Here is a 57,671-nt window from a genome sequence, read left to right on the forward strand (position 1 = left end):
AAACCGAAGATGACCGAAACCACGTATAGCAACAAAAGCGTGAACATGGTGAGGCGCCCAAAGCCGAGGCGGCGGCGCATTGCAATCGCGGCGAAGCAACAGGGCGCCAGCAGCAGATCGGACGTGAACATGATGCGACTTCCAACGGCGTCGGGGTCGGCTTCATCCAGTTCAAAGCTCATCAGCTTAATGCCGAAGAAATTGCCGATGCCGTTCATAATGGTTGAAACCGGGATGCCCCGCATCAAGCAGTACACGGTGACCAGCACTTTAAGAACGGACATGGCCGCGACCACCCATAGCACCAGACGGATGAAGGAGAGCGAGCGCGTTCGGTCTTCCGAGATGTATACCAACGCAAACCAGCATCCGGCAAGCGTGATCAGCAGGTTGCGGTACTGCGCAAAGGCCAGCGAGAGATCGTACTGGCCAGTCTGACCGGGGAAGACCCAGTAGCAGAAGTACAAGGGTACACCGACCAGACAACTCAACATCCAGTATGGGTTCGTCCTCTTACCGATCGCGCGAAACAGCATGACGAAGAATAGTGGGACGAACGCCACCATTTTGACGTTCAGGCCAAAGAAGTTGCCCGTGGGAAGAACGATCAGCAGGATGGTGTAGAAGCTGAACAGCCAAGCATCAAGTCGGGCGCTGGACATGCTTCGGTGCTCCTCGAGCGGCGGAACGAAATGAACGGTGCCCGTGGCCATAACCCCTCGAGAACAAGCATAGCTGATCAAGGGACTGCATCGGAGTGGCGCGAGGCCCCTTGCGAGAAGAGAGTTTATTCTACGCGGTAGGTGTGTTCAGGCCCGGACCAGCCTTAGGCCGCAGAAGGCGACGGATGCTGGCGGCATCATATCCGCTCAGTGCCATCGCTTTGCCGAGGAAGACATACAGGCAGGCGGTGAAGAAACCGGCCCAGCACGAGGCCAACCAGAGTAGAAGCCGCTGCGGACCGGATCTATAGTCGGCCATGATCGCGCGATCGATCACGAGAACGGCGGGCGCTGTTCTCATCAGATTCATGCGCGCCTGTGCCAGTTGCAACATCACCTGACCAGACTGATTGCTGTGCAGCGTGACTTCTCGCAATGCCCGCTGGTGTTGGAGTGCAAGGTCGGCGATATTGCCTGCCGGGATTTGTATGTCGCCAACGGCACGGGGGCTCGCATCATTCTGTCGGTCACTGAGTTGCCGCTCGAGTTGGGCGATAGTGGCGCGCAACTGGATCACGCCGGGGTTCGTGTCGCTGGCATAACGCCGCATCGATTGCAGATCGACTGCGCGGGCGGCGATGACTGCATGAAGCTGTGAGATATTCAGAATGGCTTGCGCGGTCTGTCTGCTCGGATCGATCAGACCTGAGCGCCGCTGCAATTCTTGCAGTCGGTCTTCGGCCTGCCGCAGTTCGTCGTTCTCCTGCTTCGCCTGCCTGTCCAGAAAGCCGTAACGATCTGCCGCATCCGATTCGGCAAGCCTGGTATCAAGCGCGTTCAGTCCATTCAAATACTCGTTGGCGATATCGCTTGCCAGTCTGGCGTTGTGATCGCGAACGGTGATTTTGACCACGTCATAGGTGCTGACCTCGATCTGGACTTGGCTCTTGAGTGCCTCGCGGGCGTCGGCAAATGTCGTAAGCTTCCACGCAGTTTGTAGCTGTAGCTTTTGAATGATGCGGTCATTCAGAGAAGGACTGTTAAGCATCGCGGCGCTGAGACCGCTCCCAATGGGCTTCAAAGTCTGTGAGCCGTGTGGGGACAGGAAGACAACAATGGAGGTGTAGCTGGGTCGGACGAGCAGAAAAGAAGCAGCAACGCCGAAAAACAGAAAGGCCGCGGTGACGAATGCGATCACTTTCCAGTGCTGGGTAAGGACAGCGAGAACTTCTCTCGGCTCTGGAACCGCGGCGTTGTCGACGTAAGTAGGAGGTTTCAAGTGCAAGGATAAGTTAGGACGTTCTGTTTTCTAATGATAAATCTTCGCACACCTCGGGAAATTTAGAGAGGTCGACCTGTATTTCATTAGACTGATAGCAGCCTGATAATGAAGAAGCCTAGAAGCCTGCGCGAGAACAACTTCGACATCGTTCGCATCCTGTTGGCGTTGATTGTAGTGTTTGTACACAGCTATGAATTGAGCCAGCAGCGTTCGCTGCGCGTCATCGATGTCGTCCTCAATTCACGATTTGCTGTCGAAGGCTTTTTCACAATCTCAGGATTCCTGATCTTCGCCAGCTATGAGCGCAGCCGGTCTCTGCGCGAGTATGCAGCCAACCGGGCGTGGCGTATTCTGCCCGGCTATTGGCTCAGCACGGTCGTTTGCTTGGTGATCGCCTTCGTCTTCGGACAATTTCATGTGGGCAGGTTTCTGGCGGCCAACCTAACCTTTTTGAACACATTTTCCCCAGATATTCCAGGCGTCTTTACTGGGAATGCCAGCCGCGCGATGAACGGTGCGTTGTGGACCATCAAGGTCGAGGTGATGTTCTACGTAGCCGTGCCGCTGATCGTGTGGCTTTGCCGCAAGACCCATCGGGATGCCATGCTGCTGATCCTTTTTTTATCGTCCATCGCGTACCGTATGGTTCTGGCGAATCATACCAGCCTGGCGCAGCAGCTGCCCGGACAGCTCTCCTTTTTCGTTATGGGAAGTTTGGTCTACTACCATCTTCCGTTGTTCAAGCGTCACGGCTGGTGGCTTGTAGCGGCATCTGTGGCTGTCTATGGACTGCATCGTGCTACGGATTGGTTCTTTCTACGGCCGGCGCCGGTGGCGATCTTCATTCTGGCAGCCTGCCTGCTATTGCCGCAAGTAAAAGGTCCTACCCGCTGGGGTGACTTCTCCTACGGAACCTACATCCTTCATTTTCCGATCATTCAGCTGCTCATTCACTTCGGCCTGTTCCAGTTGCACCCTTGGACATCGGTTGGACTAGTGCTGCTGATCCTCATTCCTTGCGCAGCATTGTCCTGGTTTTTGATCGAAAGACCGTGCCTGGAACACGCACGATCGCGTCGTCTGCGCGAAGCGGCCCTGGGGCATACAACAGCCTTCCCGCCTGCGGTTCCATAAGGGAGCGCTTAATTGATTGCTCGATATGTCTTTTCATAATGCGCGCCAAGGACCATGCTGTGCGCCTTGCCCGGAAAAACCGGTCGCCGGCGGTGGTCACAATCGCCAGAAACCACGATGGTCGCCGAGTGTGGAGCAGATGCGGTCGATGGCGTCATACGAGTCTGGGAACTGGGCTATGGGATGGATCTGGCGGAACAGCTGTTTAATCCGGCCCAATGTCTGGATGCGACGGATGGCCTGCGGGAAGGTGGTGGGATGGATTCGAATCGCCGCGCTCTGCAGCAGGAACGTGAGATGGAAGTGTCCCTGAACCGTGAGGTGATATGCGAGCTAGCTCTCCTCCCACGCGGCATAGCGAAAACGCTCGTCGAAGGATTCCTTCGGAACAGCTCCGTCTTGAATGACAGGCTGCTGGTATGGGCGTGCTGCCAGCCGGGCGCAGCGACTGCCAAAATGCCTGTCATAGCTGAAGTGGATCTTCTCGTACCAGCGCATGAAGGGCTGATCTGCTGTTGAGTCTTATCCCACATGTCCCCCCCTGGCCTGCATTACCGGATGACTTCGATGGCTGCAGCCGCCAAGCCGAACCCGCTAAGAATCTGCGAGTAGTCGAGGAGTTGACGCGTCAGCGTGGGCTTGATCAACTTTTCCGGGACCACGATGGAGTCTCCAGGATAGATGGTCGCCTCATCGAAGCGATTCGACAGGATGCTCTTTGCGTGCTCGCGACTGAAGACGGAACCATCTGCCCGGATGATGAAGGCGTGATCCTTGTCTGCAACACGGTTGGGTCGGCCCGCCAGCGTCATGTAGTCATTCAGGTGACGCTTCGGGTTATAGAGGAAGACATTCTGTGCGTAGACGGCACCGATGACGTTGATGGTGTTGGGACGCGATGGGACACGGAAGACATCACCATTCTGCAGTGGAATCTGCGGCACACCGCTTAGTCCGGCGCTGTCGGGCTTGAACTCCAGGACCACACGGCCGGTCGCCCGAAGCGTGCGAAGCTGCGCTACAAGATTCCGTTCCAACGTCAGCGCATTCGGATCGGATAATCCATTGGTGGAAGATGCCCCGGTAATAGCAGTCTGGCGGTCCAGATCGGTGGAAAGTTGCGTAATGTATTCATCCAGCCGCTGCTGTTGCATGGCGCGAGCGCTCTCACGCAAAAAGCTGGAACCGTAGAGATATGCGTCAGATGTGAAGCCCCCCGCGCGCTGAATGAGATGTTCCAAGGTCTCGTTCGGCTCTACGCTGTAAACACCCGCTCCAACGAACTCGCCTTCCAGGCGGACGTACTTGGTCTGTTCGCTCTGCGGCACGAGCACATCCCGCTGATTAAGGATCGTAACGACGTCGCCGGGTTGCAGCTCAAGATTCTGGGCGGGATCATGGCCTGCAACGAGTTTGCCTAGATTGAATGGGATCAGAGAGGTCTTTAACGTATTGGGATTCAGGCGCTCGATGACAGCGTAAGACCAGTCGATCTCTGGCGCAGGAATGCGAATGGTGTTCACGTCCTTCGTCGCAAGCACGATGGAGGGCTTGAGACGCTGTTGCGCTGCCGGGGACAAGCCCATGGCCTCGCTGATACCTTGCCCGTACTGCGATTGCCCAGACTGGTTCTGTCCGGACTGGCTTCCCTGCGCCCCCTGTTGCTGTGGTTGCTGCTGTGCTTGCTGCTGGTCAAACAGCATCGCAGTGCGGCTGCCGTTCGCAACAGCGCCTGAAGAAAGATTATTGGCACTGCTGGCTGCATTAGTCGCTTCCTGGTCCAGGCTGAGCGTCGAACTGGAAGTAACGCCGCTCGAGGCCAGCGCAGCCTGGCTGGAATCCTGATTGTCAATCGCCGGGGGTTGGACCGACGTCAGAGCATCGCGCGCAGAGGGAGGCCCCGTCGGCCGCTGTGGGGAGCGGTACAAGGTTGAATCTATGTCTGCGCCACCGGCTACAGGCGGGCGATCCCTATACTCGTAAGGCTCGAAGAGTGGCGTAGGAACACCCATGCGATTGCGTTCCCGCCAAAAATCGCCGGTCAGCAGGGCTGCGCGATCCGGAAGGATATCGCTGAGGTGCATGCCGGGCTTCCAAGCGAAGCGCCCCGGATTGGCCAGGTTCCCACGAACCGTGATTGACGATTCAAAGCCGGAATCGATGTGATTGGCGTACAGCACATCACCGTCGTGAAGCGGCATGGCACGGGCGGCCACATCAAGCTGGACGGTCATCGCATGGCGCTGACCGTCCGTGTCAACACGCTCCAAGCGAATCTGCCGCGTGGAGGCCGTCGCGGAAAAGCCACCTGCAAGCGTCAACAGATCCTGTAAAGAGTTAGCGGCGGAGGTATCGTCCTTGAGCTCAAACACGGCTGGATGACGAACACTGCCCGCCACGGCTACCTGTGGCCCAACAACCGGAATGAAGATCGTGTCTCCACTTTCCAGGCGCACATCATGGCTCTTATCGCCCTTTAATACAAGGTCGTAGAGATCAAGCTCGCCAACGGTCTGGCTACCACGCCGGATCTGGATGTGGCGCATAGAGCCTGCGAGCGTCGGTCCGCCGGAGGCGAACAGCGCGTTTAATACCGTGGACAGGCTGCTGATCGTATACGTGCCTGGCCGGCGAGCCTCGCCAACAACATAGATTTGGATGGAACGCAGGTGGCCGAGACTGACAGCGATCCGGTAGTTTCGGTAAATGTGATTGATCTCTGCGCTTATCTGGCCCTGCAACTGGTCCATACGCAGGCCAGCAACGTGAATGGCCCCCACACGCGGAACATAGATGTTTCCGGAGGTGTCGACCGTCAACTGGCTGTTGCCGTTGACCTGCTCTGCGCCCCAAAGATGCAGCAGTACTTCGTCGCCGGGACCTACGATGTAGTCCGCGGTTACAGGAATCTGGTCGGCAGGAGCAAACGTGGAAGGAGCTCGCTGAAACAGGTCACGACCAAAGAGCGGCAGGATCTCACCGGTAGACGAGCGGGTGAGCTTCTGAAAATCGCTGACGGGATCGGGCGGGAAAAACGTTTGATTGCGATCCGTTCCATCGTTGCCTTGACGGATCTGCCGATAGCCCGCCGAGTCAACATAGACTGGGGCGTTATCCGGTGGCCGCTGCTGGCCGGACGTGGCATATGGGACACCGGTGGAGTTGATGAGGCTGCCATTTGTGATATCAACGCCGGTCGCTTGGCTGCTGCATGGACCAGTGCCGCTCAGAAGAGTGGTCGAGCAGTCGGCGGACGTACTGGTCTGGGAGAAGGCAGCGACCGGCAAAGAGGCTAGAGCAACGATGCGAAAGATGTTGAGGGAGAGCCTACGGCTGGTCAAACGGAACATATAGACATGATCTTATCTGCGCTAAACAGCGTTTGTCGCTTTGATGGTAGCTTGCGCTGATAATAACGCGTTTCCGCACGGGAATCTCACCGGATTGCTGCCCGCAGCATCGCAACATGCCCCCTCAGAAACAGCCACGCAAAACCCACAAGGAACGCAAGGACGGTGCAGCCGAGAATGATCAAGGTTCGTGGAGGCCCAGATTTCTGATCGGGTGGGACGGCACGATCAACGACTTGGATAATGGGTGCCGATTTTGCCTCGTCAATTCGCGCTGCCTCGTATTGACGGCTCAACAAATCGAATAGAGTATCATGGTACCTCACCTCGCGCAATTCCCGGGTGTATTCCAGCCCCCCCGCAGGAATCTGGCTGGTGGCGATTTCCGTATCGCCTGGTGCAAGATGGCTCTCGCTATCCTCCAGGCGCGAAAGTTGTCCTTGAAGAGTCCTGATCTCGCCCTGAACACGGGCGACATCCGGATTGTCCTCGGAAGCGTAGGTGCGAAGGCTTTGCAGTTCTACCTGGCGGGCCGAAATCTCAGCACGCGTCTGGGCAATGTTGCGGATTGCAAGTTCGGTCTGGCCGGTCACGGTAATGAGCCCGGTCTTCTGTTGGGTCGCCTTCAACGTATCCTCAGCCTTGGCAAGGGCCCCACGTTCCTCGTCTAGCTGCTTTTCAAAAAATAGGCGCCGCTGCGAAGCCTCCGAGATGGCCAGCGTCGAATTCATGCGGTATAAAGCATCCACAAAGAAGTTGGCAAGATCACTGGCAAGCTTAGGATCGTGTTCCTTCACAGAAATCTGGATCAGGCTATCCTTCGAAGATTCGAATTGCGCGTGTGACGCCACCGCCTTGCGAGCGGCGACCATGGTTTTCTCATGCCAGCGTTCTTTCAAGTGAAATTGTTCGATGGCGGTGTCGGAGATGGTGCGGCTCTGCAGGATGCCGACGTACATATCTGCTGGATTTTTCAGCAGGCTGCTGGCACCACCGCTGAGTGCTGACAGCGATCCCAATTGGCCCATGAGTGACGAAAGCGACGACTGCGCGGCCTGGGGCGGCATGATGGTCGCTGTCGCCGTATAGACCGGCTTCATCAAAAAAGCGATTGCGATGCCGCAAAGCACACCGGCCAGGCTCATCTTCCCAAAAAAGCGACGGTTGACGATGAGCATCTGTATAAGCTCAATCAGGATCGGCTGCGCCTCCGCCGCTTCGGCGAGTGACAGGGCTGTGCGAATATCCGGGACAGTCGCCACATCATCTTCCGCCTGCTGCGTTGCGTTCATCGTCTTGTTAGCTTATCGCACGGGTGGAACTCTCGCCATCCCGTGTCCGCGTCCTGGCCCGGCGGGAGTACAACAGGCGATACCGGAGTTCTTCGACGGTGATGCGCTGGAAGACAGCATTTTCTTTGTGCAGACGTCCTTTCACGGCGCGGCCCGCAAGGCGTACTATCCGCTCCAGACGGCCGAGCGGCCCCATGTGACGATCCCAAAAATCGCGTTCGTCTGCGAGCATAGACCTGTACCGATCCGGGGACATTCTTTGCTCGCGGCGCAGGATGGAAAACTCATGAGGAACGATCACTCCATCTGCAACGGCAACCCGGTAACCGGCCTTATCAAGCCGCTGGTAGAGGCGCGTATCGCTATTGTGCAAAGGGAAATGGGGATCGTACCCGCCGATCGCCTCTAGGCTTGCAACACGTAGCAGCGAGGCTGAGTTCAGTGCGGAGGTATGTAACGGCGCGAGTCCAGCGACCTTGCCAGTGAGTACCGTGGGGAGGAAGCCGCCCACGAATCGGAACGGAGAAATTGGGAGACCACCGTCAACGATCCTCGGCACGACAGCCGCTACGCGGGGGTCGTGCGCACAGCGTGCCGCGCAGGCGACCATACTGTCGAGGAAGTCTGGCGGCAGCTGCGTGTCCTGATCCAGGGTTAGAAGCCAATCGAAGCCTTCTCGGCGAGCCGTGGCGAGGGCATCATTGTATGGGACTGCCAACCCCGGATTCTTCGGATACGGACGGTACTCGATGCCGGGAGACAGCGAACCCGGCTGCTGGCCACCAGGCGTGTTATCAGCCACGAGGATACTTATGCGCGGGGAAGTCGTCCCGGCCCGCCGAATTGTTTCCTCCAATGTCAGAAGGCTCGTGCTCTCCCCGGGATGCTGACGATAGACCACCACGATCGCAAGAACGGAAAATGGACGGGATATAGAAGGGGAAACGTTCGAGGACATAGGGTCTGGCTACAAGTCTGGATCAGTATAGCGCGGACAAATTAGAGCATGAGATCGCGAGCGAGTGCTTTAAGTCCTGTTGGTGCGTAGAGGCGATAGCTGTTCCAGTGCGTCAGCGCAGAGACCCAGCGGGCAGCACGGCCGGACTCCAGCTGATGGACGACTCGACGCATGTGCCGTGCTTTGGCCGCTGCTTGCGGCAGCCAGACGGCCTCGGCGAGATGTGAATCGCTCTTCGACGCTTCGATGAGCGACTCGAACTGCACCGCGTCTCTGGTGTATTCGCGCAGGTTGCGTTCCCGTGAGCGCGCTCGATAGTGTCCGAGACCTTTCCCGCGCAGCAGACCCCGCTTCTCTGCCCCGTTGATGGGCACGCCGATCTGCTGGTTCGTATGGACGCGATAAGCCACGAGGTGCTCCGGACATGGGAGCAGACGACTTTCCGCGGCAATCATCAGGGCCAGCCAGAAATCATGTGGCCAATGCGGCGGCATGCGCCGAACCACCTGTCGATAGGAACTGCGGAAGGCAAAGGCCATGCCGGTGACCACGTTACGGCGGAGTAGCACCTTGACTGCATCGTCATTTGCAACATGCCGCTGGCTACCGGAATCGAAGGAGAAGCTGCCCCAGAGATCGCCTGGAAGCCGGGCCGATAAGCTATCGACCAGGTCTCCGTTGGAGAAGATGCCGCCAGCCTCCGAATGTTCGACGAAGAGCTCCTCAATGCGTTCCAGCTTGTGTGGGTACCAGAGATCATCCTGGTCGCTGAGCGCGATGACGTCTCCCGTGCAAAACTCTACGGCTTGCATGAAGTTTCGGCTATAGCCCATATTCTGAGAATTCTCATGGACGTGCACGGGGAATGCAGCAGTGCGTGCAAACTCCTGCAGCAAATCCGGCGTGCCGTCGGAGGAGGCATCATCGCAGATCACCAATTCATCGGGCAGCCTCTGCTGCTCACTGAAGCTCTTCAACTGCTCCGGCAGATAACGCATGCCGTTGTAGGTGCACATGGCTACGGAGATGGCAAGGCAGTTCTGAGGCTGGCTCACCTAAGGCCTCCGTTGCCCTGTTCGAGCATCCTTACATAGACGGCTTCCAACCTCTCGCAGTGAGCTTCCATCGTCGCAGGCTTTTGCCAATAGCGCTGGTACGCAGCCGTTCCCATGGCGGCGGCACTGTCTGGGTGATCGCGCAGGAAAAGCAACTTTTCAGCCAGGTCCTCTGCGTCGCCATGACGGAAGATCAGCCCAGTCAAGCCATCTTCAACCCACTCCCGTGCGGCGCTTTCCGAAGGAACAACCGTCGGTAGACCTTGGGCAGCCGCCTCGACGACGACCAGGCCTTGTGTCTCATACCAGAGGGAGGGGAAAACCAATGCACGCGAAGCACGAAGAGCCTTGCGTGTTTCCACGCCGTTTAACCAGCCGGTAAACTCAGCCTCCGGCAGCATCTCGAGCAGCTTCGCCCGCTCTGCTCCTTCCCCAATGAAGCGCACGGGTAGATTGTGCTTCGCGGCGCAGGCAGCCAAAAGCTGCGGCCCCTTCTCGGCAGAGAGCCTGCCGACGAAGCTGAACGTAGCATGCTCGTCCGGGTGCGCTGGCGGCTCGTGCGGCACGGCGATCGGATTGGGCACCCGATGGACGCGCGCGCCCGCCGGAAGATATGTCCGCAAGATACGCTCACTGACATCAGAAATCGAGATGAACTCATGAAGTCCGCTGGGCAGACGTCCGCGGTGTTCCTGCGTCCATTGACGGGCCACCCGCCACAGTTTGTGCGCGTACCTGCGGGTATCGCATTGCGTGCCCAGGCAGGCGGCTGACATGGGCGTGTGTGGGCAAAGAGTTTGCGTGGGATAGATGAAGAAGCTGCCATTTGGACAAACACTGAAGTAATCGTGCATGGTTAACACCATGCGAAAGCCGCAATCCAGCGCTGCGCGCACCACGCTGCTGGAAAGTGATTTCGTATAGGTGTGGAGATGCACCACTGTATCTGCCGGGTCGAAGCGGCGCATCGCTTCGCGAAACGCTGAGCCCGAAGAATCATTCCAGAGACCGCGAATTAAAGCTCGGCCACGGTTTAAGTCGGCTAAAATATCCTGCTGGCCCAGGCAAACAACCTCCAGATATTCGATGCCCTCCAGATCCGGAGAGACCGGACCGACGCCGGCAAACAACATGACCTGATGGCCCCGGCCTGCCAAGGCCCGCGCAGAGGAAAGAGCTACTTGGCTCGCGCCGCCCTCAACATGGGCAAAATCATTGAGGATGACAATGCGCATGGTGGATTACCGAATCAACTCCACGTTCTTTTGCGGCGTCCATGTGATCTGAATACGGGCGCTCGTGTTGTCGTGACGGCCGGGCATGAACGATGGAATCAGAAATCGCTCATATTGCGTGAAGACCTGCGCGGACCACTCTTTATTCCATGCGAAGTCGCCAGTAATAAAACCGTCCGAGACGGTTCCACCTGTGGGCAGGAAACGCTCAGAGATTTTGTTCTGCCGATACCCAGCCTCGATGCGCGTGCGCGGCGACACCCAGTAACCGATGCGGCCCTCGAATGCCCGTCCATCGCGTCCCACGCCATTGCCCAGCAGAAAGCCCTTATTGGTATTGGAATCGCGATACTGGTTGTTGAGGAAGAAGCGCGCTCCACCCTCGTCCTGGCTCAATTCTTCCGACGACGCCATTTCAAAACGAAAGTCCACATGCGGCGCCTTTGGCAGATGCGGCATATAGAGCCCCGTCTGCCAGGCCACGCGACGGGGCGCGTCTATTGGGTTGACCTCGTCGTCAGAGTACGCATCGCCGTAAATCGTCGCATACTCCTTGAGACCGGGAACGTGCAACCGGAAGTCCCAATCGCCCTTGCGGTCGCCGGGATCGGTACGGTCGCCGTAGGCAAAGGTGGCGCCCGTCGAATCACTGCTGAAGAGGTTGTTCTTGAGGGTGTGCAGCGACATGGGATGTCCCACGCCCCACAGCACCGACCAGCGCGTGAAGCTGGTCTCAAAATACGAACCAAATATCAACGAGATCTTCTGGCCGTTGTAATAGGGTCGCGCTGGGTACTTATGGCCAGAAAGCTTACCGAAGACGAGATCGACGCGATAGCTGCCCAATTGTGGAACAAGTGGAAACGGATGCGGTCGCGTCGACATCAGGCGAAGATTATACGTGGGCTCCGCATTGCTCGAAAATGCCCACGGCCCCATGGTGGTTGGCCCCCAGTAAATCTCCTGCTTGCCAAAGGATACGGCATAGCCAGCGAAGGCATAGCCAGCATACAAATCGAGCGGCCTCTGTCGCACATAGGCTGCGACCGCCGGCGCGGGCTGTGGAACGATTGCTGGGGGAATTGTTGGTGCCGAGGAAAACGGCACGTTGTCGAGTTGGTTGAAGAGGTTGGCTTGGGCAGGCGTGATCGCACGCACTCCGGGGTCCGATTGCATTTCTTGCCGAACGTGGAAGAACCACCTTCCGGAGGTCAAGCGCAAACTGTATCCAGTGATCGCGGAAGTTCCGCGACCAAGGGGCCGACCGTAGTCGTTCCACCAGGTTTGGCCGAAGTGAAAGCCATCGGTCAGCGGTGCACCGGCAATGGTGCCACCGCGGACGTACATAGATTCCAGCGTGGCCGTCGTCTTTCCGTTCGGTTCCTGCAGTTCGCGTTCCAGATCTGGCACAAGACGTTCAGCTTCATTTCGGATCGCGTCGTTGACCGGCGTATCCAGGTCTCCGAATCCGTACAGAATGTCCTCTGTCTCGCGAAGCTGACGGCGGCACTCCTGCCGTGTCCAGGGTCGAATGGAGATATCTTGGCTCGGGATCAGTCCCAGAGCAGCCAGCCGTTCGAGGGTCGGATAGACCCAGCTATCCATCGACACGAACGTGGACCCGTTGCGGTCATCATCGACGGAAGGATGCGTAGGTTGTGCGGAGGAAGCCTGCCCTAAGGTACCGCCTACAAAAGGCCGGATTGGAGCCAAAAAAGAGTTCGAAGGCTGCAAGGGTAGAATCGTCACGGTTTGGGCGGCAGCAACCTGAGCGCCCGCGAGGACAATGAGTGCCATCCTCAAACTGAAACGTGTTGATGGCAACACTATGATGGTCCCTCCAGCTTCTACCGTAATTGTTTCATGAAGCCGGGACGAAGCCAATCGGCTTGGCCAATCCTCGCAATAGCAAGAGCTTTCTTGCTCCCACGGGGTTTGAATCAGTGGTGCGCAACGGGCATTAGCAATAGAGGCGTCTTCCGCAAGGGCAGCGGCTCACAGCGTGGCTTGGTCTCTTGCCAAATAGTACTTGAATCGTGGAAAGCCGAAGCTACTGCGCGTCACAAGGACCGGTAAAGTCTACCTCCGCAAGATTCTGATCCATGATGCAAGCGTCCGCGCTGCGAAGAGTGCGTGGCCGAGACCGATAGGAGCGTGGCTCGGAGCGATTGACCCAAGGCACAGGGGACGCCGCTTTGGGGCCATAGCCCTTTCAGTCGCAGATGCACCACCCTTTATTTGAGGCGTGTTTTAAAGATGGAAGGCGATCTTTAGGTTGTCAAGGTTGCAGGATGTGCTGTTGCACGCGTACTGCAATGGCATTCATGCCCCAGTCATGCGGATGCATGATGACGAACGGGTTGGAGAAAGTGTTGGTTGAAGAGTCTGTATTAATCGGGCTACCGTAGATATCGCCAATGTAGATGTAGCTGCCATGGTGCAGTATGCACTCTGCCTGGATGATGGCGTCGATCGACGATTCTCCCCAGTAAGTGCTGGTGCAGGCCAGAGATTTGCCGGTCGCAACGGCATCCAATAGCTGATGGTACGCCGCTTGAAAATTTGCCCTGCCATTCGAACCGGGTTTCGCATTATCTCCAAGCTCTACAACCACGGCGCTGCCCGGCGTGATGAGTGCCGCTGTCTGTGCGGTGAGTGCGTCGACGGTCGTGGGATCGGACTCAAGCGCTGCCACGTTAACTCTCACCAGCGGGAGTGAGAGAGAGGTGGCTGTGAGATGGGCGTAGTCGGCGTTGATGTTTGAAGCGGCCATTCCCCAATCCCCGCTCCATGAAACGTCGTTTTCCGGCGAGTGCCAGGTGATGCTGTTGCCGATCGTAACCAGCCGTAAGACGCCCGTTGGCGCTGTTGTCGCCAAGAGCGCCGGGCCGCTGGCGTGAATTCCAGATCCGCAGCCGTTGAGAAACACGAGCGCGGAGCACGCGGCGAGTTTTGCGTATCGTCTTGGTGTGTGTGGTCTCGTTCTAGGCATGATGCTCCGCGAAGACTTAGGTCAGCACATCGATGATATCGAAGGTGTCGGGTCTGCGCTGATGTTGAAAATGGACTTGGCGGTAGCGCCCGGCAGGTCTGGTTCAGCAACAAGACCGGTCAAAGTGACCGGCGTGCGTGTACATTGCTTGTTCACCAACTTTGGACCGCCTGAAGGGGTCGTATCGGAGAAATGCAGAGCCCGAAAATGACAGCTGGCAGCGTCTCAGACACTAATCCAAGTTGGTGCAGTGATCCTAAAGTTCAGAGGTAAGCGGAGACTCTCAGATCAAACTAGTGCAACGTAAAACTGACGTAATGTTAAAATCTTTCTCGGCCTTTCATTCCCCGGACGCGAAGTGCGTTGCGTTGGCTGCGATCCAAACGTCGGAGCCACATGCACTCATGTATGTAGCCGATGGCTTGTACAGTCAGTTTGGGTGATGACCTTAAATACACCGCCCGACTGGTTTCACGGTTCAGGATCCCGGCAAGCTCCGGGAACGAACAGGTCTATAAGGCAAATTGCAAACTCCTTCACCAGATACTAAAGCCAGCTGCAAGGTGAGGATGAGATCAATATTCCCGCCGATCCACTTACATTGTCTCGAACAAAGACGTTCACATTCACTTAAGGAAACTCTGCGCAGGCGGCTGATTTGACGTTATGAGTAAACGTCTTGAGTCGGCGGCCGGTTTGTTACGATACTACCGTGCTGTATTTGGTTTTGGCTGAGTGTGCGCTGTGTTGAAGAGTCGTTGCCCGTTTTCGGGCGCTATGCGGCCAGCCCTGCCAGGTGCTTGCGGTGGAGGTAGAGGTTGATGAGGGCGAAGTTAGTGCATAGCCGGTGATGGTTCTTGGCGATACCTCGGTAGCGCACCTTGTCGAAGCCGAAGACGCGCTTCAGGATACGGAAGACGTGTTCTACTTTCGCTCTTACTTTTGATTTCGTCGTATTCTTCTTCTTTGCAGCTTCATCGACATAGTTCTTGAACCTGGTTCGCTTGCAGGTCATGTCCTGGGCCTTGGGCGCGGCCTGCCGGATGGCCTTCGTCTGGCCTTGATAGCCGCCGTCGCCCCACACCTTGCGCTCCTCCCCATGTAGCAGATCCGGCAGCATAGGTACGTCCGAGACGTTGGCCGCCGACGTTGCTACCGAGTGCCTGTGACCTTCTTTTGCATCGACGCCCACGTGCGCTTTCAGTCCGAAATACCACTGCTTGCCCTTACGAGTCTGGCGCATCGCCGGATCACGCTCTTTCTTCTCGTTCTTCGTCGAAGAAGGCGCGTGGATAATGGTCACATCCACGATCGTACCGGTCTCGATGCGGATGCCCTTGGCTGCCAGATGCAGGTTCACCGCGTCGAGCATGGCACCGCCGAGGTCATGCTTTTCGAGCAGGTGACGGAAGCACAGCACTGTCGTTTCATCCGGTGCCGGAGCCACGCCCAGGTCAACACCAGCGAACCGCCGCAGCGTGAAGGATTCGTGAAACGCCTCCTCGACGCCAGGGTCGGACAAGTTGAACCACTGCTGCATGAAGTAGGTCCGCAGCATGATCCCAAGCCCGACAGGACGACGACCGTTGCAGGCCTTCGGGTAGTGTGGCTCGACCAGAGCCTGTAACTCGACCCATGGAACAACCACTTCCATCTCATCCAGAAACAACTCCCGCCCATACTTCTCAAAGCTCGACTGCGACGCAAAAGTCTGTTGCCTCATCGCCATCCACCCCTAACCATCAGATTAATCCATCAGGCCGCCGACGCGGAACTTGTGCAGAGTTTCCTTAGGCTATGACCCGAACTGGTCTGTAACAATTGACGGTGGCTGCCAATGGCGTATCACAGTCAACGCTTTTCCCAATAAACGATGGACTGCCGGAGAGTTGCGGCCGTCAGACAAAATGAAGTCGATCAAGCGACCGTGCCTCGATACCTACCTTCGCATACGTGATCCGTAAGCTGCCCTGCAGCGCAACAACTTATCGAGTCAAGCGGCGGCGATGTGGTCCCTTTACACAGCCAAAATATGCCGGTCACGCGACGCGCTCTAGCCGATTTCTGCTCCGACGCCCACAGGAGATAAGTTCCGCACTCTCGCCAAGTTCACCCACCCTGGCGGTCTCTTCTTTCAGGCCTTCGGCGTCGTTCTCTATCTCCCCCCTCGGCATACGCAGTCCCGCCTACATGGACTATCTCAGGCAATCATCAATAACCAGGCCGAGTTCCTCGCCAATGCTATTGATGCACTGAGAAATCACCGCTCCGCCACATCGCCCTTCGGCCCGCATCCGATATCAACTTCTGTCCTGCACAAGGCCATGTTCTGGACCTCTCTATGTCTGGATAGAAGCGCACTGCACGCTCATGCAGCACTTCTCAAATAGCGATCAGCTGCAAGAGCTGCAGCCGCAGTCCTGAAGAGACATTGGAACGATGATGACCAGAATTAGTCCTACCGTTCCTATCAGCGAAGCGCCTCAAGGTTTGTCTTGACTTCTGCTCAGATTGTTCCAATACTGATACCGCTCTCTTGAAACCAGCTACCAATCCCTGAATCGTCCAGTGGAATGCCCGGCCTTTTCTGTACCAGTTAAGAACGATGAAACTGGCATTGAGAGGGACTTTTGATGGTACGAGGCACGAAGCATACGGTAGAGCAGATTGTGAACCTACTGCGACAGGTTGAGGTTGGCATGGCGAAGGGCAAGGCGTTGCCCCAAGCCTGCAGGGAAACCGGGATTGTCGAACAGACGTACTACCGTTGGCGCTGGTGGAGTGCCCATCGTTTTTTGAACCAGTTGATTCGTTAGAAACCGCGTTTCAAGGAGCGGAAGATGGCACGAAGAAAGAAGCAATACGGCTGAACGAGTGGTGAACTTGCTGCGTCAGATTGAAATTGCAGTAGCGAACGGGGAGACGACGTCTGTGGCGTGGAAGGAAGCGGAGATTACGGATCAGACCGCCCTCTTTCGTAAGCATGCCTTTAACAACAAAAGGGGGCGTCGCCAAGTAGCGATGCCCCCCAATTGCAATTTCAGTGACCCAACTACCAACCAATGGTCCACGTCATGTGTTCAGGGTTGCCGGTTGAGATAGTGGTGCTTTGGTTGTTGTTGTCATCGTAGGAGAAGCCATAAGCAAAGCCTCCAATGGAGTGTTTGTGCCAGAACTGCGCATACGCGTTGTCCGGTGCCGCTGGGAAGTAGGTGCTGGCATCGGCCCAGGTTGTGGGCGACTTCAACAGAATGCCGCGATTGGTTGCGGAGCATATCTGGTTCTGAAGCTGCCTTTGCACGCCGTCCTCATCCTGCTGCATTGCGGCTAATGGGCTGCCAGGCGCTCCGGTAATATCGACACCGGAGTTCATGGAACCGGCGCAGATCAGGACCTCCTGCGTGGTGGGTTGCTGGACGGTGAAGATCTCACCCACATTCTGTTGAGCTGCGTTGACCTCAGTAAAGGTGAGCGTTTTGCCTGCGGCAGTACCGCTGTACTGACGGCCGGCCAGATTGATGGTGATGGGCTTGGTCGCATAACTGGTCCATGCCGTCTGCACCACATTATCGAAGTAGTTGGCGAAGGGTCCGTTGTTTTGTGGGTTTAAGGTATCGGCGAACATTGGCATCCCAGTCTTGGCAGGCGAAAAGATGAATAAGTTCGTCAACGTGGAAGGCTGGAACTGTATCGGTACTTCCGCCGCAAACTCAGCATCAATCTGGGCGACTGTTTCGGTGATACCAACCTGCTGGTGAAAAGAAGCGTTCGACGCAAAGACATCTAGCACCAGCGGTATTCCAAATTCATCCACCTGGGTGGTGTTGATGAAGATGCCTGTAGAGCTGTCAGGGTTTGCGTGGTAATCGAACTCATACCAATCGAAGTGGGTGTTGTAGTTTGGATCGGTGGGGTTATCATGCACCGGTCCTACAAACCCCGTGATCTTACCGGTGTTATCAGGAGGAGGGAGCCCGATGTAGAGCGGCACGCCAAGCGAGACGAATGCTCGCGCCGATCCTAAAGGCGACAGCTTTAGATTGGACGCCTGCGCCAGGGTAAAGGAATAGTTGCCGTACGGTAGACCGTCCGGCCCAGTGAGATGATTAGCGGCGCTACTGTCAGCCGTAGTGAAGTCCACAATCTGACCGGCAGCGTTGACATAGGCACGGTTACCGTTACTCGGATCGAACCCAATCATTGTGATGTAGACCTGGTCATTCGACCATGCTCCATGAGTGTTGTTGACGAGATCGATGTCGATTGCGCCCTTCACAACGGTGTAGGGAGTTACGGACAAGGTTGCGGCTGACGACGTCGTCGGGGTGGCACCCGACGTGCTGCCGACCAGGACAGAGAACGTGCTTGCGTTGTCCGTCAGGGTCAGAGTTGGGGTGACGTAGGTGGCAAAGGTGGCGCCGGCGATCGGCGTACCGCCTTTGAGCCACTGGTAAGTGAATGGTCCCGAACCAGCTGCCGTCACTGAGAACGTAGCAGCTGAACCAACCGTAGCATTCTGGTTAGCAGGCTGCGCTGTGAAAGCGATTGCGCCGCCTGTTCCGGTTCCCGTACCTGTACCAGTGCCCGTACCGGTACCAGTGCCAGTCCCGGTGCCGGTGCCAGTTCCAGTGCCAGTTCCAGTGCCAGTTCCAGTTCCGGTGCCGGTTCCGGTTCCAGTGCCTGTTCCCGTACCGGTGCCAGTTCCGGTTCCGGTTCCAGTCCCAGCAGTGCCTGAGCCGTAGACCTCCATCTCATACAGCGAGTAGCCATACTGCGACGAGCGCTGGATGCCATAGAACTGCACATAGCGTGCGTTTACTACTGGGAAGATGAGGTTTTCCGTGCCACCCTGGCCCTGTGTCTGAGTGAAGACCGGGGTCCAGTTCTGCCCATCCGTCGAGGTGCGGATCTGATACTGGAAACCGTAAGCACGCTCCCAGCGCAACACGACCTGGTTGACCGGCATCACCGCTCCGAGATCGACCTGCATGTCAGAGGCGTTGGTGAAGGCAGACGACCAACGGCTGGTCGCGATGCCGTCAACCGCATTGGCCGGTCCAACACCACCGTTTTCATCTCCGGTGGAGAGGGTTGGCTTGCCGAGAGCAAGGTTAGGACCGGTGGGCATCGGCGTAGTACCGAAGCCCGTGATCATGGTGTCGGTTCCGTTGGTGTTGCCGTTACCGGAGTTTGCCGGATCGGTTGGAATGACCGGCTGCATGGGGTTGGTTGCCGAGCCTGTCGGCGCGGTGATGAGCGGGTCCGGCGTTGCGAGTGGCGCTGTGGGGGCGGGAGCGTAAACCTCCATCTCCCACAGCGAGTAGCCGTACTGCGACGAGCGCTGGATGCCGTAGAACTGCACATAGCGAGCGTTCACAGCCGGGAAGACCAGGTTCTCCGTGCCACCCTGACCTTGCATCTGGGTGAAGACCGGGGTCCAGTTCTGTCCGTCAGTCGAAACGCGGATCTGGTACTGGAAGCCGAACGAACGCTCCCAGCGCAGCACCACCTGGCCAACCGACTGCACCGAGCCAAGATCGACCTGCATGTCAGACGCGTTGGTAAAGGCGGAGGACCAGCGAGTGGTCGCCACGCCGTCAACAGCGTTGATCGGTCCGAGACCCGGGTTCTCATCGCCGGTGGAAAGAGCGGCACCACCGAGCGCGAGGTTAGGACCAAGGGGCGCCAGCGTCGTACCGAAGCCGGTGATCATGGTGTCGGTTGAGTTGGTGTTGCCGTTACCGGAGTTTGCCGGGTCGGTCGGAATGACCGGGTTAGCAGGATTGGTCGGCGAGCCCGTAGGCGCAGTGATTGCCCCGGGATTGTTTGGTGCGGTGGGGCCCGTGGGACCTGTGGGTCCGGTGGGCGGCGGGAGAGGAGTGGAAGAGACCGTCAGAGCGACCGGAGTGGACACTACCGTTCCGCTGCCGTTCGTCACTGCGACACTGAAGGTGGCACCATTGTCGTTTGTGGTGGTTGGCGGGGTGATGTAAGTCGGCTCGGTTGCGCCGGAAATGACGGTTCCGTTCTCAGACCACTGGTACGTGGGGGATGGCACGCCGGTCGCAGCGACCTTGAAGGTGGCTGAGAGTCCTAACGTCACGGTGGACGGTTGCGGTGCGGCTGTGATCAACGGTGCCTGTCCAGCGAAGGTGCCGGTGGTGCACAGCGTTGCGCCGGGGAAGTTGAGGGTTACGTTCTGGGTGACGTCGCCGTTGAAACTTACGATCGCCGTCTCCGTGGAATCGGTGGGGTTGACGGTCGAGGTCCAGGTGCTCCACGTTCCGTTGAAGGCGCAGCTTGCGTAGTTGTTTCCGCTGATGCTGAGTGCTTCAGCCTTGGTTGGCAGCCGCATACTGCGGTTCGCGCAGAAGGTGGCAGCCTTGTCGCCGGTGAACTGTGCACCGGTGGTGGCGTCTGTCTGTACGGTACGCGTCCAGGTCAGGTTCAACAGGTTATCGACGACCAGGCTGGTATCGGCAGTGCTGGGCGTGTACCGCTCATTGACGCCGCCGCACTGCGCGAGGTTATAGACCTGGAACTCAAGGATGGAGTAGCCATACTGCGTTGCGCGCTGGTTGGCGTGCATGCGCACATAGCGCCCGCGAACCGTTCCAAAGCTCAATGTCTCGGAGCTGCCGCCGCCATCATGCTTGGCGATCGCCTGCACCCACTGCGGATTGGCCGTGGGATCGTCGTTGGTGTAGTCGACCTCGTAGTCGGTTGCGTAAGCATTCTCCCAGTTGATCGCGACAGTGTTGAACGGCTGAGTTGCACCCAGGTCGATGATGAGATCGGACGGGTCGACTCCGGGGGTGAGGGTCGTAGGCGGAGCACCTGCTGAGGCGGAAGCCCAGCGGGTGGCGAGGTTGCCATCAACTGCGTTCTCCGCACCCAGGCAATTTGCACCGCTAAGCGGCGGGGCGGTCGTCAGATCGTTGCAATTCTGCTGAGAGCTGGAGGCAGTCGCCGGCATGGCATACGCCAGGTTGACCCCGGGAGGCGCCAACGTCAACTGTGCACTGGCACTTGTAGCGGGTGCATTGGCCGCATTGTTGACCGTAATGGTGTACGAGCCGGCGGTCGATGCGGACATTGCCGGAATCGTAAAGTTGAACACGCTTGAAGACTGCAAGTTGCTCTCGAGGATGGTTGTCGCTCCACCCTGGGGGGTGAAGTTCCACTGATACGTGAACGGTGCGGAACCGACGACCGTGGCACTCAGCATAACTGGCTGATTGCTAGCAACGATCTGGCTTACAGGCGACCCCGTGATGCTGACCGGCAAAGGCGCCGCGATGGTCAGGACAGCGTTGCTGGATTGGACTTGGTTCAAGGGGTTGCTGACGATCACGTAGTACGTGTCCGTGTCTGCCATGGTTAGGATCGGAGTCGTATAGCTGCTCAGAGGACCTGAAGCCACCTGGTTGTTGTTCTTGAACCACGCGTAGTTCAACTGCGGTGAGCCGCTGGCGACCACGTTGAAGGTCGCCGTCTGGCCTACAACCGACGTCTGCGATGCCGGCGAGGTTGTGATCGCAACGTTTTGCGGCGGGCTTACGGAAAGGATAGCCGGGTTGGAGCTGACCGAGCCAAAGCCGCTCGCACTCGTCACCGTCACCATGATGCTGTCGTTGTTGTCTGAAAGGGCCGTGGCACCGGTGATGAAGGTTGTGCCGTTGGCACCTGCCACTGCGTTGTTGTTCAGGAACCACTGGTAGCTCAGCGTGCCGGAGCCGCTGGCAGAGACCGTAAAGGTTGCCGGCTGCCCCTGAGTCACGGCTGTGCTGACAGGGGGGACGATGATCGCAGGAGCCTGCGTCGTGGTGGGTGGGGGTGGCGCTACGGAGGTCAACGTTACGGAGTTCCCTACCAGACCCGGTGCGGTTGCCGTCACCGTGACTGTACCGGGCGTGAAAGTGCTGCGCAAGGCAATCTTCTGCAGACCGCCCTCAAAGTTCAACTCAGGATCTCCTGGAGCGTGGAAGAACGCATTCGGCTGGCCGCCGATGATACCGGCATTCGCCAGCGAGAAGGCATCCTGGTAGTAGTTGGTCCATGAAGGATCAGCCACGAGCTGCTGTGTGCCGCCCATGTACTGCGCGGGTCCTCTGACCGAGAAGGTTACGTTGTCCGCAGCGGTAGGAACGATGTTGCCTTGCTGGTCGACAACCTGAGCAACCACAAATGCGGCATCGGAACCGTTTGACGTCCACTGGAAGCTGGAACCGTCAGGCTTCTGCAATTCAGGCACGGCAGTCAGGACTATCTTGTACTCCGGACCAGCAGTCACGCGAGTATCCGAGATTCCCGGGTTACCGGTTTCATCGATACATTGCGCCGTTACATTGCCGGGTGCAAAGTTGACCATCCAATGCACCTGACCCGGCATAACCGTTGTGTTCTGTGTAAGGTCCAGGCTGGAGTTGCTGGTCCAGTCGTTCGGCTTCTGATCCGCCAGAATCGCGCCGGTCACCGGATCTTTCGCAACACCATTGATCAGCAGGCGTACCGCCGGGCAATTGCTGAACGCATTGACCTGGATGGGTGTCCCTTGGGTGTACTCATAGGCGCGGTTCCAGTGATGGGCCAGCGCGACTACGGGCTTGATGGAGTACGGAACCCAGTTTGCCTCATAGATGTAGTACAGCAGCCGCGGGAAGCGGTTCTGGTCTACCTCGGAATAGCCGAGCGAGCGGACAAAGTTCACCATGGCCGGATTGTTCTGATACTCGGACCACAAGCTGATCTCACCCGGGGTCTCGGCAAAGTACCACTGCGCCATACCGAAGGTATTGACCGCACGGCCGCGGCGCCAATCGTCGAGATAAGGCGCGGCAAAGGAGAGCTCGTTGTCATACGCGAGTCCGCGTCCCGTGCCGACGTTGTCCCAGTACTCAGCGCCGAACGCAGGGAAGTCTTCATTGTTCTGTTTAGACGCAATCTCGCATCCGGCCTGATCGCATTCGTTGATGTAGGCATAGGAGGTATCGCCGGAGCGCGTGGCCTGCTTCCGTATCTGGATGGAATCCCACTGCTGCTCGAGCGTATCGAGCTGCGATGCAAGCAGCGTATTGTTGCCGCCGTTGTCTTCTTCCCAGTCGAGAATGGATGGGTGGCTGCGGTCGCGGATGATCATGTCGCGATGCAGTTCCTGCTTGAGTTGAAGATCGTCCGCTGTGGGCGGAGTGTTGCTTGAAAGACTCCAATGGCCTTCCCCATCGCCGCTGGGCTGATCGATCATGATGCCGTAGGCATCGGCCGCTTCGACAAACTCCTCGCTGGAGGTTGAGTGACCCGGACGCCAGACATTACCGCCGCCTGCGGCAAACTGTGCGAGGTCACGCCAAACCTGCTCATCCGGAACGGCAGAGCCCAGGCCAGGGTAGTCATAACGCCCGGACGCACCCCACAGGTACTGCTGATGTCCATTGAAGTAAGGAAAGTTCTTGTCCCACGTCAGCATGCGGATGCCCAGCGGGCTCTGCGCCGAGTCGACCACGACGCCATTGACGCTGACGATATGGTAGACCTTATACATATAAGGCTTGCCGTAGATCGAATTGTTCGGATACCACAGCGTCGGGTTCGGCACGGTGATGGTCTGGTCAAAGATCGGCGTTGGGCCTGAGGGGAAGGTGGCTGCCGTCATCGCCGGCACGGACTGTGTCAGGGGGGCAGCCGTAACGACCACCTTGCCGCTCGCATCGACAATCTGCGTCGTCAGCGTGACCTGCTGGGTCGCATTCGTCTCATTCAAGACGTTGGTCTGGACCTCCACCTGTGCGGAATTTGCTGTTGCAGTCGCAGCCGCCGAGAAGTCGATCGACTTGGTGCCCACGTACGTGCCCCATGTTTTCTGGTTGGAATAGACGTTTACCGGAATGTGTACCGGATTGGTCACGTAAAGATAGACATTTCGGAATAGGCCCGCCATCGCCTGTCCGAAGCGGAAGGCACCCGAAAAGCCCGGCTGCTCAAACCACGGATCTCCACGCGAGACGTCGATTGCAATGACATTGTCCGTCGTGCCGTCGGCTTTGATGTATGGCGTGAGGTCGACGACGACTGGAATGAATCCAACCACATGCGTCGCCTTCGCGTTTGCCGCCACGAGGCTCATGCCTGGGAGCAGATTCCCGTTAATGAACACCTGCACCGCAGTATGCGATCCCTCCAGGTTGAGCAGAAACTTCTGTCCCGCGTACTTGGGGTCCACCTTGAAGTGCAGGCGATACCAGTTCTGATTTCCCGTTAGCGAACCATCACCTCCACCTGAGGTCTGGTTGATGAAGGTTCGTGGGATGTTTGCGTCGTAAGGCACGCCGACCGGTTGCCAGTGAGCCGCGCTGTCTGTGTTTTCCACAAAATCCTGCGCGGAGTATTGAGTCGAGTTCACCGTGTTCTCGTAAAGCCAGGGGTTCTGCGGAGCGCTCGATGTGTTCGTCGCGTCCCCGATGTACTGCGGCACACCCGCTGAAAGATTGATGGTGGAGCGCTGCGAGAGCGGTAGGTACCGTTCAACCTGCTGCGCGTTTGCCATCAGCAGCCAGGGTGCCAGGATCAACAGCGAACTCGCGAGCAGCAAGCGGAGCGCCATGAACCGTGTGCGCCCCTGCGGAGGGGCGAACATTTCTCTTTCAATATGATCAGTGGCGACAACGACGGCACGGAGAGCGGGGCGGCCTGATGCGCGGTCGGAAAGAAGGACAGTATTGATGTTCTGCATGGAAGCTCCGTTAGGTTGGGTCTCGCGCCTTCTGCCTTCTGGAAGACCGCGAGGAATGCCGTGCGTCTGATTGGGAAGCGTTCCCAATGGAAAACTTAAGTTACAAATGGGCCGGGTGTTCGATGCCTCTGCAACCCTAGGGTTCCGTAGTTGATTCCGCAAGGATGCTACGGTAGCGGAGCCAGAATCCTCTCGGAGGCCTGACTCCACGAGACGTATGTTACGTCGTCCAAACCATTGAATCTGCGGGGTTGAAACTTATGAAGGGTTAGGGAAATTGTTCAACGCCAACAAAAGTGACAATGCCGGGACAATACAAATCGCCAACCAGTGTTATCAATGAGTAGTAGGTCTTGACATCGATAACGGCGATGCAGCATACGTTACTTTCGTAATTTTTCCTTTACGGGTCTATTCATCGAAATGAAGTAAGGTAGGGAGCTGGGTCCCTGCCGTATCACACTGTTCCACTTGCCGATTGAGGGCTGGTCCCCTCCCCTTGGATTGCTCCGCCTAACAAAATTTTGTGAGAAAGATCGACCCATGCTTACTAAGGATTTGGAAGTCAGAGGGGAGCCCGGCGGGGGAAATGAGGCAGATGTTGAGCCTGAACCGGCCGAGATCCTCAAACAGCTTGAACGCGTCGTCGGCAGTTCCCTGTTTCGTAACAGCAAGCGTTACCCTTCGCTGCTCCGTTATATTGTCGGTGAATTTATAGCAGGGCGAAGTGATGCCCTCAAAGAGCGAGCACTGGGAATTGAAGTCTTTGGCAGGGATCCTGACTACGACACCAATGCAGACCCGGTCGTGCGCATCTCCGCCGGTGAAGTTCGCAAACGAATCGCGCAATACTACCAGGAGCGCGGACACGAGGACGAACTGCGGATCGAAATTCCGCTCGGCTCCTATCAGCCACGTTTTTTTCGGCCGTTTGAAGACAGACGGAGTACGCAGACGCAGCCAGAGGCTCGTTTCCGTGACAACGCCGCAGTCCCCCCCGAACTCCACGACTTGCACCCAGAGCCGACTGCATCCTCAGTCATCACGCCTACCTCGATCGCTGCTCTGGATCCACCGCTGAAAGCAAAGATCCGGCAGCCTCGCTTTCTGCGAATCACACGGCTGCATCTCATCTGGATCTATGGCCTGCTGCTCTGCGCTTTGATTCCATTGATCTTGTTCGGCTGGCAGAAATACCAGGGCAGGCAGCTCAGGCCGGGCGCGGCGTTCTTTTGGGATCGTCTTCTTCACTCATCAGAACCCACCCTCATCGTTCTCGGGGTACATTCCTTCGACGCGCAGGGGAACGATATTTCTTACGTCAGCCATGTGCTCTTACCTCAGACGCAGCAGACCCTACTCTCAGCGATGACGCGCTCAGACATGGTGCAACTGAATGACCTGACCAGTTACGTCAGGCTTACCACGCTGCTGACGCAGAACGCCCACTCGTTTTACACCCAGGGTGCAACCGATACCACGCTTGAACAACTCAGGCGGGGACCGTTTGTGCTGATCGGCGGCTTCAACAATCTCTGGACGACGAATCTCACCAAGCAACTTCGCTTTCGCTTCGTCACACTCCAGAACGGACGGAACTGCATTCAGGATAGCCAACGCCCGGAACGTATCTGGACGCTGGACACCCAGCAGAAGGCGCTGAGTAATACCCGGGACTACGGTATGGTGGACGCGTTCTTCGATCAGGAGACGGATCAGTATGTCCTCATCGTGGCTGGGATCGGGATGAGCGGCACCGAAGCAGCAAGCGAGTTCCTTACCAATGAGCAGGGATTAGCAGCATGGCTACAAAGCTCCAAGTCGGGTGCCGGTGACAACGTGCAGATCATTCTTTCGACGGATGTCATAGAGGGCAAACCGGGACAACCACAGATCGTCGAATCCTTCCGTTGGTGAGAGGATCACCGCGGTCGCAAAGCGAAGCACCAGGTTACAAGTTCTGGACGACAGCACTATATAGCGGTGAACTTAAGGGATTGTACGACTTGTGGCCATGAGTCTCCGGTCGTCGACAACCATCGACTCCGAAAATGATGCAGTTTCGAAAAACCTGCAAGGGAGCCAACACTATGGCGACTCAGCATGCTTACGCGACATATGGATCAACAACGGTGCAGTTTGCTGCTCCGGGGAGATCGGGGAAAACCGTGGGGGACGGGATGCTGGTATGAACGCGATCCAAGAGCCATTTCATCTGTCGTTTCCGCCGGAAGAGCTTTCCAAAGTACGTCAGGTACAAGAATCCCCAGCAGACAGACGCTGTCGCCAAGACGAGCAGAACGGCAATCCATATTGGTGCGTGGCATCCTACGACGACAGCCACGGCAAGCAGCACCAACGCAGAGCAGCAGATCGTCTCAAAGACGGCGAAGACCTTCATTGCCTTCCTGCGCATCATGAGGATGTAATCGCTCTTCCTGAGAGTGGGTTCAATCTGGCTTAGCAGATTGGGCAACGCCTCAGTAGGAACTTTATTTGTCAGCCAAAGCTCAATCAGGCTTTCGGGGAGGAAACGCGTTACGCCGTCCGTCTCTGAACGCAGTGCTCGATGAAACTCCCCCTGATGACGTGCCGCTTGAGCTTCGTTCGGTACGAAGTTCCGCAGGGTGGTCAGATAGTTCTCCAGCAGAAAGATGCCGCGGCGGTTCCCATTCCAGGGATCTTCAGCATTGAAGCTTACTTCAGTCTTGACCTTGGTCAGTTGAGTTGGCGGTGCAGGCAGTGGTACCAACATTCTTATCTCTCTCTTTCCGCCATAATTTCGTGACAGCGCTGTTCGGCATAGTCCCATGGCACGAAGCTGCACGCCTGATCTCTGGTCGTTACCTCAGCATATTTGCCGAAGCGCCGGTAGGCGGTAAACAGGTCCTCAGCCGTTTCGGAGTTTTGAGTCAAGAGGAAATCGTCCACGATCTTCCTGCAGAGCGTAACCGCCGATTCACAATCCTCAAACTCACCAATCTTGACGATCCCGCTTCCATCACGGTTGTTGCACGAATAGACCGTATATGCCGCCGGAGGATTGTCACGCGTTGTTTTCGCAATCTCCTCGCAGCGTTGCTCCGCATAGTTCCACGCGTCAAAGAGGCAGTTCGGGTCATCGCCGCAGATCCAGGGGTCTTCGCCGTAGCGATAGTAGACGCCCACCAGATCTGCTGCGTTCTTACCCCTCAGCCCTCGCATGGGCGCAGCCGGGAAGTTGGCAAAGAAGTCATCCACGAACTTCTTGCAGAGTGCGATCGCGGCGTCGCAATCGGCGAAAGTGCCAAGGATGCGCCGCTTCCACTGCTCTTGCTCGCGATGATAGTTGTCGTCCACATACACGGTGTAAACACTGTTCGAATCCACCGCTGCGACGTTCCGAGGATGCGCTGTCAGGAACTCTCGAATTGCCTTCGGCCCTTTTCTGACAATCTCTTCAGGAGGATGAATCCAGGGGTTCTGACCCGCTTTCAATCCGTCTGAGCCTGATGGGGGCAAGCGGTTTGGTTTGGCATTCCACTCCGCCAGGGCCTCAAGACATGTGAATTCCAGCGGAAGCTCCGTCAGCCGGTTTTGCTGAAGGTGAAGCCGGCGCAGTTTCGTCAGTTGCCCTATCTCGGCTGGAAGTTTGCGGAGCTTGTTATCGTTGACTCGCAACTCTCGAAGGGCGGTTAGTTGTCCGATCGATGGCGGCAGTTCGCTCAATCGATTGTGTCCGACGGATAGCATCTCCAGGTTGCTGAGGTTGCCGATCTGTGGGGGCAGTTCCGTCAGAAGGTTATCCGAAACATCCAGTTCCGTGAGCTGTTCCAATAGCGCGATCTCGTCCGGCAGCTTCGACAGCCTATTGTTGGACAGACTCAATACCTTGAGATTCTGACGCAGTATCTGAAGCTCGACGGGTAGCTCGGTCAGATCGTGGCCATCCACCACGAGGATGTCGCGCTGGGCGTGGAACGTAGCGCGGATCTCCTCCGCTACCGACGTTACGACCAGCCTAGCTTCAAACGCCTCAAGGATCTTCTCTCGCCACGCAAAGAAGGCCTCCGCGCCTTCGGTTGGATCTGGGTTCGCGACCGACACGCCGTACAGATGATCCGCTGCCTTACCGATCTTCTCGATCCATATCTTAAGTTGAGAATGACTCGCAAGCTGGCCCGACAACGGCAGGCTAAGGGCCTGTGGGTCGGAGGCAGTCCATCCGATATCAGGCAGGCCACGGGCGCGCGTTAGGAGGGAGCCAGGCGCTAGAGCGGTACGAAAGTGGCATGTGTATCGTGCGGCTTCCAGCGGATCGACAAACACAGGCGCTTTCCCTCGAGAACCAACGTGCCATAGATTATGACACGACTCTGAAGAACATCCGGGATGTCGCGTTCTATGAGTCGGCATGTGTTGACCGGTCGATTTACCGCAGGCGCTAGATAAGGTGCTCTTAGACGAACTGGACGATCGCGACAATCAGGTCGCCAAGGAGCGGGCTGCGGCCAAGTACGCCCAGGCCCAGGCCTTCATCCGCGCCCAGTCTCCGAACGTCGGTATCACTTCTGCAAATCAGACCACCCAGATCATCAGCCGCGACTTTAACGTCATCAACAGTGAGGCGCAGGCTGCCCAGGCAGACGAGCGTTACCGCTCCGCACTGGGCTGCCAACACTATTGCGCAGAGACACCTGCAGGCTCATCGCAACGACCTCGTCAGGAGCTATACGGGTGCAAGCTGGCTTCTGCGGCGGCAACTCATTTTACTGGGTCAGCACCTCTCCGCCCACGCAGGCTTCGCCGGCCACATCGCGACGCTGCGAGGTTTCTCCATCACTAGGACCACCTTGAATGCCCAGGCACAGGTCTATGCGTATGTGGATGTGTTGCGTTACTTTGGCTTCCTCTGCCTCATCTGGGTGCCGTTCGCTTTCCTCCTGAGCAAACCGGGTAAGGATGCACAGGGTGCCGGCTAATTGATCATTTGCTCTGCAGTGGTTTAGAGACCGACTCAAGACTCTTACCCGCGGCTTCCACCCCGATGAACGCCTCGAGGACAGCTGCTCCAACCATCAGAACAGCACCCAGCGCATAGCCAGCCGCAACAGCCGGCTTTGAGCCGGTGTGAATCAGCACCCCAAAGAGCAACGGAGCGCCGACGCCTCCGATGCAGGTCCCGATCGCATAGAACAGAGCGATTGCGAAGGCGCGAATCTCCAGAGGAAAGATCTCGGAGACCGTCAGATAAGCTGCGCTGGCCGCTGACGATGCGACAAAGAAGATAATGCTGAAACAGATGCCGAGCCCCTTGAGCCTAAGTGAGCCCGTTGCAAAGGGAAGGCAGATCGCCCCGAGCAGAATGCCAGCAATGGCATACGTCGCGGTGATCATCGGCTTGCGCCCAATTCTGTCAAAAAGCGGGCCGAGCACAAACGGCCCGAGGAAACTTGCGATCGCAAACGGCAAGAGCTGCAAAGGAAGCTTTTGGTCGGGCACATGAAAGAACCGTTTGCCGACAAGCGCGTACGTGAAGAAGACCGCGTTGAAGAAGTATGATTGGGCAATCATCAGAGCAAGCCCAAGAAAAGAACGTTGGCGGTTCTCACCCAACATGTTCACGAAGATCTCTTTCCATGGAGTATGGTCGCGAACGGTGATCTTCAGCTTCTCACCTTCTGGTCGAGGCAGCGCCTTGCCGGAGGAGGTTGTTACACGCTGCTCGACGTCACGGACGATCGTCTCTGCCTCTTCTTCACGGCCTCGCAGCATCAACCAACGGGGACTCTCAGGGACCGCGAGTCGAAGGAGCAGAACAAGAAGCCCAAGGCCTCCGCCGATCCCGAACGCGTAACGCCAACTTGTGGCTTGCGGGAACAGACTCCCCCCAAGGAGCACGAGCGCAGTGACGGAACCGACCGACGCTCCAACCCAGAAAGTCCCATTGACGAAAAGATCCACCGTGCCGCGCACCTTACCCGGAATCAATTCGTCGACTGCGGAGTTGATCGCCGCATACTCCCCGCCGATCCCAAGCCCGGTGAAAAAACGGCAGACAGCAAAGAAAAGAAACCCCTGCGAGAACGCCGTGCATACCGTGGCAACAGAGTATGTTGCCAACGTCACTAGAAAGAGTTTCTTGCGGCCGAGACGATCGGTGAGATGGCCGAAAAGCAGCGCACCGATTACGGCTCCGGCCAGATAGGTGGTCGCGGCAGCAGTGACCTGAGGATCGCTGAGCGAAAGCCCTTGCTTGCTCTCAAGAATGCCAGACAGAGAGCCGACCAGCGTCACCTCCAGTCCATCAAGAAGCCAGGAGGTTCCAAGCGCCGTGATGATGCGCACATGCCAGGAGGACCAGGGCAGGCGATCCATGCGCTGAGGCAGATCGGTTTCGATCTCTCGATCCTCACTCAGCCGTGCTTTGTTCATGGTGTCAGTCATAGGCGTTATTCCTTCTCCACCTTGATGATGCTGATTGCACCATTGCGCTCCAGGACGGCGTACTTCACGTTGAAGATCGACTTGACACCTTTGAGACGGGCAGCGGCCATGATGTCCTCCGGAGCCAGGCTCATGCCGGTCATGACCTCAGCTTGCCAGGCTCCATCCTTCACCGCGACCAGCGGCGTACCATCGACGATAGCCCCGAAAGTGGAGGACTTCGTCTTCGCATAGGAGACGGATCGATGAAGAAGGCCTACAGTCAGAATCGCCATCGCACAGTTGGTGACGGAACGGTCATGACCTACGGTCGCGAGGATAATCACGCCGCCGATCAGGAAGACGATAACAAACTCGAACAGTGTCATCTGGGCTCCCGGGCGCCGGGTCAGAACGCGAACCGTCAGTAGAAGAAAAAAATATCCCACTGCGGCGTGAATAATAGTCGACATAAACCTCTGCCTTTACGGGACGATGTAGACACGAGACTGTACGGCCGAAGCTCCCGGAACCTGAAGCTCGAAGTTTGCCGCCCCCGGCCGGTCAGGCTGCAGCGCAAAGGTAACGGTTGCAGGTACAGCCGTTGCAGGGAAGGTGTAGGTGATGCCTCCACCGCCAATGGCAGACGTCTCCGGCGATGGAATGATGCGCTGAGCTCCAAGCTTATTGACGATACTTTCGCTCGCAAAAAGCTTTATTTTCCCTTCCTGTATGGCGGACGGGTTGAAGTCGATGTGCAGCATGGATGGCGTGCCTGAGCGCTCGATGCGTTCAAAGTGGATCGTCATGGCTGGGCTGATCAATGTGGCATCTGCAAGCGGCCCACGCCCAAACAAACCCGCAAGGTCGGCCATGATCAGAAGCGCAAATAAGATCCAGACAGCACGCTCGAACTTCCACCAGGTCCGCTGAAAATCAAGATCTTCGCCAACGGCAACCTCGTCGTTGATCTTCGGGACGGAGTCTTCTACTTGCCTCTGAAACACAACCTTACTCATTCTGCTTCCTTCTTCACGATGCTGATCTCCCCGTTACGTTCAAGGATGGCCAAGTCAATCTGGTCGAGCGTGAGAATCCCCTGATCGCGCGCCGTCGCCATCACGTCGTCATCCTGTATGCCCATCTTTGAGAGTGTCTCCGCTCTCCACAGACCGTCTTTCATAAGAATCAGTGGGGTGCCATCGAAAAGCCGCGCTAGTCGGTTAGAGCGTGATCGTAGGAAGGCAACCCCGTAGTGTGCGAAAGCGATGGTGATGATCTGGAGCAGAGCGTTGGTAAGCGAGGCATCGTCGCCAACCATCGCCGTGAGGGCGAGCCCTCCCATGAAGAAGACGAGCACGAACTCGAACGGGGTGATCTGCTTGCCTGGACGCCGACCGACGACGCGCACAATAAAGACCAGAAAAATATAGAAGAAGAATGCTCTCAACACCGCAGCCACGTAGACACCTCATGGCGAACGTACTGCCCTGGAAAGCTGAGAAGCCGTATCTGATGGATTGGTTTCCTCCCCCTCCGCTACTGGAGTCAGGAAACATGATTTGTGATCTTTTGACGGATACGCTTCCGTGTCGCGTCTCGAAAGTATCGAGTTTACGAAAAGTCGCGGCCGGTTCGCAATGCCGCAGCACATTCCCCAGTGCGGTCCTTACAACATATCCAAGAGCAGCACCCCTGAGCGGACTGACCATCCGCCCAGGGCAGGTTGGTTGATATTGAAGCAATTAAAAACGGTAGTAGGTGCTGATGCTAGGTTCGGTGGTGACACGCCAGCTGCGTGTGCTGATGGCCGAATTCTCGAAGTTCGGGGCGCGGTAGTAGAGGGAGCGTCCTTCAATACGGAAGCCGATGTGCTTGGTGTGAGTGGGGATGTCGAAGCCGGCTTCAAGGAGGCCTGTCTCGCGGAACTGGCTTGAAGCCGTTCCAGGAATGAATTCCACATAGCCGCCGCCGACGTTGACGAAGGGCTGGAAGAGAATGTGTTTCGGATGGAACTGGTATGCGGCCGTGTACTCATGCATATCCGTCGTGACCTTGGAGGACTGGACGGTGGGAGTGCTGGAGTAGTTGTAGGAGTAGACCTCTGAGAAGCGGGAGAATCCGTAGTTGAGCTCAAGTCCGGCCCAGGGCTTGGGATGGAACTGGAGCGAGGTGATGAAGCCTGCGGACCAGGTGGTGTCCTGATGCTGGTTTGAGACGGTCTCGCTGAGGGTGCCGCCACCGACGCGCGGCACGTTGAAGGTGCCGGAGGTTGGGTTGCTCTCAAGCGGCGTGGAGAAGAGGCCGGTGCCTCCAACGGAGATGCTGGCTCCGTGAGGCTTGAAGACATCCTTATAGAACTGGGCGTTTGCTGCCGATGCGGATGCGCCGAGCGCGACGAGGGTGATTGCTGTGGTGCGAAGAAGCTGCTTCATTTAAATCTCCTGAATGGTGTTGCCGGGACCGAAGTTTGTGTCGAGTTAGCTGGTGATGAGGGTTCCGTTGAGGCCGTTGGGGAAGAAGCCGCCCTTGGAGACGCCGGTCTGACCGGCTGCGGCGTAGACGATCTGCAGGACCTGCGAGGTGGTTCGGACGGGGGTAAGGCCCGTTGTGTTGCTGGTGTTGAAGATCTGGGTGGCGGTGGGGGGCTGGTCTAAAGAGTCCACGGCTGGGGAGGTTACGCCGAGAGCGATGCAGAGCTCGCGGATGAAGCCTGCGTGCTGGGACTCTGTATCGAGGATCTGGGCTGCGTAGGTGAGAGCGGCGGTGCTGGAGGTGAGGTACTGGGCTCCGCCGATGTAAGCACTGACGCCGACAGCTTCCAACTGACGCGAGGCTGCAAGGAAGGTCGCGTCCGAGGTGACCGCGCCGCCTGCCGCGAGGTTGATGCTGGGCATGGGAACGGGTGTGCCGCCGACGGCGGTGATGGTGGAGCGGAGGAACTCAACGTGCTGGCGCTCATGAGTGGCTAGCTGGTTGGCTACGGCCGCAACGATGGGGTTGACGAAGGAGACCTTGGCGCCGCCGGTGACGCTGCCTGCGCCGGTGCCCATGTCGGCTGTGGAAAGCCCAGTGCCTGTGGTGACGTAGAGGTAGAAGCTGGCCTCGAGGTACTCAAGATTGAGGGCGAAGTTGAGGACGTCCAGGACGGAAGGAGTGCTGGAAGCGAGGGGCACGGAGCCATCGCTGGAACAACCGGCAAGGCTGCCTGAGAAGGCGGTGGCTGCGCCTGCGACTGCGAGGGTGGAGAGGACGCAACGGCGGCTGGTGAGGACAGAAGAACGGTTCTCCACAAGCTTGGCACTCTGGGTGGAGAGGGTGTCCGGGGTTGGATCGGTGAGGATGACTGACATGAAAGGTTTGCCTCCTGGCAAGGTGTTGGGCACGTTGATGTAGTTCGCTAGCGGTTCAGGGGGAAGCAGGTGCGCTACACGCTAGTGGACTTGACGTTGCCGTTGACGCCATTGGGGAAGAAGCCACCCATGGTCACGCCGGTAGTGGGAGTGGTGGTAGTCGCAGTGGATTTGCCATAGGCCACGCCGAGGACCTGCGAGGTGTTGCGCGCGGGCGAGAGCGCGTTGACGGCATCCACGGTGAAGTAGTTGGTGGCGGTTGGGGGGATGTCCTGCGCGTCGATGGCGGGGCTCACGACGTTCTGGGTGACGCATAGGTAGGCCAGGGCACCGGCATGCTGCCCTTCCGCGCCGAGAATCTGGCCTGCGGTGGTGAGGACGCTGGGATTCGAGACGAGAAGCTGTGCGGAGCCGACGTATGCCGAGCCGCCGAGCGCGGTGAACTGGCGTGCGGCGGCCAGGAACTGAGCCTGCGTCGTGACGGCACCGTTGGCGGAGAGGTTGATCAGGGGCTGCGCGATGGGCATGCCGCCGAGCGAGGTAATGGCGGAGCGGAGATCGGCAATATGATTGACTTCATCGTTGGCGAGCGCCTGGGCTACGGCCATGGTGTTGGCGGTGAGAGCGATCTTGGGGGGTGCGCCCTGTACGGCTAAGCCGCCACCGTTGAGAGACGAGCTGAGGCCTGCGCCGGTGGTGACATAGAGATAGAAGTTGGCTTCAAGGTACTCGAGGTTCAGGGCGAAGTTGAGCACGTCCGTGATAGCTGGGGTTGCGGTCTGCGCATGGGCCTCGCGTTCGCCGGCCACCATTCCGATCGCGGCTGCGCTGAGCATGGCACCAAGGAAGCCACGGCGATTCAGGTGCTGGATGGTGCGATCAAAGGCGAGGATTCTACGGTCAGTTTCGAGCTGCTCTACGTTAACCGTCTCGGTGGGGCAAAGGAGTGACTTCAGGTTGTAACGGGACAAGGGACTGCCTCCAAGGCGTGGGTGATCGTGTTCCGGAAATCTCCGGAATGGCATGAAACTAAGTTGTGGTTGGGTAAGCTCGATCTACGTACAACTCACCTGCGGCAGCCCGTCGGAGGCTGATTGACGATGAACATCATTGCTTTTTGCTGCATTAGTAGAGGAGAAGTGGAGGAAGATGGTTGCCCAGCATACGGCGGAGGTCGAGTGCTCCGGATTGAAGGGATCAATATGTCCGGTGCCAATGCGGCGGCTAACTATTCATTCAGTGAGGAAGCGTTTTCGGTGCTCGACCAGATCTTGAGCTCAAGCGATCAAGACCAGTTGTCTGAAGTGCTGATTCTAGACCAGCAACGTTTTAAGAGGCTCGCCGCCCGTATCCATTAGAAGGGGTTACTTTCGCGGGTAAGAGGTCCCACCTTGGAAATTTTGGCGATAAGCATTCACCTATTGATGAATTCGCGAATGCAACAAGAAAGTAGTGGATTGGTTCTACTCCTATGCCGCCTTCACAAGCTCAGTCAGCGGCATGAGAAAGGTAAAGTGAACCAGTGCACTCGGCTTTTTTGAATCCTCTAATTGCTGGTGGGCCTTGGTCTGCCAGTTCGCTGGAGCTTTCTGTCTGGCCTCAGCAAACTTCAGTGCTTCCTGGGCCGTTGTGCTCAGCGCCAGTAGCTGGTTTGCACGATTGTCGATATCACGCAACCGTGGTGATGTGATCATCTCTTGCTTGACTCTTGGCACCGACCGTTGCAGCGCGACAAACCAGTGGTCCAGCTTCGTGCGGTCCTCCTCATCCCCGGTCGGATCCGCCAGAAACCGCTTCATTGTCGCCTCAGTCCAGTACCGCGACGGCGGATCCGGCCGCACGGCATCAACAAAACGATCGAGAGCCGTGAGCTGATTCGTATGCTGCACCTGCGAACGCTCCCCAAAACTGACTGGCTCGAAAGCTAAAGAGAAGGTGCGCAGATCATCGATCTGCTCCGATCCTGCTAGCTCGCGTAGGCCGGCATCGCCAGACTGCAGATGTGTCAGGCCAAGCCCTTCCAACTCAACCGAGACCGTCTCCAACCTCCGGTACATGTCATCCACATCGCGCAGGTTCTCTGGGACCAGAAGCGCTCCGCAATCGCCGCCGTCCGGGGCCAGATACGAGAGTCGATCGTGCGTGGAGAGAGATGCTCGGCCCACATGCACACCTCTCCTCCTAAAATCAGCTTGCGCTGCTCCGGCGTCAACTCAGACGTCGACGGTAAAAGGGTCAGTCAGGTAGTGCACCCCCGCCGGCCTCATCCCGTCGAGGTAGTATGGAGCCGACAGCACACCCCCATAACCAAGCTTTGCACCCTTTGACAGTGAAGCTTCACCCCGCCATCATTGCACCACCACGTCTCTTGGCAGGCCGGGCGTCAACACTTCGTCCCACCCCATCAGATGTTTATGTAGGCGCATAATCGTCTTCAGCACTCGCTAGTTGAAGTAAGCCTGGAGCGCTTCATTGTCCTTCAGGTTGTGCGTCTGCATGAATGTTACAGTGCGCGGATTCTTCTTCCAGTCCGGAGCAGGGGTCTCGTCGCCGCCCACATGGATGTACGCATCTGGAAAGGCATGCGTCATCTCCTCCAGGAACTTATCGATGAAGGCATAGGTCTCATCGCGCGTCGAATCGATTGCATAATCGCTCACGCCAAACTCGCGCCGGATACCCTTCGGATTGGTTCCGCTCGCGAGTTCCGGGTATGCCATCAGCCATGCCACACTATGTCCTGGCATCTCGAACTCAGGCACAACCCGTATGCCTCGCTCCCGGGCATAAGCGACGATCTCTTTCGCATCGTCCTGCGTATAAAGAAGCCCATCCGAGCCTAGTTCCGTGAGCTTCGGAAACACTTTGCTCTCAATCCGGAAGCCCTGGTCCTCAGTGAGGTGCCAGTGCAAGACATTTAGCTTCACGGCAGCCATCCCATCGACCGTCCGCTTGATCACCGTGACCGGCTCAAAGTGCCGTCCGCAATCCACCATCAGCCCGCGCCACCGGAACCTTGGAGAATCCTGAATCGTCACTACCGGCAGCACATAGCCATCTCCCGAACTCTGAACCAGCTGTACCAGCGTCTCCAGTCCATGAATAGCTCCCACCTCCGTCGCAGCATCAATCTCCGCGTCGTCGGAGGTCACCTTCAGCGCATAAGATTCATCCTCATTGATCGACTGCACCATCTCACCCGGACGGTCCACCTTGACGATCAATCGCGTCTTCCCGATCACCGGCTCCCGGCCAAACCCCTCATGAGACAGCCCGGTGGCATTCTTCATCCGCCGAACCGCACGATCGATCGCATGGAGCAGACGAGCGTCGTGGCTCGCGGGTGTTTCCACCTTGAACGTGGAGGTAAGGGCCAGCGAACCACTACTCTACTGTAGATTCGCTGGCTGCGGCATCAGCGTGTTCCTGAAACCCGATTGTGCCGAAGCTGCCAAGCCCCATGCCATCACCATTACCGAACAACAGCGCACACCAAGTCCCATATCGCTTTCCTTCTCCAACCTTCGCCTCTTATGTAAACCTTGCCCCACTTTACCAAACCAGCGAGTCCTCCCCATCCACTACCCTGCCCTCCTCCGCATCTTTCTCTACCAACTTCACATGGTGAAGCCTTTCTGTGGTCAGTATCGCGTTGCGCTGAGCAGGTGCGGCGACAACAAAATTGCGCCACCTGGAGACCAGGTGGCGCATGAGGTTTGAGCGGGCCACACGTTAGAACCGGTAGCTGCCGGAGAACTGCAGGTGCCGTTCGACCGAGCGCACCCCTTGGTTAGAGACATTACCGAAGGTGCTGTCTGTGATGCCGCTATCAGGGTTGCCATAGCTCGTGATGTTGAAGGCGTTGAATGCATCGAAGCGGAAGCCGATGGTCTGCTCACGGAAGGTATGAAAGTCCTTGAAGGCTGACATGTCCACGTTTAGGTAGCCCGGCCCACGTACGTTTCCATTGCGTGCCGTGCCAAAGCTGTTATTGGCGGGCGTTCCGAAGGCGCAGACGCCGTTATCGACTCCGGGCGTCGTGCAAGGAATCGCTGAGGGATCCGTACCAAAGTAGTTCTCAAGCGTGCGGTTGACGATCTTCAGCGCACGATACTGGTTCGGACGTGAGCTGCCATAGCTGTTGGAATTGTTGCCGGGGCCGGTCAGCGTCTCTGGGAACCCCGTATACGCCACCGCGGCAACCGCAAGCTTCCAGCCGCCAATCGCTTCGTCCACAAACCGGTTCACATGAGAGAGATAATCCCTTCCCCGTCCTATAGGCAGCGCGTAGACCCCATTGCCGCTGAAGTTATGCCGAACGTCGTATCCCGCTGGACCCCAGTCCGCGCCGCTGTCGTAATAGTTCTGGAACGCCCCTGAGAAGCCGTTCACGTTCAGCCCGTAGTTGCCCAGGCTGTTGGTCAACGCCTTGCCGTAGGTGTAGTTGAGGGTAAACTCCAGCCCATGCGTCGTGCGTTGCCGAAGCACTGCCTGCAGCGCGTTGTAGTTCATGGTCGCGCGGGATTCCGTGATCAGCAGCGAGTTGCTTCCGATGCTGATCGACGGGTCTACCGCGTTGATGCCGATGTACTTGTTGTTGTAATAAGGCGCGGAGGTTTCATCTCCGTTGACCTTGTACTGGTTCAGGTTGCCGTAGTCCTCAATGTGCTGGCCGCCCTCTCCCAAATAGCCGACCTGGAGCGAGAGGCTGCGGGTCATGGCATACTCGGCCGTGAGATTGTACTCCTGTACGTAAGCTGGCTGGATGTTCTTCGGATATACATTGAAGGTTCCGCCGTATGCGGTTGTGCCTCCCGTAAAGCCCTGCTCTGCAGTGCGTGGCGCACCGGGGTTGCCCACGGTGGGAGTCACCACGGTCACGTTCACGGCTTGAATGAAAGGCGTGATGGAGGTCAGGCGCTGGTTGGAAGAGTTCCCTTCATAGAAGCTGGTCGCGCCATAGCCGCCACGAATGACGAAGCGGCTGTTCGCCTGGTAGGAGAAGCCCAGCCGAGGCATGATCTGCGTATGGTTCCCGTCATAGCAGGCGCGGGTGCTGCAGACTCCGGAGCCCGCCGGCGCTCCAACCGGCACCCTGCCCGCGTAGAGCACCTGGCCAGTCGCAATGTCGACGTTTCCGGTCTTGTTATTCGATTCGATCCACGGCTGGTCGTACTCATAACGAATGCCGAAATTGATAGTAAGGTTGGGCATTGCCTTGAAATCGTCACTGACGAATCCCGCGGTACGCCACTGCCTCTGACCTACGTTCACACTCCCCAGCGTCACCGCAGCGGACGAGACGCGATCCAGCAGGAAGTCAGCTCCCCCATAACCAGGAGCATTGCTCAGGTTCGGATTGCTGGTGAAGGCACCGCCGTAGCCAATGTTGCCCAAATACCCATTGTTGTTGCTGGTGGGGTAATTGTTCTGATAGCGAAGTGCCTGAATCCCCGCTGTGATGGTGTGCGTGCCACGCTGCCAGGTAATGTTATCCACGTAGCTGAATGTATTGTCAATCAGGCCGCCATCAAAAGCCCCCGTCCCAACGCCACTCAGGCCGCCAATATTCTGGGCGGAAAATCCGTTATAGGCCTGATTGGGAAACGGTATGCCCACGATCGAGTTACCCCTCGTGCCGAACACGCCCGAGGGATCCAGCGGAAGGCCCTGGTTCCAGTCGGTGCGGGTAAAGCCTGCGCGGGCGGAGTTGACAATGGACGGACTGAAGATGTGAACCCAGGTTGCGCCAAACAATCTGGTAGGAAAAATGCTGACACTCGGAAAAGTCACCGGAAGCAACGCCGTCGATCCGTCGTAAGCAGTCGACATGGCATAGAACCCGGTGATTTTGTCCGCAGAACGAGGGTCGTATTCGATTTTGATATCGCCCTGATTATTAGCGCGGTAAGTACGGATCGGTCCCTGGAAGTTGTTATTCAGTACGGTATCTGGGTCGGGGGTCGCATTGGGCAGGGGGTAGAGTTCAGGATGCGCAAACAGGTACTTGGCCACAGGGTTGATGACCGCAACGCCCCGGTTGCCGACGAAGGGAGCATAGTTGTTCACGGAGTCGTAGAGCTGGATAGGAGTGGCGCCGGCGGTGTTCAGCAGGGCTGAGAAATCGCCGTTACGCATGGCTTGGGTAAAGACGCTAGCCGTGCCGGTTCCCCCGCGGTGATAACGGGAGCCAAGGTAGTCCACAAAGAAGAAGAGCTTATCCCGCTTGATCGGACCGCCGAACGTCCCGCCAAACTGCGCCTGGGAGTACGGATTGGTGGAGATGACAGGGGTAACGTGCTTGTTATTGTAGGAGTTGGCGTTCGTGCGGTAGTCCTGAACATAGCCGTAAGCCGAGCCATGGAACGTATTGGTTCCACTCTTCAGAATACTGACGATCCCGCCGCCGTTCACGTTGCCGTAGTCAGCAGGGGAGTTCGCGGTGAGGACCTTGATCTCCTGAAGGGACTCAGGCGCGGGACTATATGCAATCAGGTTGTTGAAGGTTTCGTTGTCGTCGATTCCATCAAGCGTAAAGTTGTTGGCCTGGGCACGGTTTCCGTTCAGATTCACGGTGTCGCTGTTGTTCAGACTTCGCTCGATGCTTGTAGTCCCGCCTGTGCCGGAGGTGCTGACGGACCCCGGCAGGTAAAGCGTAAGCGCGGAGAAATCGAGGCCGTTGAGCGGGAAGTTCTGGATGGTGTTTGCGGTGAAGGTTCCGCTCAGCGTAGCGTCGTTGGTGTCGAGAATTTCGGATGCTTCTGAGACATTGACCGTCGTCTCCGATGAGCCAAGCGCAAGCTTCACATTGAAAGTCGTGGTCTGGAGGGCTTCAAGGGTAAACTGCGGGACGTTCTGCGTGCCGAAGCCGCTGCCGCTGATTGCGACCGTGTAATGGCCGATGGGCAGGAAGGCGATGCGGTAGAGGCCGGCAGAGTCGGTTTTCGCATTGGAATCGACGCCCGTGTCTACGTTATGGGCTACGACCATGGCGTTTGGAATCACGGCTCCGCTTGGGTCAGTGACCATGCCGGTCACAGTGCCGGTGACCGTTTGTGCTGCGCCAATCCCTGCACCCATTGCGGCCACAGCCGATACGCTACACAAAAATCCAGAGATATGTCGATTCATTTGCGTCCTCACCTAAAGTTGGTTCTGGCCTTCCGCTGTCTTCAAGCCGGTGTATCCCTCTCCTATACTGGAGAGGTGATTTCACGGGCTGCGTTCACCATCGTACTCGAGCGGTTGTAACTTGTTAGTGGATACTACAGGGAAGACGACGGTTTTGTCGGCAGTTTCTATTAGGGACGGTGGATGTTATCAAAAGAATCACGGGGGATAGCTCAACGCCAAAGCGCGACAGAGCCCGACGATGACTTCGCGTCGATCTAGAGGGGTTTCATCGGCACAGATACCCCCGCGGCTTTTCGAGGCAAACAGCAACCCAATGCTCAAGCGTTGGCTTAAGATTGTTGCGCGGTGTTGAAGCGCATCTTGCCCATCGAGGCAATAAGCTGGTTCATAGATCAGGAACGCAAGGAAAAGAATGAAAGCCATACGTTTGAAAGTAAATTACAGACTTTGGGCACTATCGATGCAAATTTTGCTCCTGATCAGCGGTGCAGCACGGGTCTCTGCTCTACCGGTGGGCTTGCGTGTAGATTCTCGCGTGAACCCTCTTGGTGTCGATACGGCGATTCCTTCACTCTCCTGGCGAAGTGACGATACGCAAAAGAACTGGACGCAGTCCGCTTTCAGGATAGAGGTAGCGAGCAACTTATCCTTACTGAAAGCGAACATGCCGGATGTTTGGGATAGTGGACGAGTCGCATCCAATGAGTCTGTTGCGATCCCGTATAAGGGACCGACACTCATGGCAACCAAGCGATATTACTGGCGAGTTCGGACGTGGGACCGGGCTGGAAAAGAACAAACCTCTGCAGAACTGGCCTGGTGGGAGATGGGCCTTATCGGGAATAACTCCTGGAAAGCGAAGTGGATTGGCTACTCCGACAATACGGATGCTCAAGCCTTACAGCGGGTGCGGTGGCTGTGGTTGCCGGGAGGGGATGCCCATCATGTTTCGGGCGGGCAGCCCGTCGAGTTTCACTACGTCCTCCACCTTGATGCCCAGCCCGCAGCGGCCGTTTTGCATTGCCTTACTGGCGGGACCTTTACTACTTTGGTGAATGGAAACCAGACAGGACACAAGCAGGAATGGACTGCTTTTGATCGAGAGGACCTACGGAACCAATTGCACGCGGGGCCTGGAATCAGCGGGGATAACGACATTATTGTGCGAACCATCGCACACGAGGCTAGGACGCCTGACACGACAGCGAACGGCTTTGCTGCTGTTCTCGACCTTCGCGACGAACACGGACACAATCGGCAGATAGTCACGGATGCCGCCTGGACCGCTAGGCCCAGCTCGGAAGCATCCTGGCAGCCGGCCCAGGTCGTCGGTCCACTGAACGATCTCCAAGTGAATGTAGGATCAGACCGCCGAAAGATCGTGCCTGCTCCCGAACGCATCTCAACAGGCGTTTCTCTTCTGAGAACCGACTTTGCAGTTGACGGTCCTATTCGTTCAGCGCGGCTTTACATCACGGCCATGGGTAGCTACCGCGCCTTTCTGAATGGCAAGCGCATCGGTGAGACTGTACTGACGCCGGGCTTCACAGACTTTCGCAAGCGCGCGCTCTATCAGACATACGATGTAACCCAACTCGCCAAATCAGGGTCAAACGCTTTCGGTGTGAAGCTTGGCGGTGGATGGCATGGCAGTCCATTGCTGTGGTCAGGTGTAAGGGAGTTTACCGGGCCTGATCTGCTTCGCGCTCAAATAATAGTTACCCTTCAGGACGGAACCCAGAAGATCATCGCAACGGACAGCAGTTGGAAGGGCAGTCGTAGTGCGACAGACTCCGCTGAAATTTATGGTGGTGAAAGCTACGATGCTCGCCTTTCCGAGACCGGCTGGAACACGGTGCAGTCTGCATCCAAACTAGCGTGGGCGCCGGTGAAGGAAGGCTCCGTTTCCAACGACACGCAAATCAGCGCACAACCTGATTCATCGCCCCATGTATCTCAGACCTTGAAGCCGGTATCTGTGCATCTTGTGGACGCGGCCGGAGTCCCGGCGGGTACCAAGCTCTTCGACATGGGCCAGAATATGGTGGGTGTCGTTCGCCTGCGGGTCCATGGAGTACGTGGAAGCACGGTCCGTCTACGATTCGCTGAACGACTGAAGCCAGATGGTAGTGTTTATACCGAGAATCTCCGCAACGCCGACGCTACGGACGAATATACCTTGCGGGGCGGTGGTCTTGAAGAGTGGACTCCCATGTTCACCTTTCATGGCTTTCGTTATGTACAGGCAGAGGGGCTTCCAGCCGGAGCAGGGCGGGATAGTTTACTGGGCGAGGTGGAAAATAGCTTGCCCGACGAGCCTTCAACGCGTTTCACCAGTTCTAGTCCGTTGCTCAACAGCATGTTTGAGTTAGGTCTATGGGGACAGCGCGGGAACTTCGTCTCTATTCCAACCGACTGTCCCCAACGTGATGAGCGCCTGGGCTGGATGGGCGACGCAGGTGTTTTCTGGCAGACGGGCTCGTATAACTTTGATATCAACGCGTTCACGCACAAGTTCATGGATGACGTAACAGATGGTCAGGACGCGCGCGGTATCTTTTCAAATGTTTCGCCGAACTTGCTTCAGGTTGGCCCTGAAGTTGTAGGGGCCCCTGGATGGGGAGACGCTGGGGTGCTGGTTCCATACGCCACCTGGATGCAGTATGGCGATCGAAGCGTGATAGATAAGAACTGGGATGCGATGGAGCGCTGGATTCGTTTCATCGAAGAATCGAATACAGCCGGGCTCCGCAGCAATGATTTAGGGCCCAACTACGCTGACTGGCTAGCTCCGGACCCGAATACTCCGAAAGATCTTGTGGCCACCGCCTATTGGGCTTTGATGACGCAACAAATGAAAAGCATGGCGATCGCCACTGGCCGCGCCGAAGCCGCAAAACGTTATGAGCAGCTTTACGGAAAAATTCGCAAAGCCTACCGGAAAGCGTACGTCCACGAAGACGGAAGTGTAGAAGGGGAGACGCAGACCGCCTACGTGCTTACCCTTTACACAGGGATGGATGAGAAAGAGGAAAGTGGCGTCATTACCGGTCGCCTCATTGCCGATATTGAGAAGCATGACAACCATCTGACCACCGGTTTCCTTGGCACGCCCTTTCTTTTATCGGTGCTTGATACACAGAATAGAAGTGATGTGGCCTATCGGCTTTTGCTAAATAAGACGTATCCATCATGGGGATACATGGTCAAGAAAGGCGCGACGACGTGGTGGGAACGTTGGAACGGAGACACCGGGGATCCGGGTATGAACTCATACAATCACTACGCATTCGGTTCCGTGATGGCGTGGGTCTACCGACGTGTATCAGGTATTGATACGGACGCGAGTGGCCCAGGCTTTCATCACATGATCATTGCGCCGCAGGTTGATCCTCTCTTAAGACATGTGCGAATGGAGTACACGTCTGTCTACGGAAAAGTCGTAACAGACTTGACACGTTCTGCAGACGGAGGCTTAAAACTTAGCGTGAGCCTTCCCGCAAATACCTCGGCGACTGTGCAACTGCCCCAAGGCGATCACGGAACAATCAAGCAAGATGGTGCTCTTATAAGCAGTAAGAAGATTGAAATTGGATCTGGCGAAGCGATCTTTACTGTCCAGTAGATAAGATCCTTTCGAGATAGGCTTCATTATCGGAAATGAGGGTGGATGAAAACTAGGCTATCCTCGCATTTCTTTAGCCTCTAGTGGAGTGTCCGGCTTGAAATGTGCCAGTGGATAAGAGAGACACTGGACAAAGAGAGGGCATATGGGACGAGGGAAGAAGTACCAGCCTGAGCAGGTGGTAAATCTGTTGCGACAGATCGAAGTAGCCGTAGCGAACGGGAAGACGACGGCTCTGGCGTGTAAGGAAGCCGGGATCGTGGAGCAGACCTACTTCCGCTGGCGCAAGGAGTACGGCGGGTTGCAGGTGGACCAGGCGAAGCGACTGAAGGGGTTGGAGCAGGAGAACTCCAAGCTGAAGCGTTTGGTAGCGAACCTGAGCCTGGATAATCTTGCGTTGAAGAACTTCGCCTCGGGAAACTTCTAAGCCCTGAGCGACGACGGATCGCAGCAGACCATGCACAGCAGCAGCATGGGATGACAGAGCGCAGGGCATGCCGGCTGGCCTCCCAGCCGCGCGGCACGCAGCGCTACCGTGCGATCCGGCGGGAAGACGAAGATGCGCTCACGCAGGCGATCGTTCGGCTTGCCAGCCAGTACGGTCGTTATGGCTATCGCCGGATCACGGCGCTGCTGAAGCGAGCAGGCTGGCGGGTGGGCAAGGATCGCGTGGAGCGTATCTGGCGTCGCGAGGGGCTGAAGGTCCCGCAGAAGCAGAAGCCACGAGGACGCCTGTGGCTCAACGATGGCTCGTGCGTGCGGCTCAGGCCGGAGCGGCGGAACCATGTATGGAGCTACGACTTCGTCAGTGCTCGGACGCATGATGGCCGCAGCGTACGGCTTCTCAACCTGATCGACGAACACACCAGAGAAAGCCTGCTGGTGCGTGCGGAACGCCGCTGGTCAAGCTCCAGGGTCATCTCTGCGCTGGCCGATGTGATGGTGATGAAGGGAGTGCCGGAACACCTTCGTTCGGACAATGGGCCGGAAGTCGTCGCGAAGGACCTACGAAGATGGCTGGCAAAGACAGGGGCAAAAACACTGTACATCGCGCCCGGTTCACCGTGGGAGAACGGCTACTGCGAAAGCTCTAACTCGAAACTCAGAGATGAGTTCCTCAACGGTGAGATCTTCTACTCGATGAAAGAACTGCGCGTGCTGGCCGAACGCTGGCGCGTCCACTCCAACACCGTCAGACCACACTCCTCGCTCAGCTACAGACCACCAGCACCGGAGGCATGGTTCACCCCCGACGGCGGCTACTTGAACTCAGAAGAAGCTGCGCTAAACTCATCCAACGGCACAAACGATCGGGCACTCCAGGGATAACTTCCCACGGCAGATCGCCAAGCCTGCGTACATGCCGGCTGTGAACCCGCCGCGAAGCCGTACGGCAGACCGGGCAGCATGAGAAAGGGAGAGAGTTCGAAGCTCAACCTCAATCAACCCGCTCCTGGGCCGCAAACAGACCAATTCAACTTCAGAAGTACTCGGTAGCAGCGTCCCTCAAACCATCTGGAACCTCCAGCGTGCTACCTCCTTGCTACGCCTGAAAGGAACCGCTGGAAAGAATCACCAAATGTACGGAATAGCCTTAGAAATGGTTCTGGCGCACATTTGGTGATTCTTTCCAGACTGTCTTCTGAGGCGTAAGACAGAAGCAGCTCTGGTGATCTCCGTTCCCACGCTTATGCTCTCAGGAACGCTGGTTCCCGATATTGCAGAAGTCGAGTTGGTCAGCCTTGGCCGTATCGCTGGGATGATAGAGATGCGGTTGAAGTCCTGTCGTGCCTGCGTTCCATGTCCGGCTTGTGGTACTTGCGCTCGGAAGGTTCATAGCCGCTACAAGCGGCGGCTGGCCGATCTGCTGTGGGACGGCGTTCCGGTCGTGATTCAACTGCAGACGCGAAGGTTCTTCTTCGTGGAGCCGGGTTGCCGGCGCAAGATCTTCACGGAGCCGCTGCCGGGCACCGTAGCCCGCTATGGTAGAAGAAGCTGCCGGTTAGGCGAAGCACTCCGCTGGCTCACGCTTGCCCTGGGCGGCCGGGCGGGAGCGAGACTAGCGGAGCGTCTAGGGCTGGTCGCGAGTCGCTCGACGCTGCTACGGGAGCTTCATCACCGCAGGCCTGTCCCTCCTGTTGAGGCTCCGCGCGTGCTGGGCATCGACGACTGGGCGTGGCGCAAGGGGCATCGCTACGGCACGATCCTGTGCGATCTCGAGACGCGCAAGGTGGTCGACCTGCTCCCCGATCGCGATGCGAACAGTGTGGCTGCGTGTCTTCAGCAACATCCGGGAACGGAGATCATCAGCCGCGACGGCGGCGGGATCTACGCCGAAGCTGCACGCAGGGCCGCTCCTCAGGCCGTTCAGGTCGCTGACCGTTGGCATCTGTTGCGCAACCTGAGTGAAGCGTTGTGTCGCGCGATCGCACAACATCACCGCCTGTTTTTGCAGGCAGCAAGAGCCAACCGACTGGAAGGTCCCGCACCCGCTTCACCTCCCGACGCTCCATGGAGCCAGCGCGAACTGCTGGTTCAACAAGCCAACCGGCAGAGGCGGTATGAGCGATGGGACCAGGTACGCGAGCTCTTTCTGAAGACAAGCGCTTCAGACCAAGAGCTCGCACGGCAGCTTGGCATCGATCATCGAACGGTGAAGAAGTTCAGGACAGCTGAGGTCTATCCGGAAGCGAAGCCCCGTGTTCGTGAGTCCATCGTGGACCACCATGCGAGCTATCTCGATCGGCGGCTAAAAGAAGGCTGCCGCAGTTCAACGAGGCTCTGGCATGAGCTGCGCGAACAGGCCTTCCAGGGACAGCGCAACAGCGTGAGCTACTGGCTTCAGCAACGCCGCAGCTATCGAACGCGAGCCGGACGGCCACCCGAACGACCGGCTCTGCGGGCTTCGCCACGACAGGTCGTGTGGCTCATCCTCAAGGCCGCGCCTGCCGCGAAGGACATGCTGGAGGAGACGCCGTGCGCGAAGCACTTAGACTGCCGTGGAACCAGGGTCACGTCGAAGGCCAGGTCCACCGCCTCAAGCTCATCAAACGACAAATGTACGGCAGAGCAGGCTTCGACCTCCTGCGCCTGCGCGTGCTGAATCAAGACTAAGGAAACCCACGCTGAACAGCAACGAAAGGGCAAGATAGCTTCTCACCAAATGTGCGCCAGAACCTTAGAAATGTCATGGTCTACCCGTTAGAACTGTCAGGTTCTAAGAATGGGATGGATCGATGAGCGAGCGCGATCTGAGGCGGATTGAAGTCTTGAGTGACGTGCGGGCTGGGCGTCGCACCGTGGCTGCGGCAGCAGCCGTGTTGGCCATTAGTGAGCGCCAAGCGTACCGGTCGCTGGCAAGATATGAAGTGGGTGGCGACTCAGGTCTGATCCACAAGGCGCGAGGCCGAACATCGAACCGGAGCCGGAACGAAGGCATCCGGAGGTATGCGGTCGAGCTTGTCAAGACCAGACACGCGGACTTCGGGCCGAGGCTGGCGACCAAGATGCTGCTGGACAAGCATGAGTTGCGCGTTGGCCGGGAGACGCTGCGCCGATAGATGATGGCCGAAGGCCTGTGGCTGTCACGAACGCGGCGCAGAACCTTCCACCAGCCTCGTCTCCGGCGCGAAAGCTATGGCGAGCTGATTCCGATCAACGGCAGCGATCATCGCTGTTCGAGCAGCGAGGTGACGGTCTTTGTTCGTGGGACTGTGACTTCGACAAGCGTGGCTTCGACAAGCGTGACTTCTCCCGGAGAGACACTTTCAAGCCGAACTCCCAGCGGAAGACCGCCACCGTCCACCAGTACCATGCACTTCGTGCCCTTGCCACGCTTGGTTTTACCGATGGCAGAGTCCCCTTTCTGACCAGAGCGAAACTACCGTCCAGAAACGTCTCTTCCAATTTCAGTAGACCTTCGCCATCCAGCCTCCCAGCAACGCTTGCCACGCCTCGAGCCACACATCCTGCTCTTCCCACTGCTTCAACCGCCGCTAGAAGGTTGCCGGAGAAGGATATTAAGCGGGAAAATCACCACGCCTCACCTGTTTGCAACATCCACAGAAAGCCTTCCAAACAGCCGCGATTTGACGCCCACGGACGGCCTCTCTTGTCCTTGCGCTGCTTCGGCAAAGGCAGCAGTGGCTCGATCAGTTCCCACTGCGCCTCGCTCAACAACTCAACCCGCTTCTTGCTTATGCAAGAAGTTCACCAAACCACCCGCGGCACGAGGAAGTCCTCAGCTTGAGCCCAAAGCTATTTATGAAACGTGCTCTACATCTTTTAAGTTATTTGCAGCTCTGGCGACAATCAAGTGACAAAGCCTTGACAACCTAACGAGGGAACATAAGTAGGCTCTAGGGGTATGCAAGACATAAATGTCGGTGATGGATGGTACGTTTTATTGGAACCGAGACGAACAGCCCTGAAGGTGATCTGATGAAGCCGTTTCACGAGATCCATTCAAATGATTTGAATTCGGGGCAACTCCAACGCGAACTCGACTCGCGCGGGTATGTGCTCATCAGGAAGTTGTTGCCAGCTGAAGACGTTGAGACGCTCCTTCGCGAGATTGTGCAGAATCTCTCCGCAAATGATTGGTTCTTGCCCAACCATAGTCCCATGGAGCGCGTTGCTGATCCAAACGCCGCCTGCGGTGAACCTGATCCTTTGTTCAAGCTGATTTACGAACAGATCTTCAATCTAGAGGCCTTACACCGCTTCGCTCACCATCCGAGACTCCGCGAAGTCATGCATTCGATTGTGGGCTCCCAGTTGCTTGTCCATCCGAAACCGATAGCCCGCCTGATCTTCCCTAATTGGGATCGCTTTGTAGTACATGCGCATCAGGATCATCTGGCAATCGGCGGAGACCCGGAATGCTTTACAGCGTGGATACCTCTTCATGACTGCCCCGCTGAACTCGGGCCACTGCAAATTCTAGACGGTTCACATCGCTTCGGTCTTCAGGAGGCTGACCCGTCAACCGGGGAGATTTCAAAAGACACTGCCCGCGGTGGAGACTGGGTCGGCGGCCAAATCAACGCTGGGGATGTGCTAATTTTCCACGGTTTGACAGTTCATTCCGCCTCTCCCAATACCTCTGAGCAGCTCAGGGTCTCAGTGGACTGCAGATTTCAGGACTACACTCGAACCTTCAATCCAGCAAACGCGGTTTTTCCCGGATCGAACGGCAAGTCGTGGGAGACCACCTATGCGAATTGGCGCTCAGAGGAACTCAAGTATTTCTGGAGACAAATTCCTCTGACGTTCAAACCGTCTAGGGAAGAGTTGGTTGAACTCATCGAAACGGACGATTCCCAGAGGATGCGAACACGGTACGCCAGGGTTCTAAGCCAGATCTAGATCAAATGCCTGTTGACTCCCGTGCGTAGCAATCAGAAACGGTTCACTCAAAGGCCTCAGTATGCGGCATGAAGGAAACTTGAAAGCGGCAACGCGATCGTTTTAAGAAGGGCTGGCGATGTGATCTCTCACGAAAGGCTGGACCGGAGGAGACAGTATGCAACTTCGCACGACAGCAATACGAAACCGGACTCCTTCCCCTCCACCTGCACGCAATTGGGCGAAGTTTGCGCTTTGGGCGATGATCGGTGTGACGACCCTCTCGGTAACACTCTATAGCGAGGTGCCGCTTCTTCATCAGGCTAAAGAGCGAGCCTATCTGGGTGCGATGCCTTTTCTCATCGTGCCGCACATAGCATGCGGTATTTTCGCCCTTCTAAGCGGACCCCTCCAGTTTTCCACTCGTCTCCGGCAAAGACATTTACAGTTTCACCGACTGCTAGGCCGGGTTTATGTGAGTTCGGTTCTTGTCGCCGCCCCTCTCGCGATGGTTCTCTCAAATCAACATCACGATCGCCGAGCAATCCACTTTGTCGTTGCTAACTGTTGCCAGGCCAGTACTTGGCTCATCGCCACCGCAGCCGCATTCCTTACAGCCCGCAATGGCCATATACAGCAACACAAGGAATGGATGGTGCGCTCCTATGCCGTCACCCTTACATTTGTGGGGACTCGAGTACTGCAGCCACTACCAGCATGGAATCGGCACAGTGAAGCCGGCTTCGCTATGGAAATCATTATGATTACGTTTCTCGCCATTCTCGTTCCGGACATCGCTTTCCATTGGCGACAGCTAACAACACGGCGCTTACGTTCCGGGGCAGCAATTCCTTCTATGAAGGATCAGATGCGCGAAAGACGAGGCGTGGAGAAGAGCGTATCTGCTGCAAGCGGCGATTCGGCGAACCTTAACATGTGATGTGCTCTCTTCCAGTTCGGCATACATCGCTTCGGGATTGACAGTAACAGACCGGAAGCCCCTCCGAGGGTCACACTAACTTTCGCTCAAGTAACTACAAGCATGGTAATAAGAGGCTGACCGAGCCAAGACCAGAGCAGTCAACCCGCTACCTTCATAGCGGACTGTATTTAGTATTCCTTCGGTAAAGGTGATCTTTTATAGTGTCATTGGACTGCTCTCCCGGTTTCGGCGTTCTCCTGAGCCTCCCGCTTCAGGAAATGACGCCACTTTAGAGGGAAAGATAGATATCGCTGACGGATGGTGCGAACAAGATGGCACGGCGTGTTTAGAACCACGGCGAGGAAGAAATTGATTGTAGAAGCGATCCGCCAGCCAGTGTATCGCTTGCGGTCGTGGGCTAGATTCAAGGACTTAACGCCAACCAAGTGTCCGGTTGGCGCAAGCTGTACGCCACAAGACAGCCGCGAAGGCCGACACAGAAGATTTTACGGCCTGCCTTGCATTCGATAATTAGTTCTATGGGTTGAGAAAATGGAGTAACTGCTCTTCTTCGTGCTTACTGAGCGAAGCGCGTATCCGCATATGGCGTGCGATAGTACCCGAGATCCGCGGAGAAAAACCCTCGGGCGCATTATGACAACGGGAGCACTGTTGCTGAAATATTTGATCACCATCATCTTGAGGTTGCTGAGCAGGCCGAGACGTGGTCACAGGTTTCTTGGCAGCCTGGCCAGCGGCTGCCTGACTCTGCGTTGCGGCCCACAGGAGAACGGAGCTCGACATCATAGCGGTAACGGCAAGCGAGAACTTAAGCAAGCGCATGACTATTTTCCTTTCCATGCTGGGAAGAGAAAGCGGTAGACAATCCCAGTTTCCCAGACGTTTTCGTTGCCGGCGGCTGAGAACTGCCGTGCGTAGCTGGTGAGAATCCTAGTGTTGTGTGGTAGGTTGTAGTCCAAACCTAAGTCAATGCGCTCCGTGTTGACCAATGGTAAGCCGTCGCTGACAAGCGTATCTCGCCGGAACGTTTGTTGCATGCGGATCACAGGTTCTATGCGCCCAATCCAACTGTCCGATCCACCTAGTTTTTGTAAGCGATAGTCGCCCTCTATCCAGTAACCTTGTGCATGGTGACCGCGCGTAAACTCCGACCGAAGACGAAACGCCGTATCCTTCGGCTCCCACCATACGTGCATGCCATAGAAGTTCTCGTGGATGCCTTGAAGCGAGCGGTCATAAGAGAAACCGATCTCAAGTCGCTTCTCCGGAAGGTAGAGGCTCGCCCGTCCACCGGACGCACGAGTTGCAGCAAACTGCTGGTTGCCCACTCGGCTGGAGAAGAAAGCAGCGTAGTCAATAGAGTATTTACGACGCGAAATGGCCGAACCGCGGAGCATCCCACCCGTCCCAATCGCGGAAGACATTTGGCCCAAATTGAAATTGAGAGGTGCATCCGAGAAGTTACTGATCCAAATGGGCGTGAGACGCTCGTTGTAAGTTCCAAAGGGAAGCAGAAAGCTGCCACCAACCACAGTTAGATGGGACGAGACAGTGTAATCGCCTTGAAGATAAGTGAGGGCGATGAAGTGATTATGATCATATTTACCATCAGCGGCGGGAGAGAAGGACTCAACCAGCGCGGCGCGAGACTCGATGAGGAGGTGCGGCCCTATTGGAGCAGCCAGGAGAGGCTGGATGGTAGGAATATAAGTTGTCTTGCCCGCATTGGTAGCCGTTAGAAAACCGACTCCACCGGAGAGAAAAGGGGTGTCCTGCGCGAGCCCATACCGCACTGCACAGAAAAGGATCGCCGCGACCGATATTCGCTGCGCCGACTGAATGGACCTAGCGGTCATAGTGTTTAAGATTGGAAGCACCATGTGACAAGCCTACCGGGAACAGCGATCAACGGTGTCACGGGATCGTCTCCTCATTGTCACCTGATTGTCGGGATACATCAAAATGAGTTCAACTCGCTCGTCACTCTAAAAATGAGACTAACCTCCGGCATCTGATACGTACCTCGCCAATGTAAATCTCAACTCTTAGTGATATAAGTGGAGTCTCGCGAAATCAATTCCGCTACCTCTCGAGATATTGGAGAGCGGACATACAAATCTTCAGCAGTGGCTTGTAGTTTATCGACTCCAAGATTCCTCACCCGCCAATCTTCATAGAAACCGTGCGCCACGCACAGTTCCGGCACACTCGCCAGGCGTTCATCTGATAAGACCCGACTCAGGAAGAAGGTGTGATAACCGAGCCGCAGTATGCGTTCAACCTGCAGTTCACGAACTCTGCACGCAAACACGGGCACCGGAATCCTGAAGATCTGAGAGGGTCTCGTGGCAAAGGGAAGCCGCTTCCAGTCGACGGTGGGACAGTTATGATTGGGCCCTAACATGTAGGCAATCGGGGCTTGCTTCATGGGAACGCTGCTCAGCACGATACGACCGGTCCGCTGAACGAACTTCTCAGGGAGGTAATCATGCTTGAGACAAAAACCAAAATAATTCCGTCCCAGATCTCCCATTACATTCAGCGGATAGATATTCCCATGTCCATCGTCGTCGGCGACGCTGACGAGCGAGACAGGACGCGGACAAGAGAACGTGGCAACAATGGCACGCCACTGCGCAGCAGGAACCCTGATCTTACTGTTTCTGTGCGAATCAACATAACTATGCCATAGGTTTTGGCTCCAGATTCTGAACCAGGGAAGACAAAAGTTGATGGATTTCGTAGAGTTAAAGAGTAGAAACTCTGACTCACCACATTCAATTACCTGCCGGTAGTCGAGCTTGACCTCACTGAGAATTCGATGCGCACCACCCTTTTCGCACAAGCGCAATCTAAGCTTGGATCTTAGACTCGCCGTAGGCACACTACCGCGCGTGAATTCTATACAAATCGTGAACGGCAGACCGGATGCCTGACAATGGCGCTTTGTCACGTCAATGGACTTGTTGCCTACGAGAAGCCAGACAACAACTTCCTGCTGCGGTTCTACTTGAGAAAGAAAGAAGCGGGCGGGCAGGCGCTCGCCGCCGAAGATAGCCCTCTTTGCCAGTTGTCGCAGAATCTTCCTATATGCCATGATCTTTCCGATGATTGGGCAGCCTTCTATCTGCTAAAGCTTGTCAACCTCACATGCTTCTGAGATTGTTGATTCATTAGATGAGTCCACTCTCAGCGATCAGGCCGCGCTTAATGCGAGCGTCTTCCGCAATCGAAAACTCGATCTCGACGGGTCGGCTTCTAAGTCGCCAAGTCTGATAGTGCCCGTGAATGACACACCATTCTGCCCATTGTGAAAATCTTTCCTCCTCCACGATCCTGCCTACGAAAAAGATGTGCGAACCGAGTTTTTTCATCACTTCCACCTCCATCTCTCGAACGTGAAGAGCAAACTCCGGGATGGGAATGCCATATCTACGCGAGCGCTTGGTTGCGAAGGGAAGGTCAATCCAATCGATGCCAGTCTTCTTGGAATGGTTGGGACCAAGCTTATACCCGAGATCTCCGTGCTGCATCGGAATAGTGCTCAACGCAACCCTCCTTGCACGAGCGACCAGACGTGAAGGCGACCGAGCCTCCTTGAGGCCGAAGCCGAAGTAGCCATGATCGAGTTGTCCCATCACATTCATGGGAAACATATTCCCCCGGGAGCCCTCTTCCGCACTGGCAAGTCCAATCGGACGAGGGCAGATGAACAGTATATTCATAGCGCGCATCTGCAAGGACGGTAAAGTAATAGTGTTCGGGGGACTAGGATAACGCCAGTTTCTGTACCGGAGCTGAAGATAAAACATCCACAGGTTTATTAGCGGAAGGCAATAGCTGCTAGCACTTGATACCTGAAAAAAATAAAGGTTAGGACCCTTGGTGGGAAGAGACATGCCGTTGTACTTGAGGCCAATCCTACCGAGTAAGCGGCGACTGTTTTCTCGCTCGCAAAAATGAAGTGAGAGGACTTGTAACTCTCGCTCCTTTAACTTGGTGCCTTTCTCAAAGGCCACACAAATGATAAACGGGCTGGCGCATGCGAGTGAATGATGATTCGTCACGTCGAGCGGAGCATCTCTCCCATGCAACCAAACGGTAATTTCCTTCTGCGGCGCTTCCAGCCCAAGAAAGAACTTCTGTGCGGGCCTGACTTTTCCAAGGAGGAGATCTTTCAACAGTTCCTTGAATCTCCAGAGGATGGTCATTCCGTTCCTTTTCTAGCTGGCGCGATGATCTTCCTGCGTAAACGACTTTGTGTGGATCCACCATCGACACACCGTGCAAGCTGATCGCGATAGTCGACTGGATCTGCGCTTTATGAGACGGGTCCTGCGAAGTAATCTCTCAGGCTGAGAACATTACTATCTTAGGCCGATATGAAGAAGAGGTTGTCGCACAAATGTCTGGACAATATCTTTATCTTGTTGCCAGAGATATTACCCTGTAAGTGTTGGACAACTTTCTGGGACTCTTGTCATAACCCAGGTTCTCCTAGGAGGAGCGATGCGGGCGGAAGGCTCCCCCCGCTGGCTCAAGCAGCGCGGGGAGCCCGGTACGTTGCTGGTCCTCATCGGCGATGCGATCAATAAGTTGATTTAGCTGCGCTTCGTGCCGAGCGGGGTGACGGACTCTCACTTCGCGGCGCTGCTGGCCGACCACCAGATGCGCGGCTGTCGTCGAAGGATCGCTTGACGATGGCTTCTTGCTCAACTGACAAAGCGATCGATCGCGGACTCGTTGGGCTGTGCGGCGATGCGGTAAAGAACTCGTCCGCTAGTGTCTCCTTCTGATGTTCAGAAAATCTGCATCCTCAAATGCGGGCATTAGACAGTTAGAAGAAGACTCCGAACTGCGTCAGCAGGTTGAGCGAGCTCTTCGCCCTGGGCGTGATCTCCGGGCCGTTGGTATAGCTGAGACCGGGCGAGAAGTAGACACCGCGCGCGAAGCGGAAGGTATAGCTGCCTGTCAGGCTTGTGGCGCTGTTCCAATAGGTCTGATGGGCGGCGACGGCCTGATATTTCACGAAGGGGCTGTAGGTGGTGTGGGAGCTGACGATGCTCGCCATGTCAGCGGGCCGGCTGTGGAAGGGAGCACGCATGTAGACGCGCGCCTCGTAATACTGCGAGTAGGCGTTCTGCTGCGCAGGAGCGTTCATCGCCGTGAAGCCAGCATAAAGGCCGCGGAAGCGCTGAGCGCGATCGGTCTGCCAAAGCTGACGGTCAGCGAGCAGGTAGACCAGGCGATTGTTGGTGCTTACACCGCCGGTCCGATTATTGGTGAAGTGCGTGGTGTTGTACATATAGCCGCCGCGCAGCCACATCTGATGGTCGTGGGCGTCCGCTTCATGCTGGTACCCGGCCTCGTAAATGGTGAGGACGCCGTCGCCCTTGGGCGCGAAGCGCAGTCCGATGGTGTCGCGGGCAGCCTCCGTGACGCCGCCTTTGGGGTCCATCGAACGCTGCACGCCAAGCTTGGTGTAGATGTGGTGCGGATAGTGAATGTTGGCGTTGAAGGCGGGCGTGGTCATGGGCAGGTACGACATGCCAACCTCAAACGGAAGCGACGCGAAGACGCCGAGCGAACCCGAGGACGCCTGGCCACCGATGGCCGTGCCGACGTACTCAAAGTCGTTATCGATGTAACCGCCCTTCAGCTCGAGATTGCCATGAAACAGGCTCTGATAGTAAGAGATGTTGCCGAACTCGATGGCGTTTGGGCCGCCGGCGTTCCAACTAATCTTCTGGATGGTGCCCATGATCTCAAGCTGTCCGCCGCGGACGCCAAGCTGGCGAAGATCCCAGGTGGAGCATGGGGTAGTGCGAGCTCTTCCAGGTGGGGCGCTGGCCGGTGAAGGTCTGCTGAGCGAGAGGGACCGGAGGCGTCGTGGTGTTGTAGGTGAACTCATCGTCATCAATATCCAGGAAGCCGATGCCGTGCCGCGCAAGGTCCTGGCGCAGCGGGTTGTCGAGGCCGATGACCGTCTCTGAGAACGGTGGCAGCTTCAGGTAGGTGCCGCGCATGTTGAGGTCTTCGATATCACGGCCACCAGGATGTTCATAGTCGACCGCGACGGGCTTGGTGACACTCTCATCGTGGGCGGACTGCGCGGCGGATTGGACGCTCGTGCTGCTTTGCTGGGCAAAAGCGGGGAGAGCGAGGAAGAGCAAAAA

The 57,671-nt window shown here is 56.9% G+C and carries 40 protein-coding genes and 3 pseudogenes (2 of these 43 running past the window's edge); 12 read left to right on the forward strand and 31 right to left on the reverse strand.

All coding sequences use genetic code 11. The features are described 5' to 3' along the window. Both ACIX9_RS20760 and ACIX9_RS20765 read right to left on the reverse strand, forming a co-directional pair. Nucleotides 1–713: the 5' portion of an O-antigen ligase family protein gene (locus tag ACIX9_RS20760; protein ID WP_041598086.1), read on the reverse strand. The gene continues 580 nt to the left of window position 1, outside the view; 713 of the gene's 1,293 nt are visible here — the first part of the coding sequence; it begins with the start codon at nucleotides 711–713; its stop codon lies beyond the left edge, outside the window. Nucleotides 714–792: 79 nt separating this feature from the next. Next, a complete protein-coding gene (locus ACIX9_RS20765) occupies nucleotides 793–1,941 on the reverse strand; it encodes a Wzz/FepE/Etk N-terminal domain-containing protein (protein ID WP_198152245.1) in 1,149 nt (382 codons plus the stop codon). A gap of 108 nt (nucleotides 1,942–2,049) precedes the next feature. On the opposite strand from ACIX9_RS20765, the gene ACIX9_RS20770 reads away from it, so the two are divergent. After that, a complete protein-coding gene (locus ACIX9_RS20770) occupies nucleotides 2,050–3,078 on the forward strand; it encodes an acyltransferase family protein (protein ID WP_013582163.1) in 1,029 nt (342 codons plus the stop codon). A 117-nt stretch (nucleotides 3,079–3,195) separates the two neighbouring features. After that, nucleotides 3,196–3,597, forward strand: a complete 402-nt coding sequence (locus ACIX9_RS20775) for a hypothetical protein (protein WP_013582164.1) — start codon at nucleotides 3,196–3,198, stop codon at nucleotides 3,595–3,597. Between the two features lie 32 nt (nucleotides 3,598–3,629). On the opposite strand, the gene ACIX9_RS20780 is transcribed toward ACIX9_RS20775, so the two are convergent. The 9 genes and pseudogenes from ACIX9_RS20780 to ACIX9_RS27810 form a co-directional block, all read right to left on the reverse strand. Beyond that, entirely contained in the window at nucleotides 3,630–6,428 is a 2,799-nt protein-coding gene (locus tag ACIX9_RS20780; RefSeq protein ID WP_013582165.1) for a polysaccharide biosynthesis/export family protein, read from the reverse strand. A gap of 86 nt (nucleotides 6,429–6,514) precedes the next feature. Continuing rightward, on the reverse strand, nucleotides 6,515–7,720 hold the full coding sequence (locus tag ACIX9_RS20785) for a GumC family protein (RefSeq protein ID WP_013582166.1): 1,206 nt from the start codon (nucleotides 7,718–7,720) through the stop codon (nucleotides 6,515–6,517). Between the two features lie 7 nt (nucleotides 7,721–7,727). Continuing rightward, nucleotides 7,728–8,678 (reverse strand): glycosyltransferase family protein, encoded by a 951-nt coding sequence (locus tag ACIX9_RS20790; protein ID WP_013582167.1) that lies wholly within the window; start codon nucleotides 8,676–8,678, stop codon nucleotides 7,728–7,730. A gap of 41 nt (nucleotides 8,679–8,719) precedes the next feature. After that, nucleotides 8,720–9,733 carry a glycosyltransferase family 2 protein gene (locus ACIX9_RS20795; protein ID WP_013582168.1) on the reverse strand — a complete coding sequence of 338 codons (1,014 nt, stop codon included), beginning with the start codon at nucleotides 9,731–9,733 and terminating at the stop codon, nucleotides 8,720–8,722. Next, on the reverse strand, nucleotides 9,730–10,968 hold the full coding sequence (locus ACIX9_RS20800) for a glycosyltransferase family 4 protein (protein ID WP_013582169.1): 1,239 nt from the start codon (nucleotides 10,966–10,968) through the stop codon (nucleotides 9,730–9,732). Before ACIX9_RS20800 ends, ACIX9_RS20795 begins: the two co-directional genes overlap by 4 nt. Nucleotides 10,969–10,974: 6 nt before the next feature. Beyond that, nucleotides 10,975–12,765, reverse strand: a complete 1,791-nt coding sequence (locus tag ACIX9_RS20805) for a capsule assembly Wzi family protein (protein ID WP_013582170.1) — start codon at nucleotides 12,763–12,765, stop codon at nucleotides 10,975–10,977. A 481-nt stretch (nucleotides 12,766–13,246) separates the two neighbouring features. Then, nucleotides 13,247–13,846: a hypothetical protein gene (locus ACIX9_RS20810; protein ID WP_157478236.1), complete on the reverse strand. Its 600-nt coding sequence runs from the start codon at nucleotides 13,844–13,846 to the stop codon at nucleotides 13,247–13,249. 889 nt (nucleotides 13,847–14,735) lie between these two features. Beyond that, a complete protein-coding gene (locus ACIX9_RS20815) occupies nucleotides 14,736–15,683 on the reverse strand; it encodes an IS5 family transposase (RefSeq protein WP_041597709.1) in 948 nt (315 codons plus the stop codon). Between the two features lie 72 nt (nucleotides 15,684–15,755). After that, nucleotides 15,756–15,887, reverse strand: a pseudogene (locus ACIX9_RS27810) (IS6 family transposase); the annotation flags it as partial. A gap of 706 nt (nucleotides 15,888–16,593) precedes the next feature. Between ACIX9_RS27810 and ACIX9_RS26565 the strand changes: the two are divergent. Then, nucleotides 16,594–16,734, forward strand: a pseudogene (locus ACIX9_RS26565) (transposase); the annotation flags it as partial. 278 nt (nucleotides 16,735–17,012) lie between these two features. Here the strand turns inward: ACIX9_RS26565 and ACIX9_RS20825 are convergent. Beyond that, nucleotides 17,013–24,560, reverse strand: a complete 7,548-nt coding sequence (locus ACIX9_RS20825) for a beta-1,3-glucanase family protein (RefSeq protein ID WP_157478238.1) — start codon at nucleotides 24,558–24,560, stop codon at nucleotides 17,013–17,015. Nucleotides 24,561–25,232: 672 nt separating this feature from the next. Here ACIX9_RS20825 and ACIX9_RS20835 point away from each other — a divergent pair. Then, nucleotides 25,233–26,606: a hypothetical protein gene (locus ACIX9_RS20835; protein ID WP_013582174.1), complete on the forward strand. Its 1,374-nt coding sequence runs from the start codon at nucleotides 25,233–25,235 to the stop codon at nucleotides 26,604–26,606. Nucleotides 26,607–26,796: 190 nt separating this feature from the next. Here the strand turns inward: ACIX9_RS20835 and ACIX9_RS20840 are convergent, their stop codons facing one another. Both ACIX9_RS20840 and ACIX9_RS27510 read right to left on the reverse strand, forming a co-directional pair. Next, complete coding sequence (locus ACIX9_RS20840) at nucleotides 26,797–27,444, reverse strand: hypothetical protein (protein WP_013582175.1); 648 nt, start codon at nucleotides 27,442–27,444, stop codon at nucleotides 26,797–26,799. A 2-nt stretch (nucleotides 27,445–27,446) separates the two neighbouring features. Beyond that, complete coding sequence (locus ACIX9_RS27510) at nucleotides 27,447–28,856, reverse strand: leucine-rich repeat domain-containing protein (RefSeq protein ID WP_049789470.1); 1,410 nt, start codon at nucleotides 28,854–28,856, stop codon at nucleotides 27,447–27,449. 434 nt (nucleotides 28,857–29,290) lie between these two features. Between ACIX9_RS27510 and ACIX9_RS20850 the strand changes: the two genes are divergently transcribed. Beyond that, on the forward strand, nucleotides 29,291–29,650 hold the full coding sequence (locus ACIX9_RS20850) for a hypothetical protein (protein WP_041598090.1): 360 nt from the start codon (nucleotides 29,291–29,293) through the stop codon (nucleotides 29,648–29,650). Nucleotides 29,651–29,654: 4 nt separating this feature from the next. Here the strand turns inward: ACIX9_RS20850 and ACIX9_RS20855 are convergent, their stop codons facing one another. From ACIX9_RS20855 to ACIX9_RS20885, 7 genes are all read right to left on the reverse strand, one after another. After that, nucleotides 29,655–31,115: an MFS transporter gene (locus ACIX9_RS20855; RefSeq protein WP_013582177.1), complete on the reverse strand. Its 1,461-nt coding sequence runs from the start codon at nucleotides 31,113–31,115 to the stop codon at nucleotides 29,655–29,657. 5 nt (nucleotides 31,116–31,120) lie between these two features. Beyond that, nucleotides 31,121–31,483 (reverse strand): DUF421 domain-containing protein, encoded by a 363-nt coding sequence (locus tag ACIX9_RS20860; protein WP_041598091.1) that lies wholly within the window; start codon nucleotides 31,481–31,483, stop codon nucleotides 31,121–31,123. A 96-nt stretch (nucleotides 31,484–31,579) separates the two neighbouring features. Continuing rightward, nucleotides 31,580–32,113, reverse strand: a complete 534-nt coding sequence (locus ACIX9_RS24240) for a hypothetical protein (RefSeq protein ID WP_013582178.1) — start codon at nucleotides 32,111–32,113, stop codon at nucleotides 31,580–31,582. Continuing rightward, nucleotides 32,110–32,556: a DUF421 domain-containing protein gene (locus ACIX9_RS20870; RefSeq protein ID WP_013582179.1), complete on the reverse strand. Its 447-nt coding sequence runs from the start codon at nucleotides 32,554–32,556 to the stop codon at nucleotides 32,110–32,112. Before ACIX9_RS20870 ends, ACIX9_RS24240 begins: the two co-directional genes overlap by 4 nt. Before the next feature lie 283 nt (nucleotides 32,557–32,839). After that, nucleotides 32,840–33,529 (reverse strand): hypothetical protein, encoded by a 690-nt coding sequence (locus tag ACIX9_RS20875; protein WP_013582180.1) that lies wholly within the window; start codon nucleotides 33,527–33,529, stop codon nucleotides 32,840–32,842. A 45-nt stretch (nucleotides 33,530–33,574) separates the two neighbouring features. Further along, complete coding sequence (locus ACIX9_RS20880; protein WP_013582181.1) at nucleotides 33,575–34,447, reverse strand: ferritin-like domain-containing protein; 873 nt, start codon at nucleotides 34,445–34,447, stop codon at nucleotides 33,575–33,577. A 74-nt stretch (nucleotides 34,448–34,521) separates the two neighbouring features. Next, nucleotides 34,522–35,418: a ferritin-like domain-containing protein gene (locus ACIX9_RS20885; RefSeq protein ID WP_013582182.1), complete on the reverse strand. Its 897-nt coding sequence runs from the start codon at nucleotides 35,416–35,418 to the stop codon at nucleotides 34,522–34,524. A gap of 129 nt (nucleotides 35,419–35,547) precedes the next feature. Here ACIX9_RS20885 and ACIX9_RS20890 point away from each other — a divergent pair, with 129 nt between their 5' ends. Next, nucleotides 35,548–35,805 (forward strand): hypothetical protein, encoded by a 258-nt coding sequence (locus tag ACIX9_RS20890; protein ID WP_013582183.1) that lies wholly within the window; start codon nucleotides 35,548–35,550, stop codon nucleotides 35,803–35,805. A 111-nt stretch (nucleotides 35,806–35,916) separates the two neighbouring features. Here the strand turns inward: ACIX9_RS20890 and ACIX9_RS25470 are convergent, their stop codons facing one another. From ACIX9_RS25470 to ACIX9_RS20900, 4 genes are all read right to left on the reverse strand, one after another. Continuing rightward, nucleotides 35,917–36,513, reverse strand: coding sequence for a hypothetical protein (locus ACIX9_RS25470; RefSeq protein ID WP_198152238.1), 597 nt, complete (start codon nucleotides 36,511–36,513; stop codon nucleotides 35,917–35,919). Further along, nucleotides 36,453–36,614 (reverse strand): family 20 glycosylhydrolase, encoded by a 162-nt coding sequence (locus tag ACIX9_RS25475; RefSeq protein ID WP_085940638.1) that lies wholly within the window; start codon nucleotides 36,612–36,614, stop codon nucleotides 36,453–36,455. Before ACIX9_RS25475 ends, ACIX9_RS25470 begins: the two co-directional genes overlap by 61 nt. A 277-nt stretch (nucleotides 36,615–36,891) precedes the next feature. Next, nucleotides 36,892–37,824, reverse strand: a complete 933-nt coding sequence (locus ACIX9_RS25480) for a beta-N-acetylhexosaminidase (RefSeq protein ID WP_085940639.1) — start codon at nucleotides 37,822–37,824, stop codon at nucleotides 36,892–36,894. Nucleotides 37,825–38,179: 355 nt separating this feature from the next. Then, nucleotides 38,180–41,578, reverse strand: coding sequence for a TonB-dependent receptor (locus ACIX9_RS20900; RefSeq protein ID WP_013582184.1), 3,399 nt, complete (start codon nucleotides 41,576–41,578; stop codon nucleotides 38,180–38,182). A 415-nt stretch (nucleotides 41,579–41,993) separates the two neighbouring features. On the opposite strand from ACIX9_RS20900, the gene ACIX9_RS20905 reads away from it, so the two are divergent. The 4 genes and pseudogenes from ACIX9_RS20905 (at nucleotide 41,994) to ACIX9_RS27190 (ending at nucleotide 48,766) form a co-directional block, all read left to right on the forward strand. Then, nucleotides 41,994–45,206, forward strand: coding sequence for an alpha-L-rhamnosidase (locus ACIX9_RS20905; protein ID WP_013582185.1), 3,213 nt, complete (start codon nucleotides 41,994–41,996; stop codon nucleotides 45,204–45,206). Between the two features lie 145 nt (nucleotides 45,207–45,351). After that, nucleotides 45,352–46,535, forward strand: a protein-coding gene (locus ACIX9_RS25100) for an IS3 family transposase (RefSeq protein ID WP_157478246.1) whose coding sequence is annotated in 2 segments (ribosomal slippage) — nucleotides 45,352–45,619 and nucleotides 45,619–46,535 — 1,185 coding nt in all. Because the reading frame shifts where the segments join, the coding sequence is not laid out codon by codon here. A gap of 439 nt (nucleotides 46,536–46,974) precedes the next feature. Beyond that, nucleotides 46,975–48,003: pseudogene (locus ACIX9_RS24255) on the forward strand (ISL3 family transposase); the annotation flags it as partial. Nucleotides 48,004–48,442: 439 nt separating this feature from the next. Continuing rightward, the gene (locus tag ACIX9_RS27190; RefSeq protein ID WP_049789474.1) at nucleotides 48,443–48,766 is read left to right on the forward strand and encodes a helix-turn-helix domain-containing protein; all 324 of its coding nucleotides are present in this window, start codon (nucleotides 48,443–48,445) and stop codon (nucleotides 48,764–48,766) included. A 472-nt stretch (nucleotides 48,767–49,238) separates the two neighbouring features. On the opposite strand, the gene ACIX9_RS27815 is transcribed toward ACIX9_RS27190, so the two are convergent. Next, complete coding sequence (locus ACIX9_RS27815) at nucleotides 49,239–49,385, reverse strand: transposase (RefSeq protein WP_408609737.1); 147 nt, start codon at nucleotides 49,383–49,385, stop codon at nucleotides 49,239–49,241. 261 nt (nucleotides 49,386–49,646) lie between these two features. Between ACIX9_RS27815 and ACIX9_RS20930 the strand changes: the two genes are divergently transcribed. Both ACIX9_RS20930 and ACIX9_RS20935 read left to right on the forward strand, forming a co-directional pair. Beyond that, the gene (locus tag ACIX9_RS20930; RefSeq protein ID WP_157478274.1) at nucleotides 49,647–50,573 is read left to right on the forward strand and encodes a phytanoyl-CoA dioxygenase family protein; all 927 of its coding nucleotides are present in this window, start codon (nucleotides 49,647–49,649) and stop codon (nucleotides 50,571–50,573) included. A 157-nt stretch (nucleotides 50,574–50,730) separates the two neighbouring features. Further along, the gene (locus ACIX9_RS20935; RefSeq protein ID WP_013582189.1) at nucleotides 50,731–51,492 is read left to right on the forward strand and encodes a DUF2306 domain-containing protein; all 762 of its coding nucleotides are present in this window, start codon (nucleotides 50,731–50,733) and stop codon (nucleotides 51,490–51,492) included. Between the two features lie 827 nt (nucleotides 51,493–52,319). Here the strand turns inward: ACIX9_RS20935 and ACIX9_RS20945 are convergent. From ACIX9_RS20945 to ACIX9_RS20965, 5 genes are all read right to left on the reverse strand, one after another. Next, nucleotides 52,320–53,375 (reverse strand): hypothetical protein, encoded by a 1,056-nt coding sequence (locus ACIX9_RS20945; protein WP_013582191.1) that lies wholly within the window; start codon nucleotides 53,373–53,375, stop codon nucleotides 52,320–52,322. A gap of 158 nt (nucleotides 53,376–53,533) precedes the next feature. Beyond that, nucleotides 53,534–54,592, reverse strand: coding sequence for a hypothetical protein (locus ACIX9_RS20950; RefSeq protein ID WP_013582192.1), 1,059 nt, complete (start codon nucleotides 54,590–54,592; stop codon nucleotides 53,534–53,536). A 76-nt stretch (nucleotides 54,593–54,668) separates the two neighbouring features. Beyond that, a complete protein-coding gene (locus tag ACIX9_RS20955; RefSeq protein ID WP_013582193.1) occupies nucleotides 54,669–55,706 on the reverse strand; it encodes a hypothetical protein in 1,038 nt (345 codons plus the stop codon). Between the two features lie 626 nt (nucleotides 55,707–56,332). Continuing rightward, nucleotides 56,333–57,256: a carbohydrate porin gene (locus tag ACIX9_RS20960; protein WP_041598093.1), complete on the reverse strand. Its 924-nt coding sequence runs from the start codon at nucleotides 57,254–57,256 to the stop codon at nucleotides 56,333–56,335. Between the two features lie 4 nt (nucleotides 57,257–57,260). Continuing rightward, a protein-coding gene (locus ACIX9_RS20965) for a hypothetical protein (RefSeq protein ID WP_041598094.1) crosses the window boundary here: on the reverse strand, nucleotides 57,261–57,671 show its 3' portion. 63 nt of this gene lie beyond the right edge of the window; only the last 411 of its 474 coding nucleotides appear in the window; its start codon lies beyond the right edge, outside the window — the gene reads right to left on this strand; its stop codon occupies nucleotides 57,261–57,263.

It is taken from the genome of Granulicella tundricola MP5ACTX9 (assembly GCF_000178975.2).
GTDB classification, from domain to species: domain Bacteria; phylum Acidobacteriota; class Terriglobia; order Terriglobales; family Acidobacteriaceae; genus Edaphobacter; species Edaphobacter tundricola.

Bases quoted from the DNA above. Each gene is read 5' to 3' on its own strand.
- ACIX9_RS20770 (WP_013582163.1), top strand. From the start codon at position 2,050: ATGAAGAAGCCTAGAAGCCTGCGCGAGAACAACTTCGACATCGTTCGC.
- ACIX9_RS20775 (WP_013582164.1), top strand. From the start codon at position 3,196: ATGGTCGCCGAGTGTGGAGCAGATGCGGTCGATGGCGTCATACGAGTC.
- ACIX9_RS20780 (WP_013582165.1), bottom strand. From the start codon at position 6,428: ATGTTCCGTTTGACCAGCCGTAGGCTCTCCCTCAACATCTTTCGCATC.
- ACIX9_RS20785 (WP_013582166.1), bottom strand. From the start codon at position 7,720: ATGAACGCAACGCAGCAGGCGGAAGATGATGTGGCGACTGTCCCGGAT.
- ACIX9_RS20790 (WP_013582167.1), bottom strand. From the start codon at position 8,678: ATGTCCTCGAACGTTTCCCCTTCTATATCCCGTCCATTTTCCGTTCTT.
- ACIX9_RS20800 (WP_013582169.1), bottom strand. From the start codon at position 10,968: ATGCGCATTGTCATCCTCAATGATTTTGCCCATGTTGAGGGCGGCGCG.
- ACIX9_RS20805 (WP_013582170.1), bottom strand. From the start codon at position 12,765: ATGGCACTCATTGTCCTCGCGGGCGCTCAGGTTGCTGCCGCCCAAACC.
- ACIX9_RS20815 (WP_041597709.1), bottom strand. From the start codon at position 15,683: ATGAGGCAACAGACTTTTGCGTCGCAGTCGAGCTTTGAGAAGTATGGG.
- ACIX9_RS20825 (WP_157478238.1), bottom strand. From the start codon at position 24,560: ATGGCGCTCCGCTTGCTGCTCGCGAGTTCGCTGTTGATCCTGGCACCC.
- ACIX9_RS20835 (WP_013582174.1), top strand. From the start codon at position 25,233: ATGCTTACTAAGGATTTGGAAGTCAGAGGGGAGCCCGGCGGGGGAAAT.
- ACIX9_RS20840 (WP_013582175.1), bottom strand. From the start codon at position 27,444: ATGTTGGTACCACTGCCTGCACCGCCAACTCAACTGACCAAGGTCAAG.
- ACIX9_RS20855 (WP_013582177.1), bottom strand. From the start codon at position 31,115: ATGACTGACACCATGAACAAAGCACGGCTGAGTGAGGATCGAGAGATC.
- ACIX9_RS20860 (WP_041598091.1), bottom strand. From the start codon at position 31,483: ATGACACTGTTCGAGTTTGTTATCGTCTTCCTGATCGGCGGCGTGATT.
- ACIX9_RS24240 (WP_013582178.1), bottom strand. From the start codon at position 32,113: ATGAGTAAGGTTGTGTTTCAGAGGCAAGTAGAAGACTCCGTCCCGAAG.
- ACIX9_RS20875 (WP_013582180.1), bottom strand. From the start codon at position 33,529: ATGAAGCAGCTTCTTCGCACCACAGCAATCACCCTCGTCGCGCTCGGC.
- ACIX9_RS20880 (WP_013582181.1), bottom strand. From the start codon at position 34,447: ATGTCAGTCATCCTCACCGATCCAACCCCGGACACCCTCTCCACCCAG.
- ACIX9_RS20890 (WP_013582183.1), top strand. From the start codon at position 35,548: ATGAACATCATTGCTTTTTGCTGCATTAGTAGAGGAGAAGTGGAGGAA.
- ACIX9_RS25475 (WP_085940638.1), bottom strand. From the start codon at position 36,614: ATGTGGGCCGAGCATCTCTCTCCACGCACGATCGACTCTCGTATCTGG.
- ACIX9_RS20900 (WP_013582184.1), bottom strand. From the start codon at position 41,578: ATGAATCGACATATCTCTGGATTTTTGTGTAGCGTATCGGCTGTGGCC.
- ACIX9_RS20905 (WP_013582185.1), top strand. From the start codon at position 41,994: ATGAAAGCCATACGTTTGAAAGTAAATTACAGACTTTGGGCACTATCG.
- ACIX9_RS27190 (WP_049789474.1), top strand. From the start codon at position 48,443: ATGAGCGAGCGCGATCTGAGGCGGATTGAAGTCTTGAGTGACGTGCGG.
- ACIX9_RS20930 (WP_157478274.1), top strand. From the start codon at position 49,647: ATGAAGCCGTTTCACGAGATCCATTCAAATGATTTGAATTCGGGGCAA.
- ACIX9_RS20935 (WP_013582189.1), top strand. From the start codon at position 50,731: ATGCAACTTCGCACGACAGCAATACGAAACCGGACTCCTTCCCCTCCA.
- ACIX9_RS20945 (WP_013582191.1), bottom strand. From the start codon at position 53,375: ATGGTGCTTCCAATCTTAAACACTATGACCGCTAGGTCCATTCAGTCG.
- ACIX9_RS20950 (WP_013582192.1), bottom strand. From the start codon at position 54,592: ATGGCATATAGGAAGATTCTGCGACAACTGGCAAAGAGGGCTATCTTC.
- ACIX9_RS20955 (WP_013582193.1), bottom strand. From the start codon at position 55,706: ATGACCATCCTCTGGAGATTCAAGGAACTGTTGAAAGATCTCCTCCTT.
- ACIX9_RS20960 (WP_041598093.1), bottom strand. From the start codon at position 57,256: ATGGGCACCATCCAGAAGATTAGTTGGAACGCCGGCGGCCCAAACGCC.